This is a genomic window from Pseudomonas sp. GYB4201, from assembly GCF_056312595.1.
Genome location: NZ_JBWGIG010000004.1, coordinates 1 through 55,877 on the forward strand (window position 1 = coordinate 1; position 55,877 = coordinate 55,877).

The 55,877-nt window shown below is 64.4% G+C and carries 51 protein-coding genes and 5 tRNA genes (1 of these 56 running past the window's edge); 23 read left to right on the plus strand and 33 right to left on the minus strand.

The window, feature by feature from the left end:
• Positions 1-191: 191 nt before the first annotated feature.
• Complete coding sequence (locus AC0Z2B_RS04720) at positions 192-1,004, minus strand: SDR family oxidoreductase (RefSeq protein WP_476295565.1); 813 nt, start codon at positions 1,002-1,004, stop codon at positions 192-194.
• 262 nt (positions 1,005-1,266) lie between these two features.
• On the opposite strand from AC0Z2B_RS04720, the gene AC0Z2B_RS04725 reads away from it, so the two are divergent.
• On the plus strand, positions 1,267-2,406 hold the full coding sequence (locus tag AC0Z2B_RS04725; protein WP_476295369.1) for an OpgC family protein: 1,140 nt from the start codon (positions 1,267-1,269) through the stop codon (positions 2,404-2,406).
• Here the strand turns inward: AC0Z2B_RS04725 and nadA are convergent.
• On the minus strand, positions 2,403-3,461 hold the full coding sequence (nadA, locus tag AC0Z2B_RS04730; protein WP_476295370.1) for a quinolinate synthase NadA: 1,059 nt from the start codon (positions 3,459-3,461) through the stop codon (positions 2,403-2,405). The two genes, AC0Z2B_RS04725 and nadA, sit on opposite strands and share 4 nt — an antisense overlap.
• A gap of 478 nt (positions 3,462-3,939) precedes the next feature.
• On the opposite strand from nadA, the gene AC0Z2B_RS04735 reads away from it, so the two are divergent.
• From AC0Z2B_RS04735 to AC0Z2B_RS04770, 8 genes are all read left to right on the plus strand, one after another.
• Positions 3,940-4,965, plus strand: coding sequence for a glycosyltransferase (locus tag AC0Z2B_RS04735; RefSeq protein WP_476295371.1), 1,026 nt, complete (start codon positions 3,940-3,942; stop codon positions 4,963-4,965).
• Positions 4,965-6,089 (plus strand): NAD(P)/FAD-dependent oxidoreductase, encoded by a 1,125-nt coding sequence (locus AC0Z2B_RS04740; RefSeq protein WP_476295372.1) that lies wholly within the window; start codon positions 4,965-4,967, stop codon positions 6,087-6,089. Before AC0Z2B_RS04735 ends, AC0Z2B_RS04740 begins: the two co-directional genes overlap by 1 nt.
• Positions 6,073-7,557, plus strand: coding sequence for a hypothetical protein (locus tag AC0Z2B_RS04745; RefSeq protein WP_476295373.1), 1,485 nt, complete (start codon positions 6,073-6,075; stop codon positions 7,555-7,557). The genes AC0Z2B_RS04740 and AC0Z2B_RS04745 overlap by 17 nt, the downstream gene beginning before the upstream one ends.
• Positions 7,554-8,351 (plus strand): NAD-dependent epimerase/dehydratase family protein, encoded by a 798-nt coding sequence (locus AC0Z2B_RS04750; RefSeq protein WP_476295374.1) that lies wholly within the window; start codon positions 7,554-7,556, stop codon positions 8,349-8,351. The genes AC0Z2B_RS04745 and AC0Z2B_RS04750 overlap by 4 nt, the downstream gene beginning before the upstream one ends.
• A complete protein-coding gene (locus tag AC0Z2B_RS04755) occupies positions 8,342-9,184 on the plus strand; it encodes a sugar phosphate isomerase/epimerase family protein (protein ID WP_416426280.1) in 843 nt (280 codons plus the stop codon). Before AC0Z2B_RS04750 ends, AC0Z2B_RS04755 begins: the two co-directional genes overlap by 10 nt.
• Positions 9,181-9,537: an EamA family transporter gene (locus AC0Z2B_RS04760; RefSeq protein ID WP_416426281.1), complete on the plus strand. Its 357-nt coding sequence runs from the start codon at positions 9,181-9,183 to the stop codon at positions 9,535-9,537. Before AC0Z2B_RS04755 ends, AC0Z2B_RS04760 begins: the two co-directional genes overlap by 4 nt.
• 21 nt (positions 9,538-9,558) lie before the next feature.
• Positions 9,559-10,371 (plus strand): glycosyltransferase family 2 protein, encoded by an 813-nt coding sequence (locus AC0Z2B_RS04765; RefSeq protein ID WP_476295375.1) that lies wholly within the window; start codon positions 9,559-9,561, stop codon positions 10,369-10,371.
• Between the two features lie 390 nt (positions 10,372-10,761).
• Positions 10,762-11,835, plus strand: coding sequence for a hypothetical protein (locus AC0Z2B_RS04770; protein WP_476295376.1), 1,074 nt, complete (start codon positions 10,762-10,764; stop codon positions 11,833-11,835).
• Positions 11,836-11,841: 6 nt separating this feature from the next.
• Here the strand turns inward: AC0Z2B_RS04770 and AC0Z2B_RS04775 are convergent, their stop codons facing one another.
• Genes AC0Z2B_RS04775 through AC0Z2B_RS04785 form a run of 3 tightly spaced genes read right to left on the minus strand, consistent with a single transcriptional unit; the run spans position 11,842 to position 14,710 of the window.
• Positions 11,842-12,723: a DMT family transporter gene (locus AC0Z2B_RS04775; protein ID WP_416426285.1), complete on the minus strand. Its 882-nt coding sequence runs from the start codon at positions 12,721-12,723 to the stop codon at positions 11,842-11,844.
• Between the two features lie 2 nt (positions 12,724-12,725).
• Complete coding sequence (locus AC0Z2B_RS04780) at positions 12,726-13,475, minus strand: 2OG-Fe dioxygenase family protein (protein WP_473004136.1); 750 nt, start codon at positions 13,473-13,475, stop codon at positions 12,726-12,728.
• Positions 13,472-14,710 carry an argininosuccinate synthase-related protein gene (locus AC0Z2B_RS04785; protein WP_476295377.1) on the minus strand — a complete coding sequence of 413 codons (1,239 nt, stop codon included), beginning with the start codon at positions 14,708-14,710 and terminating at the stop codon, positions 13,472-13,474. Before AC0Z2B_RS04785 ends, AC0Z2B_RS04780 begins: the two co-directional genes overlap by 4 nt.
• A 145-nt stretch (positions 14,711-14,855) precedes the next feature.
• Here AC0Z2B_RS04785 and AC0Z2B_RS04790 point away from each other — a divergent pair, with 145 nt between their 5' ends.
• Positions 14,856-15,749, plus strand: a complete 894-nt coding sequence (locus AC0Z2B_RS04790) for a LysR family transcriptional regulator (RefSeq protein ID WP_416426288.1) — start codon at positions 14,856-14,858, stop codon at positions 15,747-15,749.
• Between the two features lie 76 nt (positions 15,750-15,825).
• Here AC0Z2B_RS04790 and AC0Z2B_RS04795 read toward each other — a convergent pair.
• From AC0Z2B_RS04795 to AC0Z2B_RS04880, 18 genes are all read right to left on the minus strand, one after another.
• Positions 15,826-15,901, minus strand: a tRNA-Lys gene (locus tag AC0Z2B_RS04795).
• Between the two features lie 137 nt (positions 15,902-16,038).
• Positions 16,039-16,114, minus strand: a tRNA-Lys gene (locus AC0Z2B_RS04800).
• 64 nt (positions 16,115-16,178) lie between these two features.
• A complete protein-coding gene (gene queC / locus AC0Z2B_RS04805; protein ID WP_027978755.1) occupies positions 16,179-16,853 on the minus strand; it encodes a 7-cyano-7-deazaguanine synthase QueC in 675 nt (224 codons plus the stop codon).
• Positions 16,854-16,999: 146 nt separating this feature from the next.
• Positions 17,000-17,647 (minus strand): 7-carboxy-7-deazaguanine synthase QueE, encoded by a 648-nt coding sequence (gene queE / locus AC0Z2B_RS04810; RefSeq protein WP_416426289.1) that lies wholly within the window; start codon positions 17,645-17,647, stop codon positions 17,000-17,002.
• Positions 17,648-17,810: 163 nt separating this feature from the next.
• Positions 17,811-18,635 (minus strand): tol-pal system protein YbgF, encoded by an 825-nt coding sequence (ybgF, locus tag AC0Z2B_RS04815; protein ID WP_416426291.1) that lies wholly within the window; start codon positions 18,633-18,635, stop codon positions 17,811-17,813.
• A 6-nt stretch (positions 18,636-18,641) separates the two neighbouring features.
• Positions 18,642-19,139, minus strand: coding sequence for a peptidoglycan-associated lipoprotein Pal (gene pal / locus AC0Z2B_RS04820; protein ID WP_027978757.1), 498 nt, complete (start codon positions 19,137-19,139; stop codon positions 18,642-18,644).
• 52 nt (positions 19,140-19,191) lie between these two features.
• Entirely contained in the window at positions 19,192-20,493 is a 1,302-nt protein-coding gene (gene tolB, locus AC0Z2B_RS04825) for a Tol-Pal system beta propeller repeat protein TolB (RefSeq protein WP_416426292.1), read from the minus strand.
• Positions 20,490-21,578 carry a cell envelope integrity protein TolA gene (gene tolA, locus AC0Z2B_RS04830; protein ID WP_416427449.1) on the minus strand — a complete coding sequence of 363 codons (1,089 nt, stop codon included), beginning with the start codon at positions 21,576-21,578 and terminating at the stop codon, positions 20,490-20,492. The genes tolB and tolA overlap by 4 nt, the downstream gene beginning before the upstream one ends.
• A complete protein-coding gene (gene tolR / locus AC0Z2B_RS04835; RefSeq protein WP_008366529.1) occupies positions 21,575-22,027 on the minus strand; it encodes a protein TolR in 453 nt (150 codons plus the stop codon). The genes tolA and tolR overlap by 4 nt, the downstream gene beginning before the upstream one ends.
• Positions 22,028-22,041: 14 nt before the next feature.
• Positions 22,042-22,737 (minus strand): protein TolQ, encoded by a 696-nt coding sequence (tolQ, locus tag AC0Z2B_RS04840; RefSeq protein WP_027978760.1) that lies wholly within the window; start codon positions 22,735-22,737, stop codon positions 22,042-22,044.
• Between the two features lie 2 nt (positions 22,738-22,739).
• A complete protein-coding gene (gene ybgC / locus AC0Z2B_RS04845; RefSeq protein WP_475504480.1) occupies positions 22,740-23,195 on the minus strand; it encodes a tol-pal system-associated acyl-CoA thioesterase in 456 nt (151 codons plus the stop codon).
• Positions 23,196-23,331: 136 nt separating this feature from the next.
• The gene (ruvB, locus tag AC0Z2B_RS04850) at positions 23,332-24,390 is read right to left on the minus strand and encodes a Holliday junction branch migration DNA helicase RuvB (protein WP_416426295.1); all 1,059 of its coding nucleotides are present in this window, start codon (positions 24,388-24,390) and stop codon (positions 23,332-23,334) included.
• Complete coding sequence (ruvA, locus tag AC0Z2B_RS04855; protein ID WP_416426296.1) at positions 24,391-24,999, minus strand: Holliday junction branch migration protein RuvA; 609 nt, start codon at positions 24,997-24,999, stop codon at positions 24,391-24,393.
• A 96-nt stretch (positions 25,000-25,095) separates the two neighbouring features.
• On the minus strand, positions 25,096-25,620 hold the full coding sequence (gene ruvC, locus AC0Z2B_RS04860) for a crossover junction endodeoxyribonuclease RuvC (protein WP_476295378.1): 525 nt from the start codon (positions 25,618-25,620) through the stop codon (positions 25,096-25,098).
• 109 nt (positions 25,621-25,729) lie between these two features.
• Positions 25,730-26,476: a YebC/PmpR family DNA-binding transcriptional regulator gene (locus AC0Z2B_RS04865; RefSeq protein ID WP_476295379.1), complete on the minus strand. Its 747-nt coding sequence runs from the start codon at positions 26,474-26,476 to the stop codon at positions 25,730-25,732.
• A 202-nt stretch (positions 26,477-26,678) separates the two neighbouring features.
• A complete protein-coding gene (gene aspS, locus AC0Z2B_RS04870; protein ID WP_476295380.1) occupies positions 26,679-28,454 on the minus strand; it encodes an aspartate--tRNA ligase in 1,776 nt (591 codons plus the stop codon).
• A 94-nt stretch (positions 28,455-28,548) separates the two neighbouring features.
• Positions 28,549-28,770: an FmdB family zinc ribbon protein gene (locus AC0Z2B_RS04875; protein WP_027978767.1), complete on the minus strand. Its 222-nt coding sequence runs from the start codon at positions 28,768-28,770 to the stop codon at positions 28,549-28,551.
• A 131-nt stretch (positions 28,771-28,901) separates the two neighbouring features.
• A complete protein-coding gene (locus AC0Z2B_RS04880) occupies positions 28,902-29,234 on the minus strand; it encodes a ribbon-helix-helix domain-containing protein (RefSeq protein ID WP_476295566.1) in 333 nt (110 codons plus the stop codon).
• 597 nt (positions 29,235-29,831) lie between these two features.
• Here AC0Z2B_RS04880 and AC0Z2B_RS04885 point away from each other — a divergent pair.
• Positions 29,832-30,434 carry a cold-shock protein gene (locus tag AC0Z2B_RS04885; RefSeq protein ID WP_476295381.1) on the plus strand — a complete coding sequence of 201 codons (603 nt, stop codon included), beginning with the start codon at positions 29,832-29,834 and terminating at the stop codon, positions 30,432-30,434.
• 105 nt (positions 30,435-30,539) lie between these two features.
• Here the strand turns inward: AC0Z2B_RS04885 and AC0Z2B_RS04890 are convergent, their stop codons facing one another.
• Both AC0Z2B_RS04890 and AC0Z2B_RS04895 read right to left on the minus strand, forming a co-directional pair.
• Positions 30,540-30,746 carry a SlyX family protein gene (locus AC0Z2B_RS04890; protein ID WP_416427451.1) on the minus strand — a complete coding sequence of 69 codons (207 nt, stop codon included), beginning with the start codon at positions 30,744-30,746 and terminating at the stop codon, positions 30,540-30,542.
• The gene (locus AC0Z2B_RS04895; RefSeq protein ID WP_476295382.1) at positions 30,736-31,173 is read right to left on the minus strand and encodes an HIT domain-containing protein; all 438 of its coding nucleotides are present in this window, start codon (positions 31,171-31,173) and stop codon (positions 30,736-30,738) included. The genes AC0Z2B_RS04890 and AC0Z2B_RS04895 overlap by 11 nt, the downstream gene beginning before the upstream one ends.
• A 912-nt stretch (positions 31,174-32,085) precedes the next feature.
• Here AC0Z2B_RS04895 and AC0Z2B_RS04900 point away from each other — a divergent pair.
• The 3 genes from AC0Z2B_RS04900 (at position 32,086) to AC0Z2B_RS04910 (ending at position 36,269) form a co-directional block, all read left to right on the plus strand.
• Positions 32,086-33,420 (plus strand): OprD family porin, encoded by a 1,335-nt coding sequence (locus tag AC0Z2B_RS04900; RefSeq protein WP_476295383.1) that lies wholly within the window; start codon positions 32,086-32,088, stop codon positions 33,418-33,420.
• Positions 33,421-33,584: 164 nt separating this feature from the next.
• Positions 33,585-35,300, plus strand: a complete 1,716-nt coding sequence (locus AC0Z2B_RS04905; RefSeq protein WP_476295384.1) for a proline--tRNA ligase — start codon at positions 33,585-33,587, stop codon at positions 35,298-35,300.
• Between the two features lie 18 nt (positions 35,301-35,318).
• The gene (locus tag AC0Z2B_RS04910) at positions 35,319-36,269 is read left to right on the plus strand and encodes a hypothetical protein (RefSeq protein WP_416426310.1); all 951 of its coding nucleotides are present in this window, start codon (positions 35,319-35,321) and stop codon (positions 36,267-36,269) included.
• An 80-nt stretch (positions 36,270-36,349) separates the two neighbouring features.
• Here AC0Z2B_RS04910 and dinB read toward each other — a convergent pair whose 3' ends face one another.
• Positions 36,350-37,417: a DNA polymerase IV gene (dinB, locus tag AC0Z2B_RS04915; RefSeq protein ID WP_476295386.1), complete on the minus strand. Its 1,068-nt coding sequence runs from the start codon at positions 37,415-37,417 to the stop codon at positions 36,350-36,352.
• 261 nt (positions 37,418-37,678) lie between these two features.
• On the opposite strand from dinB, the gene AC0Z2B_RS04920 reads away from it, so the two are divergent.
• The 5 genes from AC0Z2B_RS04920 (at position 37,679) to AC0Z2B_RS04940 (ending at position 42,537) form a co-directional block, all read left to right on the plus strand.
• A tRNA-Met gene (locus AC0Z2B_RS04920) sits at positions 37,679-37,755 on the plus strand.
• A 200-nt stretch (positions 37,756-37,955) separates the two neighbouring features.
• Positions 37,956-38,032, plus strand: a tRNA-Met gene (locus AC0Z2B_RS04925).
• Between the two features lie 231 nt (positions 38,033-38,263).
• A tRNA-Met gene (locus AC0Z2B_RS04930) sits at positions 38,264-38,340 on the plus strand.
• Positions 38,341-38,662: 322 nt separating this feature from the next.
• A complete protein-coding gene (gene mprF / locus AC0Z2B_RS04935) occupies positions 38,663-41,239 on the plus strand; it encodes a bifunctional lysylphosphatidylglycerol flippase/synthetase MprF (RefSeq protein WP_416427452.1) in 2,577 nt (858 codons plus the stop codon).
• Positions 41,239-42,537, plus strand: coding sequence for a virulence factor family protein (locus AC0Z2B_RS04940; protein WP_476295388.1), 1,299 nt, complete (start codon positions 41,239-41,241; stop codon positions 42,535-42,537). The genes mprF and AC0Z2B_RS04940 overlap by 1 nt, the downstream gene beginning before the upstream one ends.
• 170 nt (positions 42,538-42,707) lie before the next feature.
• Here AC0Z2B_RS04940 and AC0Z2B_RS04945 read toward each other — a convergent pair whose 3' ends face one another.
• Positions 42,708-43,592 (minus strand): LysR family transcriptional regulator, encoded by an 885-nt coding sequence (locus AC0Z2B_RS04945; RefSeq protein WP_476295389.1) that lies wholly within the window; start codon positions 43,590-43,592, stop codon positions 42,708-42,710.
• 102 nt (positions 43,593-43,694) lie between these two features.
• Here AC0Z2B_RS04945 and AC0Z2B_RS04950 point away from each other — a divergent pair, with 102 nt between their 5' ends.
• From AC0Z2B_RS04950 to nhaA, 4 genes are all read left to right on the plus strand, one after another.
• Positions 43,695-44,294, plus strand: a complete 600-nt coding sequence (locus AC0Z2B_RS04950; protein WP_476295391.1) for a short chain dehydrogenase — start codon at positions 43,695-43,697, stop codon at positions 44,292-44,294.
• 62 nt (positions 44,295-44,356) lie between these two features.
• Positions 44,357-45,034 carry a COG3650 family protein gene (locus tag AC0Z2B_RS04955; protein ID WP_476295392.1) on the plus strand — a complete coding sequence of 226 codons (678 nt, stop codon included), beginning with the start codon at positions 44,357-44,359 and terminating at the stop codon, positions 45,032-45,034.
• A 113-nt stretch (positions 45,035-45,147) separates the two neighbouring features.
• On the plus strand, positions 45,148-46,761 hold the full coding sequence (locus AC0Z2B_RS04960; protein ID WP_476295394.1) for an NAD(P)/FAD-dependent oxidoreductase: 1,614 nt from the start codon (positions 45,148-45,150) through the stop codon (positions 46,759-46,761).
• Positions 46,762-47,018: 257 nt separating this feature from the next.
• Positions 47,019-48,191, plus strand: coding sequence for a Na+/H+ antiporter NhaA (gene nhaA / locus AC0Z2B_RS04965; RefSeq protein ID WP_476295395.1), 1,173 nt, complete (start codon positions 47,019-47,021; stop codon positions 48,189-48,191).
• A 64-nt stretch (positions 48,192-48,255) separates the two neighbouring features.
• Here nhaA and AC0Z2B_RS04970 read toward each other — a convergent pair whose 3' ends face one another.
• The 6 genes from AC0Z2B_RS04970 to dinG all read right to left on the minus strand — a co-directional run.
• Positions 48,256-48,720, minus strand: coding sequence for an outer membrane lipoprotein (locus tag AC0Z2B_RS04970; protein WP_416426319.1), 465 nt, complete (start codon positions 48,718-48,720; stop codon positions 48,256-48,258).
• Between the two features lie 202 nt (positions 48,721-48,922).
• Positions 48,923-49,570 carry a pyridoxamine 5'-phosphate oxidase gene (gene pdxH, locus AC0Z2B_RS04975; protein WP_476295397.1) on the minus strand — a complete coding sequence of 216 codons (648 nt, stop codon included), beginning with the start codon at positions 49,568-49,570 and terminating at the stop codon, positions 48,923-48,925.
• 18 nt (positions 49,571-49,588) lie between these two features.
• Positions 49,589-50,596, minus strand: coding sequence for an OmpA family protein (locus tag AC0Z2B_RS04980; protein ID WP_416426321.1), 1,008 nt, complete (start codon positions 50,594-50,596; stop codon positions 49,589-49,591).
• Positions 50,597-50,712: 116 nt separating this feature from the next.
• Complete coding sequence (locus AC0Z2B_RS04985; protein WP_476295398.1) at positions 50,713-51,858, minus strand: serine hydrolase domain-containing protein; 1,146 nt, start codon at positions 51,856-51,858, stop codon at positions 50,713-50,715.
• Positions 51,859-52,047: 189 nt separating this feature from the next.
• On the minus strand, positions 52,048-54,318 hold the full coding sequence (locus AC0Z2B_RS04990; RefSeq protein WP_476295399.1) for a beta-agarase: 2,271 nt from the start codon (positions 54,316-54,318) through the stop codon (positions 52,048-52,050).
• An 84-nt stretch (positions 54,319-54,402) separates the two neighbouring features.
• A protein-coding gene (gene dinG, locus AC0Z2B_RS04995) for an ATP-dependent DNA helicase DinG (protein WP_476295400.1) crosses the window boundary here: on the minus strand, positions 54,403-55,877 show its 3' portion. It continues 670 nt past the right edge of the window; the window shows 1,475 of its 2,145 coding nt (coding positions 671-2,145); its start codon lies off the right edge, out of view; the stop codon is at positions 54,403-54,405.

Genomic DNA, 55,877 nt, shown 5'->3' on the forward strand with positions numbered 1-55,877 from the left:
CGACCTGGTCTACGACCGACAATTTAAAGGCTAGCGTGTAATCGCGCTGACTCCGCCTTTTGCCTGAATCCATTGATTCCTCCTGAGGATTGGTCAGAAGGTGTAAACCTTATTCAGGACGGGACACCGGGTAGAAAAAAGCCCAGGCGTCTGGCCCGGGCTTTTCAAGGATACTCAGGATAGCGCCGTGGTTACGAGCCCTGCCGCGCCTTGGCGCGCATTTTCTCCGCCATGCTCGCCATCTCGTCGTACAGCGCCTGCGGGTTCTGCTGCTTCAACGCCCAGGCCTGGCGCCCCTGCTCATGGGGCAGGATCATGAACACGCCCTGCGCCACCTGCTGGTAGACGTAATCGGCAATGTCGGCCGCGGTGATCGGCGAGCTTTCCAGCAGCTTGCCCACCTGCACCTTCATGGCCGGGGTAGGCCCGCGGAACGAGTCGAGCAGATTGGTCTGGAAGAAGGATGGGCACACCACGTGCACCCCCACTTCCTGCTGGCGCAGTTCCACCAGCAGGCTTTCCGACAGCGCCACCACGCCCGCCTTGGCGACGTTGTAGTTGCTCATGGCCGGCCCCTGCATCAGGGCTGCCATGGAGGCGATGTTGATGATCGTGCCCTTGCTCTTCTCCAGCAGCGGCAGGAAGGCCTTGCAGCCCTTGACCACGCCCATGAGGTTGATTGCGATCTGCCAGTCCCAGTCTTCCAGCTGCAGCTCGCTGAAGAAGCCGCCCGACGCCACGCCGGCGTTGTTGACGATGACGTCGATGCCGCCCAGTTTCTCTTCGCAGGCCTGGGCCAGGGCCGTGAGCTGGCTGTAGTCGCGCACGTCGCAGCGCTGCACGAAGCCGTCGCCACCCGCCTCGCGCACCAGCTTCAGCGTTTCTGCCAGGCCCGCCTCGTTGACGTCAGCCAGCGCCAGGTGCCAGCCCTCGCGGGCCCAACGAAGTGCGATCTCGCGGCCCAGGCCCGAGCCGGCGCCAGTGATCATCATGCGATTGTGCATAGCCAATGCCCTGTGTTCCTTGAATGGTAGAGGCCAGTCTAGTGAAGGAAGCGGCCAGGCTCATGCACCATCAGGTTAGTGAATGGGTGATGCAAACATTCGTTTTGCGACGCTTTTGTGACATTCGGTAATAACCCGGTTTTGCATTCGCCGGCAAAAAACGCGACCCTCCCCGCCGCTGATCGGTCGTCATGCTTCACGCGGAACCTGCCTGCCGAATGCCTATCCTTATTCCATCACCTTTCGTTCAAGGCCACTCATCATGATCACCCGCCGCGACCACCGCATCGACTTCTATCGAGGGCTGGCGTTGATCTTCATTTTCTGGGATCACATACCGCAAAACCCGCTCGCCAACTTCACCGCGCGCAATTTCGGCTTCAGCGACGCGGCGGAGATCTTCGTGTTCCTGGCCGGCTACGCGGCGGTGCTGGCCTACGGCAAGATCGCCCTGCGCAGCGGCTACCTGATCGCCACGGTGCGCATCCTGCGTCGCGCCTGGGTGCTGTACATCGTGCACATCTTCCTGCTGGTGCTGCTGATGGGCATCATTTTCGTCGCCAACAGCCATGTCGAGACCCGCGACATGATCCAGGAGATGAACCTCAACTACTTCATCCTCAACCCCCAGCAGGCGCTGGTGGATGAACTGCTGCTGCGCTTCAAGCCCAACCTGATGGACCCGCTGCCGTTGTACATCGTGTTGCTGGCGGGGCTGCCGCTGGTGCTGCCGGTGCTGATCAAGCACACGGGGCACGCGGTAGGCGTGTCGCTGGCGGTGTATGGCCTGACCCAGTGGTTTGGCTGGAACATTCCCGCCCACGGCAACGGCCTGTGGTATTTCAACCCCTATGCCTGGCAGGCGCTGTTCGTGCTGGGTGGCGCCGCGGCCCTGCACGCCCAGGCGCCGCAGGTAGCTGATACCCGGCCGCTGCGCCAGCAGCCGCTGTTCATGGCCTGCGCCATTGCGCTGGGCGTCAGCGCGGTGGTCGCCCTGAGCTGGAAGTGGCCGGCGCTGCACGACGCCTTCATGCCCACCTGGATCGCCGAGCGCCTGTACCCCATCAGCAAGACCAACCTGGCGCCGGTGCGCCTGCTGCACTTCCTGGCGCTGGCCTATTGCGTGGGCAAACTGGTGCCGGACGGTGCGTGGGTGCAGCACTGGCTGGTGCAGAGGGTGGCGATGATGGGCCGCTATTCGCTGGAGATCTTCTGCCTGAGCGTGCTGCTGGCGCCGCTGGCCGACATGGCCAATGCGCTGGGCGATGACCGCCTGCCCATGCAGGTCGCCACCGCGTTGGCGGGCCTGGGCCTGATGCTGGCCCTGGCGCAGTGGCTGGACTGGAACAAGCGGCTGACCAGCCCGGCGCCGGTGGCGACGGGCGTACCCAGCCGGGCTTAGGCGTTGCCGGACAGTTTCATCCGCGCGGCCTGGGTGAAGTCGAGCATGCGCTTGAGCGGCCGGATGGCCTGGGGAATCAGCGCCGGGTCGACGAAGATCTCGTTGCGGCCCTCGCGCAGCGCCGTCAGCGTGCGCTCCAGGGTGTTCATGGCCATCCACGGGCAGTGCGCGCAGCTGCGGCAGGCGGCGCCGTTGCCGGCAGTGGGGGCTTCGACGAAGATCTTGTCCGGGCACAGCTGCTGCATCTTGTAGAAGATGCCGCGGTCGGTGGCGACGATGAAGGTCTTGTTCGGCAGGCTCTGGGCAGCGGCGATCAGCTGGCTGGTGGAACCCACCGCGTCGGCCAGTTCGATCACCGATTCCGGCGACTCGGGGTGCACCAGGATGGCGGCGTCCGGGTACAGGGCCTTCATGTCGGCCAACTGGCGCCACTTGAACTCTTCGTGAACGATGCACGAACCGTCCCACAGCAGCATGTCGGCGCCGGTCTTTTTCTGGATGTAGCGGCCCAGGTGCTTGTCCGGCCCCCAGATGATGGTCTCGCCGTTGTCCATCAGGCTTTCGACGATTTCCAGCGCGCAGCTGGAGGTCACCACCCAGTCGGCGCGCGCCTTCACGGCAGCCGAGGTGTTGGCGTACACCACCACGGTGCGCTCGGGGTGCTGGTCGCAGAACGCCGAGAAATCCTCCACCGGGCAACCCAGGTCCAACGAACAGGTAGCGTCCAGCGTGGGCATCAGCACGCGCTTTTCCGGGGTAAGGATTTTCGCCGTCTCGCCCATGAAACGCACGCCGGCCACCACCACGGTCTTGGCCGGATGGTTATTGCCGAAGCGGGCCATTTCCAGGGAGTCGGACACGCAACCGCCGGTTTCCTCGGCCAGGGCCTGGATCACCGGGTCACAGTAGAAATGCGCGACCAGCACGGCGTCCTGAGCCTTGAGCTCGGCGGCGATGGCGGCACGGTAGTCGGCTTCCTGCTCGGCTGTCAGCGGCTTGGGCTGCTTGGCATCGAGGTGGGCCTGGACCAGAAGGCGTTCGGAAATCTGCGTCATTATTGTCAAGACCTGCAGGCGCTTGTGCGCGAAAGTCGAGTATACCACCCGGGCTTACGCGAGCCTGGGCGTTGTTTCCCTGGTGGTACAAACCGCCGGGCCGGGGAAGGCTACAGCCAATGATGTGATTTCCAAAGATTTTTTTACCGGGTGCGGGCCCCCTGGGTTACCGCTGACGACGGATGGTGGCAGCAGCCTGGCACTTTTCATCTTGCCCCTGTAGCCAAGGGCCCGCCACTTGCGCTAGCCTCGGTTGTAACAGGATGTTTATCCGAGGGCTCCCTGCCCTGCCGAGTTACGCCCATGACAGGCGCCCGGGCACTCCCCCGCCGCTGCGCGTCGTGGGTTGCCATGGCGGTAGCTTGCCTGCTTCGCCCTTCGCCTGCTTCGCCCTTCGCCTGCGTCACCCCCACTCTGCCTTCGCCCAGCCCATTCCCCGGGCTGTTTTCGTCGTCCTGTCGAAAAGAGAACCTCCATCATGGCCCAGGCCCCAAGCTTCCTGTCGGTGGTGTTTGTCGTGCGCAACCACGCCGACGCACTCGAAACCTTGCTGCTGGACGCCACCGCCGTGGTCAGCGCCATGGTGCGCGACTACGAGCTGATCGTGGTCGACAACGCCTCCACGGACGCCAGCATCGCCATGCTCAAGACCCTGACGGCCGAGGCCGGTATCGCCAACCTGCAGGTCTACGCCCTGACCAAGGAGGTGGACCTGGACACCGCCTCGTGGGTGGGGGTAGAGAACGCCCTGGGCGACCACGTGGCGGTGATCGACCCCATGACCGATGACATTCACTACCTGCCCCACCTGTTGGACCAGGCGCGCCAGGGCGCCGACGTGGTGTTCGTCTACAACGAGCAGCGACCGCGCCAGGGCCCGCTCTACCGCCTGGCGTTCCGGGCGTTCCACTGGTGGTACCAGCGCTTCAACGGCATCAACCTGGCCCGGGAAGCGCCGCCCTATCGATTGATGTCCCGGGAAGTCATCAACTTCATCCTGCAGCACCCCAAGCCGGTGATCGGCTACCGCCACCTGCCGGCCACCGGCGGCTTCGCCCGTGCCAACCTGCGCTACAGCGAACCGCCCAGGCCCCAGCGGCGCAAGCGCCTGCGCGACAACGTCGACCGCGGCGTGGGCCTGTTGCTGTCCACCACCCGCGCGCCCATGCGCGTGGTCACCGCCTTGTCGTTGTTCGGCGCGGTGACCAACCTGATGTATTGCGTGTACGTGGTGGGCATCGGCTTTTTCAAGGCCGACGTCGCCCCGGGGTGGGTGAGCCTGTCGTTGCAGCAGTCGGGCATGTTTTTCCTGATATCCCTGGTGCTGATGGTGCTGGGCGAGTACCTGATGAACATGGCCGGGGCCGCCCAGCAGGGGCCCGTGTGCCACGTGGCGCAGGAATTCACCAGCGCGCGCATGACCCGCCGCGACCACCTGAACATCGAGGAAGCCGTGGCCGGCCCCACCGAGAGCACCGTGGTCGTCAGCGGACGGTTTTCCTGATGGCGGGCGACGACGAGGCGTTCGATGCGGTGGTCATCGGCGGCGGTTTCTACGGTTCGGCCATCGCCGTGTACCTGGCGGCCCAGCGCGGCCTCAAGCGCGTGCTGCTGGTGGAGCGCGAGGCAGCGCTGATGCAGCGCGCCTCGTACAACAACCAGGCGCGGGTGCACAACGGCTATCACTACCCGCGCAGCTACACCACTGCCTACCGCAGCCGGATCAACCTGCCGCGCTTCGTGCAGGACTGGCCTGGCGCGGTCCGGCAGGACTTCACCAAGCTGTACGCCATCGCCCGGCAGAATTCCAAGGTCACTGCGCGCCAGTTCGAACGCTTCTGCCACGACATCGGCGCAGCCATCGAGCCGGCGCCGGCGCACCTGCGCGGGCTGTTCGAGCCGCGCCTGATCGAGCAGGTGTTCAAGGTGCAGGAGTACGCCTTCGACACCCGCCACCTGGCCGATTGGGCGCTGCACGAACTGCAGCGCCAGGCCGTGCAGGTGCACTACCGCACCCGCGCCACCGCCATTGAGCGCCAGCCCGGGCCGGCTCTGCGCGTGCACTTGCACCACCACGGCGGCACCGGCAGCAGCGTGCGCTGCCGCTACGTATTCAACTGCACCTACAGCGGCACCAATCAACTGGGCGGGGACTTTCCCGGGGTGAGCACCGGGCTCAAGCAGGAAATCACTGAAATGGCGCTGATGGCCATGCCACCGGCGCTGGCCGGGTTGGGCATCACGGTGATGGACGGGCCGTTCTTCTCATTGATGCCGTTCCCCGCGCGCGGGCTGCACACCCTGTCCCACGTGCGCTTCACCCCGCATTTGCACTGGCAGGACCAGGCCGGGCTGGACCCCTACGGCAAGCTGCACGACTACCAGGCCATGAGCCGCGTGGAACGCATGGTGCGTGACGTGGGGCGCTACATCCCGGCGGTGTTCGACGCCCGGCCGGTGGACTCGCTGTACGAGGTCAAGACCGTGCTGCAACGCAACGAAGGTGACGACGGCCGGCCAATCCTGTTCGAGCGGCACGCCACGTTGCACGGCTGCTACTCGGTGCTGGGCGGCAAGATCGACAACCTCTACGACGTGCTGGAGAAGCTCGATGACGAAATACTTTGACCTGCCCAGGGTGTGCACCCTGCTGGCCCTGCTGGTGCTGGCGAGCATCTTCCTGACCCTGGCGAGCCGCTCGGTGTGGCTGGACGAGGCGATGCTGCTGAAGAACATCATCGCCATCGATAACCCGGCCGATTTCGCCGCGCCCCTGCCCTATTACGACCAGGCGGAGCCGGTGCTGGCGTCGGTGTTCTTCAAGGCGATGACGGCGGTGTTCCATTACGACATCCGTGCCCTGCGCCTGTCGGTGCTGGGGCTGTCGCTGTTGCTGGTGGCGCCGGTGGCGCTGCTGTTTCGCCAGCAGCGCTGGGGGTTGTTCGTGTTCCTGGTGGCGCTGATTGGCAACTCGTTTTCCACCGGTTTCCACTTCACCGAGCTCAAGTTCTACTTCCTGGAAATGAGCGGCAGCTTCCTCGCCATCCTGGCGATCCGCGAGGCCGAGGAGCACCAGGACATCTACTGGACGCTGCTGGTGGCCGCGCTGGTCAGCCTGCTGGGGTTCTCCACGCTGATCATCGCCGGCGGCCTGCTGGCCTACGCCTGCCTGTGGTTCGTGACCCGCGACGACGGCCGCCAGCGCGGCTACAAGATCGGCGGTTTCCTGCTGGCCAGCGCCTGCGTGGCGCTGTCGTACCTGTACATGAAGTACCTGACCATGTACCAGTTGGGCAACTACAACAGCTACGCCGCCAGCAGCCACCTGGATGCCCTGAAGGACGTGGTGCGCGCGTTGCTGGGCGCCTACGGCAAGGCGCTGATGACGGTCTCGGTGGTGGCCAGCCTGGCCCTGCTCAGGTACGGCCAGCGCGACTACCTGTACCGGGTGAACCAGTTCTTCTGCGCCCTGGTCGTGGTGGTGTTGGTGGGCAAGGTGGCGGGCTTCTATCCTGCCGTCTACCCGCGCCACGTGATCTGGCTGGTGCCCCTGAGCCTGGTGATTTCCACCTTCGCCATTGTCCGCTTCAGCGCCAGCCCCCGCCTTGGCCTGAAAGTGCTGGGCTGGGCGCTGTTCGCGGTGCTGGGGCTGCAGGCCGCCAAGGCCTGCTACAACAACCTGGAAGGCGAGAACTACCAGTACACCGACAACAACCGCCTGTACCAGTACATCTCCGGCATGCCGCCCAGCGATATCCTGGTGCACCCCAATGCCGAGCCGTCGCTGGAATACTACCGGTTGATCGACCCCGGCCTGAACCAGCAGCGCTTCATCACCAGCCTCGACGAGAGCACCCACCGCCGCGACCCCGACCAGGAGATGGTGGCCATGGCCGCCGACGTCGACCGCCTGTTCGCCGAGCGCCCCGGCGACTCGGTGTACTTCCTCACCTCGCACCTGGACCTGCAGCCCGGCGAGACCGGGGTAGGCAAGCTGATGCAGCGCGCCCTGGACCGCTACCACTGCAGCTACACCTCGGTGCTCAGCGTCACCGATGCCGAACTTCTTCACCTCAACTGCCGAGGCACTCCATGAACAGCACCCGCCACGGGCTGATCGGCCACACCGGTTTCGTCGGTTCCACCTTGCTGCGCCAGGCCCGGTTCGACGCCTGCTACCGCTCCACCACCATCGCCGATATCGAGCATGAGCAATTCGACACCCTGGTGTGCGCCGGCGCCCCGGCGCAGAAGTGGCTGGCGAACCGCGATCCCGCAGGCGACCTGCGGGCGATCGATACCTTGATCCACCACCTGTGCACCGTGCGCTGCAAGGTGTTCGTGCTGATCAGCACCGTGGATGTGTTCGCCCATCCCATTGGCGTGGATGAAGGCAGCCCGGTGGACGAGCAGGGCCTGCAGCCCTACGGCCTGCATCGGCGGCGCCTGGAGACCTTCGTGGCCGGGCACTTTCCCCGCCACCTGATCGTGCGCCTGCCCGGCCTGGTCGGGCCAGGGCTGCGCAAGAACGTGGTGTACGACCTGCGGCACGACAACAACCTGGCGGCCGTGGACAGCCGCGGGGTGTTCCAGTTCTACCCCATGGTCAACCTCTGGCACGACATCCAGGTGGCGTTGCAGGCCGGGCTGTCGCTGGTGCACCTGTGCGCGGCGCCCATCAGCGTGGCGGACCTGGCGTGGCAAGGCTTTGGCCGCGCGCTGGAGCAGCACCTGCCGCCGCCGCCCGCCCGCTACGACCTGCGCAGCCGCCACGCGCAGCTGTTCGGCGCCAACGGCCCCTACCCCTACAGCGCCCGCGATACCCTGCTGGCCGTGCGCGCCTATGCGCAATCCGAGCCGTCCCTGGTGGCGAGCGAGGCATGCCCATGAGGCTGGCCATCTCCAACATCGCCTGGGACCGCCCCCACGACAACGCCGTCAGCCTGTTGTTGCAGCGCCTGCAGGTGGATGCCATCGACGTGGCGCCCGGCAAGTACTTTGCCGACCCGGCGCGCACCAGCGAAGCCCAGATCGCCCAGGTACGCCGCTGGTGGCGCGCCCGTGGCGTGCAGATCACCGGCATGCAATCGCTGCTGTTCGGCACCCAGGGCCTGAACCTGTTCGGCGGGCGCGACAGCCAGGCAGCGATGCTGTTGCACCTGGCGGCGGTCTGCCGCATCGCCGCAGGGCTGGGCGCCAGGCGCCTGGTCTTCGGTTCGCCGAAGAACCGCGACCGCAGCGGCCTGGACGACCAGCAGAGCCTAGAGATTGCCTGCGACTTCTTCTGCCGCCTGGGGGATATCGCCCACGACCACGGGGTGATCATCTGCCTGGAACCGAACCCCGCCTGCTACGGCGCCAACTTCATGCTCACCAGCGCCGAGACCGCGCGCGTGGTGCGGCGCGTGGCCCACGGCGCCATCCGCATGCAACTGGACACCGGGGCGCTGACCCTCAACGGCGAGGACCCGGCGCAGGTGCTGCACGACTGCGCCGACCTGATCGGCCATGTGCACGCCAGCGAACCACACCTGCTGCCCCTGGGCGATGGCACTACCGACCACGCGCGGATGCGCCAGGCCTTGCGCACTCACCTGCCCGGGCACGTGGTGACCATCGAGATGCTGACCCAAGCCGGCGCGCCACCGCTGCCGGCGATCGAGCGCGCGCTGCTGGCGGCGAGCCGTCATTACCGCCACATGGGAAACGGGGTGAGCGCATGAAATGGGCGATTCTGATCCTGGGCATCCTGTCCAACGCCTCGGCCAGCGTGCTGGTGAAGATGGCGATGATGCCTCCGCGGCGCTTTCCGTCCCTGGCCGAGCCGCTGCAAGCGCTGGCCAACTGGCCGTTCTGGCTGGGCCTGGCGCTGTATGGCAGCGCCTTCCTGCTGTATGCCGCAGCCCTGGCACGCCTGCCGCTGAACGTGGCGCACCCGGTGTTGACGGCCGGCGCGGTGGCCACCGTGGCGCTGTCCTCGGTGCTGTTCCTGCGCGAGCCTTTTCATTGGACCACCGGTGCCGGGGTCTTTCTGGTGATTGCCGGCGTGGCGCTGATTACCGCGCGCGTGGCCTGAGTAGTACAGGAGATCCACCCCATGAGTTCAGCTGAACTGATCCCCGCCGACCTGGCGCCGCGGCAGGTGCCGCGCTTCGACACGCCGCTGTGGCTGGGGCGTCAGCACGCCTGGTGCGTGGTGATCCCGGTGATCAACGAAGGCCCACGGATTCGACGGCTGCTGGAGCGCATGGCCAACCTGGCCCTGGATCGCCTGGCCGACATCATCATCGTCGACGGTGGCAGCCAGGACGGTTCGCTGTCGCCAGGGCTGCTGCAGGCCACGCGGGTGCGCGGGCTGCTGGTCAAGACCGGGCCGGGCCAGCTCAGCGCCCAGTTGCGCTGCGCCTACGCCTTCGCCCTGGACCAGGGCTACGAGGGCGTGGTGACCATCGATGGCAACGACAAGGACGACCCCCAGGCCATTCCCGACTTCATCCAGGCCTTGCGCCACGGCGCGGATTTCGTCCAGGCGTCACGCTTCATCGCCGGGGGCGTGGCCGAGAACACCCCGGCCGCGCGGGACCTGGCCATCCGTTTCATCCATGCACCGCTGCTCAGCTGGGCCTCGGGCTTCGCCTGGACCGACACCACCCAGGGCTTCCGGGCCTACAGCCGGCAGCTGTTGAGCGACCCCAGGGTGGCGATCTTTCGCGATGTGTTCATGACCTACGAACTGCTGGCGTACCTGTCCTACAAGGCGCCGCGCCTGGGCTACAGCTGCATCGAACTGCCCACGGTGCGCCGTTACCCCAAGGGCGAGGTGCCGACCAAGATCAGCCGCGTGCGCGGCAACCTGGCCGTGCTGGCGGTGCTGGTACGCGCCTGCCTGGGGCGCTACGACCCCACGTAACGCCGCCCCCCGTACAGGTCGCGTAGCCCGAATCGACGCCAGTGGTGCCCCCGGACGCGGCCTCGCGGCCGCTGCTACAGGTCGCGTGGCCCGCGGCACGTCACGCCGAAAATCGACGCCAACGGCGCCCCCGGACGCGGCCTCGCGGCCGCTGCTACAGGTCGCGTATCCCGTAGCAGCTGCCGCAGGCGGCGTCCGAGGCGTCACGCCGAAATCGCGGCCAGCGGCGCCCCCGGACGCGGCCTCGCGGCCGCTGCTACAGGTCGCGTGGCCCGTAGCAGCTGCCGCAGGCGGCGTCCGAGGCGTCACGCCGAAAATCGAGGCCAGCGGCGCGCCCGGACGCGGCCTGGTGGCCGCTGCTACAGGCGGCCTGGCATGAGGAACTGCATCATGAACGCCTTCCTTCCGGCCCGCGCCTTCGCAGCGCCCGGGCTGCTGGCTTTGCTCTACCTGTGCCTGTGTTTCGCCCCGCTGGGCAGCGGCCTGCCGTTCTCGGTGGTTTCCCTGCGCCTGTGGGCGCTGGCGATCGCCGTGCTGCTGGCCGCCGCGCTGGGCCAACTGCTGGCGCCCTGGCGCGGCGCGCGCTGGTTGCTGGCCGTAGGCCTGGCAGGCCACTGCCTGGGCAGCCCAGTGCTGTTCCCCGAACTGACTTTCCACCTGCTGGCGCTGAGCAGCGGCCTGCTGTTGATGCTGGCGGTTGCCGCCAGCCAGGCGGGCCGGCGGATCGAGGGCGGCCTGTGGCTGCTGAGCGCGTTGTTGTCCTGGCGCTACATGCAGCCACACAACCTGGCCGACACCGACGCCCTGGCTGCCGCCATGGGCGCCTATGGCCTGCCCCTGCTGGTGATTTCGCTGGCCGCCCACCTGGGAGTGCTGGCAGGTTTCGGCCAGGGCCTGGCGCGCAGCCTGAACCGGGCGTTCGTGCTGGCCCTGTGCGTGCTGCTGTTCACCCACGCCACGGGCCTGCTGCCGTTGGGCACCCCCCGGCAATGGCTATGGCTGGTTGCAATGAGCCTGGTGATCGACGCCCTGGTAATCGCCCAGCTGCTGGGGCAACCGGGGCGGCTGCCCAAGCTGCTGGCCTGGACCCTGGCCGGGGTGCTGATGCTGCAAGGCTGGCCGTTCGCCGAACATAGTGCCTACCGGCTGTCCCGCGCGCCCGGCGTGTATGAATGGCTGGCGAGCCTGCCGCCGAGCAATATCCTGGTGCAAGGCTGGGCCGCCGCGGCGGTGTCGCGCTACCGCGAGCTGGACCCGGCGCTGGCAAGGCATCGGTTTTTCACCGACGCCGCCGACCCGGGCCCCGCCACCACCGCCTACCTGCTGGGCCCGCCCCTGGACCTGGCGCACAACCCCAGCGGCCTGGACGCGCCCTTGCAGCAACAGGTCGACCGCCACCGCTGCCGCTACACCTGGCAGGCGGCAATCACCGATGCCAGCGTGCTGCACCTGTCGTGTGGATGAGCCGGCTCAGGCCACTGCCGGCGCCTTGACGACCTTCTCCGGGCGCCCGCCTACCAGCGCTGCGATCAGGATCAGGCCACCACCACACCAGGCCAGCGGGGTCAGTTGCTCGTTGAGCCATAGCACCGCGAAGCAGGCCCCGAACAGCGGCTCGGAGCCCATCAGCAGGGACGCACGGGTGGGGCTGGCGTGTTGCAGCGCATAGTTCTGGGCGAAGAAGGCGAACAGCGTGCAGAACAACACCAGGTACACCGTGGCCGTCCAGAACGACCATTCAGTGGGCAGCGCCGGTACGCCGCCGGTGGTCACCAACAGGATCAGCAGGCTGCCAAACCCCACCACCCCGACCTGCACCGCGGTCAGCGCCAGCGCTGGCACCTTGACGTTCTGCAGCAGGTACTTGGTGGAGCAGACCATGAACGCGCGCAGGACCGCCGCGACAATCATCAGCCAGTCGCCGGTGTTCATTTCCACCTGGGACGCGCCCGTCAGCATCATCGCCCCCACCACCGACAGGCACGCAATGCCAATGGCCTCGGCGCTGGGCCTGCGGCGGAACACCGCCCACTCCACCAGCGGCGTCAGCACCACGCACATGCTGATCAGGAAGGCCGCGTTACTGGCGGTGGTCAGGTGCACGCCATAGGTCTCGCTGAGGAAGATCCCCAGCAGGATGGTGCCCAGCGCCAGCCCTGGCAGCAGCGCGGTTTTCAGGTGGCCGCGCAGCGCCGGCAACAGCAGCACGAAGGTCATGATGAAGCGCACGCACAGGAAGCCCATCACCGGGTAGAACACCAGGGCGCCCTTGGCCACCCCGTAGCTGGTGCCCCAGATGCAGGCCACCAGCAGCAGCATGATTTCGGCGATGCGCATTTTCGATAGAGACATGTTCAGCTCCCCTTGCGGGTAAAGGCAATGACCAGCGCGTCGCGATGGCCCTGGCGCCCGATTTCCAGGCTATTGATGGGGGACACTTCGTGCATGATCTGGTGGTCGTCACCCAGGATCATGTCCAGGCCATTGGCCAGCGTTACTTCGCACAGCGTCTTGTTCAGCGGCGTGGACACCCGTGTCGTGCCGCCCGTGATACCCACCCGACGAATCAGCAGCATGACGATGTAGTCCACGCCGTCACGGTGGCGGCCCTCGGGCGTCGGCTTGCCCTGCTCCTCGTCATTGCTGACGATGCGATACGGGTGCAGGCGGATGTTCCAGTCGCAGGTGGTGCCTTCGGCAGCGTCGAAGATCCGTGCCATGCCGCTGAGCAAGGCGTTGAAGAACGGATGCTCGACCATGCCTTGTTCCAGCGGCAGGAAATGCCGCGCCACGCCGCCGTTGAGGGTATTGATGTACCTGGCCTGCTCGTAGGGTGCGTGGGGCAGCTTGTGCAGGCTGCCACCGTCCCTGAAGTCAAACTCGCTGTAGCGGCGGTAGCGGTAGGTGCCGCGGTCGGCCATGTACTCGTCCAGCACCAGGCCGTCCCAATAGCCGGCGAATTCGGCCCAGCTCTCGGCGTCAAGGTTGAAGTGCCGGGCCAGGCCGTCGCCGTCCCGGTACGCCCAGCCCTGCTTCTTGATGTCGTCGCTGATCGACTGCACGGCAGGCGCATCCAGCTCGATGTCGGCACAGACGAGGCTCATGGGTGCACTCCTTCTGCCACGCTGGCGCCCCGCAGAGGGCGGCGGCCATGCTGCTCGGCGAGGCTGCGGCTGCCGCGCTCCCTGGCAATGTCCTTTTCCCATTGGTCGCGGTCGGTCAGGTACAGCGCCGCAGGGGCCTTGATGGCGGCCAATTGCGCACTGCCCTCGCTGAGCTGCAGGGTGACCTTGCCGGTCACCGCGGTAGCCGTTTGCGCGATGAACGCGCTGGCCGCGCCATGCAAGGCGCCATACCAGCGACCTTCGATGGCCTCGCGCACCCACACCTGTTCGAGGCTGATCTTCTCGCGGATCAGCTCGGCGTCCAGCACCGCGGTTTCAAGGGTGCGATACGCCTGCAGCAGGATGGCCGCGGCAGGTGCCTCGCGCACTTCCAGCACCTTCTCGCCGCCTTCCAGGTGCTCAAGCCCGCTGTAGCGGCCAATCTGGAAACAGCCGGCCAGGTGGTTGACCTGATGGATCAGCTCGATCAGCGGCAGGATCTGCCCGTTCAAGGCAAACGGCCGGCCGCCGCGGAATTCGATTTCCAGCTGGTCGACCTCGCGGGGCTGGCGAGGACGAGTCCAGCGGTAGATGTCGGGCGAAACCTTGAAGTCTTCCGGGTTGTCCAGGCTGCCCGACTCGTACTCGCGCACCCACAGGTTGGCGTCGCCGCTCATGCCCCGGGCCTGAAAGCCGCTCAAGCCGGCCTCGCTCAGTTGCGCCACCTTTTCCTGGCGGCTCAGCGCCGAATATTCGTACGGGCTGCCGGTAAACCCGGTGTAGCCCAACTGCTTGATGGCACCGTTGAGGCGGCGCAGGCTGTTCTGCGACTGGTTGGCAGTGTGCAGCAGTGCGCCACAACCCAGCTTGTGCGCGGTCTCCACCGCGAAGCGGGCAATGATCGGACGTGACAGCGACGAGCTGACCGGGTACATGCCCAGGTACTGCGCCTGGGCCTGGATGGCCGGCAACACCGCCTGTTCGACGAACGCAGAGCGCCCATCGACCACCATCAGCGTGGCCCCGAAGAAATTTGTGATGCGTTCCAGTTCCGCGTAATCTGCCCCTTCATCCAGATCCACTGCCAGTGCAGTGACCTTGCAGTCCAGTTTCGACAGGTGGTACAGCAGGTAGCTGCTGTCCAGGCCACCGCTGAACAGGGTCAGCACATGGGGCGTGCGCTCGGCGACAAACGCCAGGTCGTCCAGGCTTCGAACATCCATTTCTCGGGTCATGCAGCGGGCTCTCCTTGGGCCAATCAGTGGGAATGCAGCGAGTGCCCGCGGATTATCGATGGCCCGGTGGCTGGCTATTAGCCCACCTTTGGGGACAACAGTTTTGCGCCACGAGAACGAATCAACCAATCGGCTGATGCCGTATATGTCGGTGTTTGTGAAGGTGGTTGAGCTGGGCAGTTTCTCTGCGGCGGCCGAACAGATAGGCCTGACGGCCTCGGCGGTAAGCCGGCAGATCGCGACCCTGGAAAGCGCACTCAGCGTCAAGCTGTTGGAACGCACGACCCGCAAGCTGCGCCTCACCGAGGTCGGCACCCAGGTGTTCGCCCGCTGCCAGGAGATGGTGGATTCGGCGCGCGCCGTGCAGGAAATAGCCGAACGCTTTGTCAGCAGCCCCCAAGGGCTGATCAAGGTCAGCGCGCCCAAGGCGCTGGGCAAGATCATCATCAGCCCGTTGATTCCGCAATTCCTGCGCTTGTACCCACAGGTGGACGTGCAGTTGATGCTCAGCGACCAGCCCAGCGCCCTGATCAGCGACGACTTCGACCTGCTGATCCGCATCACCGACACCCCGCCCCTGGGCCTGGCAGCCCGGCCGCTGCTGGACGTGCACCACGTGCTGTGCGCCACCGAGCACTACCTGGCCCAGGCCGGCACGCCACAGCACCCCGACGACCTGGCGCGCCACAGTTGCATCTACCTGGGCGAGACCCCGAGCGACAACCGCTGGCAGCTGCGCCATGGGCCCAGCGGCGAAAAGGTCACGGTGAACGTCAAGGGCCGCTTCGTCAGCAACCACAGCGAGGTACGCCTCAACGCGGTGCTGGCCAACCTGGGCGTGGGTTGCCTGCCGTACTTCACCGCTGCCCAGGCGCTGGCGAACCAGCAGATCGTGGAGGTGCTGAGCGACTGGCGCTACGAGACCACCTACCACGGCAGGGCCTGGATCCTGTACCCGCCCAACCGCTACCTGCCACCCAAGTGCCGGGCGCTGATCGACTACCTGGCCGAGCACATCAGCCAGCCCTCGATGCCCTAGCCTGGCAGGGCAAAAAACCAGGACGAAAAAAAGCCGGAGAGCACTGAGTGCTTTCCGGCTTTTTTCTTCTTGCATATGGTGGGTCGTGTGGGACTCGAACCTACGACCAATTGGTTAAAAGCCAACTGCTCTACCAACTGAGCTAACGACCCGCTGTGTTGGGGTGCGCATATTACTGGTTTATGGCGCGAATTCAAGGTTTTTTTTCACTGATTGCCCCGCGACAAAATCGAGGACGAAAAAAAGCCGGAGAGCACTGGGTGCTTTCCGGCTTTTTTCTTCTTGCATATGGTGGGTCGTGTGGGACTCGAACCTACGACCAATTGGTTAAAAGCCAACTGCTCTACCAACTGAGCTAACGACCCGCTGTGTTGTGGTGCGTATAATACTGATTTATAACGAGAATTCAATACCTAATTTGAAAAAAGATCAAAAATATCTGGTTGGGTCGCTGACACCGGCCGCGGCGAAGCCTTCGGCGCGCAGGCGGCAGCTGTCACATTTCCCACAGGCACGGCCCTGGTCGTCCGCCTGGTAGCAGGAAACGGTCAGGCTGTAGTCCACGCCACGAGCGATGCCGGCCTTGACGATATCGGCCTTGCTGAGGTTCTGCAGCGGCGCCTGGATGGTGAAGCCCTGCCCTTCCACGCCAGCCTTGGTGGCCAGGTTGGCCATGCGCTCGAACGCCTCGACGAACTCGGGACGGCAGTCCGGGTAGCCGGAGTAGTCCACGGCGTTGACGCCGATGAAGATGTCACGGGCACCCAGCACTTCCGCCCAGCCCAGGGCCAGGGACAGGAACACGGTGTTGCGCGCCGGCACGTAGGTGACAGGAATGCCTTCCGTGGGCGCCTCGGGCACGTCGATGCTGCTGTCGGTCAGGGCGGAGCCACCAATGCCATTGAGGTTCAGGCCGATGACCTTGTGCTCCACTGCACCCAGGTCCTTGGCGACGCGGGCGGCGGCGTCCAGCTCGGCGCGGTGGCGCTGGCCGTAGTCGAAGCTCATGGTGTAGACGCTGTAGCCCTCGGCCTTGGCCATGGCGACGACAGTGGCCGAGTCCAGGCCGCCGGAGAGCAGGATTACCGCTTTTTTGTCAGTCATGTCTGGTGTCCTTGAAGTGAAGTCGTGTGGCCAATTCGCTGTAGCCGCTGCCGAAGGGGGCGGTGGAGATTCTCAGTGAGGCTCAGGGCCAGCGCAGCCTGGCGGCAGCGGCTACGAGTCGATATCGCATCCACGTTCAACAGTAATCAGCGGCCGGGTTCGTCGTTCCACAGCAGTTTATGCAGTTGCACCTGGAAGCGTACCGGCAGGTTGTCGGCGACGATCCAGTCGGCGAGGTCGGTAGCGTTCAGTTGGCCCTTGCTCGGCGAGAACAGCACATCGCTGACACGACGGTCGAGGCCGTACTGGATCAGCTTGGAGACCGCCCAATCGTAGTCGTCCCGCGAGCAGATCACGAACTTGACCTGGTCATTGGGGGTCAGCAGTTCGATGTTCTCGTAGCGGTTGCGGTGCGACTCTTCCGATGCCGGGGTCTTGAGGTCCAGCACGCGGCTGGCGCGGGTGTCGACCTTGGAGATGTCCAGGGCGCCGCTGGTTTCCACCGACACTTCATAGCCGGCGTCGCACAGCTGCGCGATCAACGGAATGGCGTTGGGCTGGGCCAGCGGTTCGCCGCCGGTGACACAGACGTAGCGCGGCTTGAAGCCGGCCACCTGCTCCATCAGCGAATCGAGGGTGCGAATGGTGCCGCCGGTGAAGGCGTAGGCGCTGTCACAGTACTGGCAGCGCAGGGGGCAGCCGGTCAGGCGCACGAAAACCGTGGGCAGGCCCGCCGTACGAGTCTCCCCCTGCAGCGAGTAGAAGACTTCGGTAATGCGTAGTGTGTCTTGCATAGGGTCCACGGGCGTGACAGCTAAACAGGCTGACCGCCTCCGTTGGGCACTTCGATGAACCCGCAAACGCGTAGTTCAGGGAAGCGTGTTCGAATAAAAGGGCAACAATTCTAACGAAAAAACCCGCGGCAAGCGCGGGTTTCTTCAAGTTGGCAGTGCCAGGTTACATTTTCTGCAAGTCGCGCTGGGCCAATTGCGCAGCGGAAGTGCCAGGGTACTGGCTGACAACCTGCTGAAGGATGCCCTTGACCCGGTCAGTATGACCCAGGCGGCGCTCGACATCGGCCAGCTTGTACAGCGAATCAGGCACCTTGGCGTGTTTCGGGTACAGCTGGCTGACCTTGGCGAAGGCCTGGCCGGCGCCTTGCAGGTCGCCCTTGGCCAGGTTCACCTCACCCAGCCAGTACTGGGCGTTGCCCGCGTACTGACTGTTGGGGTATTTGCGCAGAAAGGCGGCGAACGCCAGGCTGGCCTTGTCGAAGTCCTTGGCCTTGATCAGGTCGAAGGCGGCATCGTAGTACAACTTTTCTTTTGCCGGGTCACCCGGCTCGGTGCTTGCGGCAGGCGCCTGGGCGGCTGACGGAGGTACCGGCGAACCAGCGGCGTTGATATCGCCACCGGCTGGAGAATTCTCGGAAGGTGCGGCGGCTGCAGGTGCAGTGCCGGTTCCAATGCGACGATCGAGATCCTGATAACGCTCCAGGCTCTGCTGTTTCAGCTGCTGGATATCGTTTTGCTGGACTTCGACCTGTCCGCGCAGACGCGCGATGTCTTCCTGCATTTGTTGCAGCTGCATGAACAGCTGGCCCTGCGCGGAAACCGGGGCTTGCGCCCCGGCATCAGCGTAGGCGCCGCTCGTGCCATAACCCGATGGCGGAGTACTGCTGGTACCGTTGGTACCATCACCATCAACCACAGGAACCTCTGCCCAGGCCACGAGTGGCAGGGCAAGAGCCAGAATAGTTACAGCACGGCGGCACGTTCGCATATCGAATTACTTACGCAGTTCGACGCGACGGTTCTGAGCCCACGACTGCTCGTCGTTGCCAGTTGCAACTGGACGCTCTTCGCCGTACGAAACGATTTCCAGCTGAGCTGGCGAAACGCCTTGCAGGACCAGGTAGCGTTGAACGGCTTTCGCACGACGCTCGCCCAGAGCCATGTTGTACTCGCGGGTACCGCGTTCGTCGGTGTTGCCTTCCAGTACGACGTGAGCGCCATTGGCTTTCAGGTCTTTAGCGTGGACGTCCAGAGCGCGCATGGCTTCTGGTTTCAGGTCCGAGCTGTCGTATTCGAAGTAGAAGGTGGTGATTGCGCGCAGAGCAGCTTCTTCGCTCAGGGAGCCATCAACGGCACCGGTGTTTGCGCCGTAACCAGCGTTAGGGTCAACAGCTGCTTGACCAGCGTTGTCGCCGCCTTTCGAAGAGCAACCTACAGCTACGGCCATGGCCAGAGCCAGCGCAGCAAACTTACCAAACTTCAGCATTTCCATCGTGAAACTCCTAATGAACCCCAATGTGTTAAGTAAAACGTGTAGCGCCGCGTCAGTTCAGGTAAGGGGACCAGGACGGTTCTCTGACTTCGCCTTGAGCGGTAGGAAGCGGGAGCCTCACGCGGCCGTTTAGCGACACGAGCATCAAGACTCCCCGGCCCTGCTGGCGGGTGGCGTAGATTACCATGGTGCCGTTGGGCGCAACAGTAGGCGACTCATCAAGACTTGAATCTGTGAGGATCTTTACAGTTCCGCGTTCCAGGTCTTGCGAGGCCACCTTGAAGTTGGTGAAACCATCCTGACGGTGGATCATGACCAACGTCTTTTCATCAGCCGACAGTTTCGGGTTGGCGTTGTAGTTGCCGATGAAGGTCACGCGAGTTGCACCACCACCGCCCAGCGACTGTTTGTAGATCTGTGGCTTGCCACCGCGGTCGGAGGTGAAGTAGATGGTCGAGCCATCCTTGCCCCAGAACGGTTCGGTGTCGATGGCCGGATCATTGGTCAGGCGAGTGAGGTTACGCGAGGCCAGGTCCATCACGTAGATCTCCGGGTTGCCGTCCTTGGACAGCACGAACGCCAGCTTGCTGCCGTCAGGCGAGAACGCCGGGGCACCGTTGAGGCCTTCGAAGTTGGTGATCTGCTGGCGGGCACCGGTGTCGACGTTCTGCACGAAGATGCGCGGACGCTTCTGTTCGAACGACACGTAGGCAATGCGCTTGGCATCCGGGGCGTAGCGTGGAGACAGGATCGGCTCGCGCGATTGCAGCAGGGTCACGGCGCGGGCGCCGTCATAGTCCGAGCGCTGCAGGGTGTAGCGGGTGCTGTTGGTGCTGAAGCGTTCGGCAGTTACATAAAGGAGGCGAGTGGAGAACGCGCCCTTCACGCCGGTCAGCTTCTCGAACGACTGGTCGGAGATGTAGTGGGCCATGTCGCGCAGTTGGTCCACGCTACCCGACACGCTGCCGGTCAGCACGGGCTGCTGGCTGCTGACGTTGAGCAGTGCATACGACACCTGCAGGCGGCCGCCGGCGGGCACGATGCTGCCGACCATCACGTACTGGGCGCCCAGGGCCTGCCAGTCGCGCCATACCACTTCGCTTGGCTGCGACGGGGTGCTGATCATGTTCTGCTTGTCGATCGGCGAGTAGTAACCCGAGTTGCGCAGGTCGTTGGCGATGATCTGGCCCATGTCCTCGGGCAGCACGGAGCCGCCCTGGAAGCCGAACGGCACGACGGCGATCGGGGTGGCCCGGTCGCTGCCGCTGGTGACCAGAATGTTCTTTTCATCTGCCTGGGCAACGGCTGCGACGCAGCACAGTGCAACCAGCAGTCCTCGAAGAAGGTTAATCACAAGGCAAGGTCCTCAGGGGTGAATGTCATCTTGAAATTGCGGTAAGGGTTGAAATCACTGGGTTTCAGGCCCTGCATTTCGGTCAAACGACCAATGTTCTTGACCGCTGCCACTGCCGACGCATCGAACGGACCGTCACCGCTGGACTTGGCCACGGTCACGTTGGTCACGGTGCCGTCAGGCAACATGTTGATCTGCAGCACGACCGTCATGTTCTTGCGCGCGGACGGCGGACGGGTCCAGCCTTCGGCGGCACGGGAACGGATCAGGTCATCGAAGTTGCCGGCGGTCTGGTCGCCCTGCTCGTCCGCCAACGCCTGCTGACGCTGCGGCGTATCGGACAACAGGTCGGCCAAGGCCTGCGCCTTCTTGTCTTCAGCGGCCTTGCGGGCTGCTGCCTGGGCCTTCTTCTTGGCGTCGTCGGCCGCGGCCTTCTTCGCATCCTCGGCGGCTTTCTTCTTCGCCTCTTGCGCAGTCTCGGCGGCTTTCTTGGCGTCGTCAGCGGCTTTCTTCTTGGCGTCCTCGGCGGCTTTCTTCGCAGCCTCGGCAGCCTTCTTCGCGTCTTCCTCGGCCTTTTCCTTCGCCGCTTCCTCGGCTTTCTTCTTGGCTATGTCGGCCTGCTCGGCTTTCTTGGCTTCAGCAGCTTTCTTGGCGTCGTCGGCTTTCTTGGCAGCGTCCGCCGCGGCCGCCTTGGCCTCGTCGGCAGCAGCCTTCTTGGCGTCATCGGCCTTCTTGGCTTCCTGGGCCTTTTGAGCGGCTTCTTCCTGCTTTTGTTCCGCGGCCTTCTCAGCTTGCTCCTGCTTCTCCTGCTCGACCTTCTTCTGCTCCATCTGCTCGACTTCGGTCTGCTTGGCAGCCGACTTCTTGGCCTCCCCGGCAATCTTCTGATTGGTCTGGGTGGTGGCCTGGCTCTTGGACTTCAGCTGATACAGCGTAGCCTGAACGATGGGCCTGGCAGGGGGCAGATCCGGGGTCATGGCGAAGCTGACGAACAGCATGCCAAAAATCAGGATATGCAGGGCAATGGCCCAGACACTGGGCCAGAAATAGCTTTCCGAGGCGGAGGGCTCTCGTTGTCGCATCAGGGCGCCTCGGTAATCAGGCCAACGTTACCGACACCCGCCTTCTGCAACCCACCCATGGCGCCCATCACGGCGCCGTAGTCCACGGACTTGTCGCCGCGAATGAACACCTGGGTGCGCTTGCCGCCTTCGTTGCCGGCGCGAATGATCTTGGTGACGGCGTCGGTCATGGCAGGCAGGGTCATCGCCTTGTCCTGCACCTTGTCGGCGTCGACTTCGCTGCCAAGGTTCCAGTAGTAGGTCTTGTCGGCCTTGATCGAAATGGTCAGGACCTGGGTGTTGTTGTCCTGCGGCAAGGCTTCGCTGGAAACCTTGGGCAGGTCAACCTTCACGCCCTGGTTGAGCATCGGTGCGGTGACCATGAAGATAACCAGCAGTACCAACATCACGTCGATGTAGGGCACCACGTTCATCTCGGCGACCGGCTTGCGTTTCTGGCGAACTCGGGCCATGGGTAATTACCTGCTCACTCTTCGCTGGTGTGCACTTTACGGTGCAGGATGGCCTGGAACTCGTCAGCGAACGTGTAGTAACGGCTGATCAAGGTTTCGCTGCGGGCGGCGAAGCGGTTGTAGGCGATAACCGCCGGAATGGCCGCGAACAGGCCGATGGCGGTGGCCACCAGGGCTTCGGAAATACCCGGGGCAACGGTGGCCAGGGTGGCCTGCTGGGCGCCGGCCAGGCCGCGGAAGGAGTTCATGATGCCCCACACGGTGCCGAACAGGCCGATGTAGGGGCTTACCGAACCCACGGTGGCCAGGAACGGCAGGGTCTGCTCGAGCTTTTCTTCCTCGCGGGAGATGGCCACGCGCATGGCACGGCCGACGCCGTCCATCACTGCGTCAGGGTCTACGCCGGGCTGCTGGCGCAGGCGCGAGAATTCCTTGAAGCCGGCGCGGAAGACCTGCTCCACACCCGAATCCGGGTCCGGGTTGCTGCCCGCCTGGCGGTACAGCTTGGACAGGTCGATGCCCGACCAGAAACGCTCCTCGAAGGTGTCCAGGGCCCGGCGGCCGGCACGAATCAGTGCGCTGCGCTGGAAAATCATGACCCATGAAGTGACCGATGCGGCTACCAGAATCAGCATCACCAGCTGTACAACCACGCTGGCATTGCTGACCAGGCTCCACATGGAGGTATGGTCGACGACGTTAGCTTCCACGCTTAATCTCCTGCTTTTGAGTGTGTACCCGGGCCGTCTGCTGCGGCGAAGGCCGCGCGCAGAGCTTCGGGAATGGCCCGGGGTTTGAAAGTATCGGCGCGCACGCAGGCCACCAAAAACTGCCCTTCGCAGAGCAGCGTCATATCCGCTGCGCGCCAGACCTGCTGCTTGAAGCGCAGGCTGGCACGGTTCAATTCAATTACTTGCGCAGTGACGAGCAACTCGTCGTCCAGACGGGCCGGCACCAGGTAGCGCGCCTCGCTGGAATGCACCACGAACAACAGGTTCTCGCGTGCCAGAACCGACTGCACGTACCCCAGCTCACGCAGCCTTTCGGTGCGTGCCCGCTCCATGAACTTGAGATAGTTGACGTAATAAACGACGCCGCCCGCATCGGTGTCCTCGTAATAGACGCGACAGCGATGTGCGAACGACTCAACCCCATTTTGCGCGCGCATACTCTAGTGCTTACTCCTCAGGTTGCCAATCCGGCCAGGCAACTGTTTTTTCATCGTTTTTGCGCCGTTCAGGTAGGGCAAAACACTGCTCGCACCCTAGGACCGCAAAAACTCCAATTAAATCGCCACCATGGCGTTATTCGTCAGCCGGATCGACGAACTGCTCGCTGGCCGGCATTTCACCCAGGCGGTTGGGAATGTTCAGGCCGAAATGCAGGTACGCATGACGGGTGACCACCCGGCCGCGCGGGGTACGCATGATGTAGCCCTGCTGGATCAGGTACGGCTCCAGCACGTCCTCGATGGTGTGGCGCTCCTCGCTGATGGCCGCGGCCAGGCTGTCGACGCCCACCGGGCCACCGTCGAACTTCTCGATCATGGTCAGCAATAGACGCCGGTCCTGGTGGTCGAAGCCACGTTCGTCGACGTCCAGCAGGTTCAGCGCCAGGTCGGCGATGGGCTTGGTGATATGGCCCTTGCCCCGCACCTCGGCGAAGTCGCGCACGCGACGCAACAGGCGGTTGGCGATACGCGGGGTGCCGCGGGCACGACGGGCGATTTCGAAGGCGCCCTCGTCTTCCACCGGCAGGCCGAGGATATTGCCCGAGCGGCTGACGATGGTGGCCAGGTCCGCGGTGCTGTAGAACTCCAGGCGCTGGACGATGCCGAAGCGGTCGCGCAGCGGGTTGGTGAGCATGCCGGCGCGGGTGGTGGCACCCACCAGGGTGAACGGCGGCAGGTCGAGCTTGATGGAGCGCGCCGCCGGCCCTTCGCCGATCATGATGTCCAGCTGGAAGTCCTCCATGGCCGGGTACAGCACTTCCTCGACGATGGGCGACAGGCGATGGATTTCATCGATGAACAGCACATCATGCGGTTCGAGGTTGGTGAGCAGCGCGGCCAGGTCACCGGGGCGCTCGAGCACCGGGCCCGAGGTGCTCTTGATCGACACGCCCATTTCCTGGGCGATGATGTTCGCCAGGGTGGTCTTGCCCAGGCCCGGCGGGCCGAAGATCAGGGTGTGGTCCAGGGACTCGTTGCGCCCGCGGGCGGCCTGGATGAACAGTTCCATCTGCTCGCGCACGGTGGGCTGGCCGATGTAGTCGGCCAGGCTGAGCGGGCGAATGGCCCGGTCCTGCTGTTCTTCCCGGTCGCGGCCACTGGTGGCGGCAATCAGGCGGTCGGCTTCGATCACTTAAATCATTCCCTTCAGAGCGTGGCGGATCAGCTCTTCGCTGCTCAGGCCTTTGGTCTTGATGGCGGCAACGGCCTTGCTGGCCTCCTGGGGCTTGTAGCCCAGGGAGATCAGCGCGCTCACGGCATCGCTCTCGGCGCTTGGCACCGGGGCCGCAGTGTTGGGCCCGGTAGGCATCAGTTCGAACATCGCCGGCGCGGTTTCCCAGGCCTTGAAGCGGTCCTTGAGCTCGACCAGCAGGCGTTCGGCGGTTTTCTTGCCCACGCCCGGCACCTTGGTCAGCGCCGACGCATCCTGGGCCTGCACGCAACGCACCAGCTCATCCACGTCCAGGCTCGACATCAGCGCCAGGGCCAGCTTGGGGCCCACGCCGTTGAGGCGAATCAGCTCGCGAAACAGCTCGCGCTCGCGCTTCTCGAAGAAGCCGTAGAGTAACTGAGCATCCTCGCGCACCACCAGATGGGTATGCAAAGTCACCGCCTGCCCGACCGGCGGCAGGCGATACAGCGTGGTCATCGGCACCTCCAGCTCGTAGCCCAGGCCGTTGACGTCGAGAATCAGGTGCGGCGGCTGCTTTTCCGCCAGGGTGCCGCGCAAGCGTCCAATCACGTTTCAATCCTATGTTCGATACCAGGCAAGCAATGCTCGCCATCATTGCAGGCCCGGCGGGCCATGCAAGTCAAAAATCTTCAGCAGATGATGCTATCAGAGGCGCAGGCGCCCACCGCGGCTGCGGGCGCTGCCCAGGCCGTGGGGAATCAGGCTGGAACGGGTATGCGCGTGGGTCAGGGCAATGGCCAGGGCGTCGGAGGCGTCGATCTGCGGCTTGGCCACCAGTTTCAGCAGGTGCATGACCATCATCTGCACCTGTTCCTTGTTGGCGCCGCCAGTGCCGGCCACGGCCTGCTTGACTTGGGTGGCGGTGTACTCGGCCACTTCCAGGCCCTCCTCCATGGCCGCGACGATGGCGGCGCCACGGGCCTGGCCCAACTTCAGGGCGGAGTCGGCGTTGCGCGCCATGAACACCTTCTCGATGCCCATGGTCACCGGCCCGTAGGTCTGGATCACCTCGCGCACGCCACGGAAGACGATCTGCAGGCGCTCCTGCAGTTCGCCGCTGCCAGTGCGAATGCAGCCCGAAGCCACGTACTCGCACCCGCGCCCGGTGTCGCGCACCACGCCGTAGCCGGTAATGCGCGAACCGGGGTCGATACCAAGAATTAACGTCATAAAGCCTGCAGTTCGAAGGGTGCCGAAAAAGCAGAAACCGGAGCGGCAAAGTCGCGCCTTTCGACGCGATCCTGCTGCTCCGGCCTCAAGAGTAGAACGTGGCGCGGGATCAGCCGAGCTTTTCCATTACCTCGTCCGGGATCTGCGCGTTGGAATAGACGTTCTGCACGTCATCCAGGTCTTCGAGCATGTCGATCAGCTTGATGACCTTTTCCGCGCCATCCAGGTCCAGCTCGGCGCTGGTGCTCGGCACCATGACGATCTCGGCGTCGGTGGACTTGAAGCCCGCCGCTTCGAGGGCGTTGCGCACTGCGTAGAAGCTGGCGAACGAGGTGAACACGTCCATGGAGCCGTCTTCGTGGGTGGTGACGTCGTCGGCGTCGGCTTCCATCGCCGCTTCCATCAGCGCGTCTTCGTCGGTGTCGGTGGCAAAGGTGATCTGGCCCTTGCGCTCGAACAGGTAGGCCACCGAACCGTCGGTGCCCAGGTTGCCGCCCGACTTGCTGAACGCATGGCGCACGGCTGCCGCGGTGCGGTTGCGGTTGTCGGTCATGCACTCGACCATCACCGCCACGCCACCCGGACCGTAGCCTTCGTAGGTCAGCTCGACCACGTCGTCGCTGGCCGCAGCGCCCGTGCCGCGCGCTACCGCACGGTCAATGATGTCGCGGCTCATGTTGGCGCCCAGGGCCTTGTCCAGGGCCAGGCGCAGGCGCGGGTTGGAGCCCGGATCGCCGCCACCCTGACGGGCAGCGACGGTCAGCTCACGAATCCACTTGGTGAAGATCTTGCCTCTCTTGGCATCCTGACGCTCTTTGCGGTGCTTGATGTTCGCCCACTTGGAATGGCCAGCCATAACAACTCCGAAATTCTCTTATTACGCAATCGCGGGAGTGGGCTTGGCGTGGGAGCGGGCTCTGCCCGCGAAACGAACACCGCGGGGCCGGGTTCGCGGGGCGAGCCCCCGCCGACACACACCAGCTCACGCCAGGCCAACCTCTACAGGTTCGGGCCTGCCATGTAAAAAGCGCATCCGAAGATGCGCTCTGGTGCAGCTCTTACTCAGCCTTGGGCTGTTCGCGCAGGCGGATGTGCAGCTCGCGCAGGGCCTTGGCGTCGACCAGGCCAGGGGCCTGGGTCATCACGCACGCGGCGCTCTGGGTTTTCGGGAAGGCGATCACTTCGCGAATCGACTGGGCGCCGGTCATCAGCATCACCAGGCGGTCCAGGCCGAAGGCCAGGCCACCGTGGGGCGGTGCGCCGTACTTCAGGGCGTCCAGCAGGAAGCCGAATTTCTCTTCCTGTTCGGCCTCGTCGATACCCAGCAGGCGGAACACCGCCTGTTGCATTTCCTTGCGGTGGATACGGATCGAACCGCCACCCAGCTCGGTGCCGTTCAGGACCATGTCGTAGGCGCGCGACAGGGCGGTGGCCGGGTTGGCCTCCAGCTCTTCAGGCGAGCACTTCGGCGCGGTGAACGGGTGGTGCAGCGCGGTGAAGCTGCCGTCGTCGTTCTCTTCGAACATCGGGAAGTCGACGACCCACATCGGCGCCCATTCGCAGGTGTGCAGGTTGAAGTCGTTACCAACCTTGATACGCAGCGCGCCCAGGGCCTCGCTGACGATCTTGGCCTTGTCGGCGCCGAAGAAGACGATGTCGCCATCGACCGCGCCAACGCGGTCCAGGATGGTGTTCAGCGCAGCTTCAGGGATGTTCTTGACGATTGGCGACTGCAGGCCTTCGACGCCCTTGGCGCGCTCGTTGACCTTGATGTACGCCAGGCCCTTGGCACCGTAGATGCCGACGAACTTGGTGTAGTCGTCGATCTTGCTGCGCGGCATGCTCGCGCCGCCAGGCACGCGCAGGGCGGCAACGCGGCATTTAGGGTCGTTGGCCGGGCCGCTGAACACCTTGAATTCCACGTCCTTCAGCTGGTCGGCCACGTCAACCAGCTCCAGCGGGTTGCGCAGGTCCGGCTTGTCGGAACCGTAGCGGCGCATGGCCTCTTCGAAGGTCATGTGCGGGAATTCGCCGAACTCCAGGTCCAGCACTTCCTTGAACAGGTTGCGGATCATGCCTTCGGTCAGGCCCATGATGTCTTCCTCGTTGAGGAAGCTGGTCTCGATGTCGATCTGAGTGAACTCAGGCTGACGGTCGGCACGCAGGTCTTCGTCGCGGAAGCACTTGGCGATCTGGTAGTAGCGGTCGAAGCCGGCCACCATCAGCAGCTGCTTGAACAGCTGTGGCGATTGCGGCAGGGCGAAGAAGCTGCCGGCGTGAGTACGGCTAGGCACCAGGTAGTCGCGGGCACCTTCAGGGGTGGCGCGGGTCAGGATCGGCGTCTCGACGTCGAGGAAGCCGTTCTCGTCCAGGAAGCGACGGATGCTGGTGGTCATGCGCGAACGCAGGCGCAGCTTCTCGGCCATTTCCGGACGACGCAGGTCGATGAAGCGGTAGCGCAGGCGGGTTTCCTCGCCGACGTCGGAATATTCGTTGAGCGGGAACGGCGGGGTTTCCGCTTCGTTCAGCACTTCCAGCTCGTAGCCCAGCACTTCGATCATGCCCGAAGCCATGTTGGCGTTGCCGGCACCGGCCGGGCGCAGGCGCACCTTGCCGGTGACCTTGACCACGTACTCGCTGCGCACGCGGTCGGCGGCGGCGAAGGTCTCGGCGCGATCCGGGTCGAAGACCACCTGGGCCAGGCCCTCACGATCACGGATATCGAGGAAGATAACCCCGCCATGGTCACGACGGCGGTGGACCCAGCCGCAAAGGGTGATTTCCTGACCGTCCAGGGTCTCGTTCAGTTGGCCGCAATAATGGCTGCGCATCATGATGGTGGTTTCGCTTCTCGTATTCGGTATTCGGGGAAGGCCTTGCAAGCCTTGGCTGGCCTAATAGTGCAAGACCCTGCGGGTGCAGTTCAACTCAATCGGCTTTGTCGCCACCCGCCAGATTCTTTTTGCTGCCGGTCTTGAAGTCGGTTTCGTACCAGCCCGTGCCACTCAGGCGGAAGCCTGGCATGGAGAGCATTTTCTTCAGCTCCGGGGCCTGGCAGGCCGGGCAGTCCGTCAACGGCGACGCACTGATCTTCTGGATGACTTCCATCTGGTGACCACAGGAAGCGCATTGATAGTCATACATGGGCATGGGAACGTCTCGGCAAGCAGGTACACGGCACAGGCCGCACTTTGCGGCAAAGAGCGGGATTATATCCTTATACCGCGCGCCTGTGCAGCCGTGACGACACCCCGAATGTCGCCCTGCCCCCACAGCCCCGTTCACTGGGCCCTGGCACACCGTTCGAGCAGGTGCACCACGCAGACCACGCGCACCAGCCCACTGAAGTTCTTCACCCCACCGTGACGCAGGTGCACCTCGCGATCGACGTGGGACAGGATGGCATTGACCGAACAGCCGTTGGCCCTGGCAATGCGCTCCAGCACCTTCCAGTACACCGACTCCAGGCGCAGGCAGGTGGCAAAGCCGTTCAGCCGCACCGACCGCGACAAGGGCTGCGCCAATTGCATGTTGAAGTCTGCAAGAAAAGGATCATGGGGTATCTTTCCCGTTCTGGCCACCGCTCGACTAATTGGAAGTATTTCGCTGGGCATATTCATCACCACATCCTTGTGTAAAACAACACTGAGAAAAAACAGTTACAGTTTTAGCAATTCCCTCTCCCCATGAAGCCCTAACTAAATATCTACAACCAGCGGAAGCGCCACTTCAAACCGTAGGAACACGTCGCCAAACACAAGTAATTTATTTACCTCAGCACCCTTTAAAACTCTTGCCCATGCAGCCTCAAGCCGCGCTGGCCGGTACCTGCAGGCCTACGCCCGACTTCACTGCAAGCGGTTCCCCACGGGCGCGCCGGGCGGCTGTTTTAATCGCTGATCAACAACTAGCCCTACCAGCAAATGGCGCGCACCCTACAACATCATCAGCCTGTTCTTATTGCAGCACCACAACACCCTCCAGGCACACCGCAAACGTTTGGTGACTCGTCGTCGAAATGACCGTCCGGTGCGCTGATTTGAGTACCCCCCTGCTTTGCTGTTAAATAGAACACCTGTGCCGCGCACACCTTCGTTGCGTGCGTGGGCACAGGCTGAGCCCGCCCCGTGAACTGCGTCTCATTTTGTTCCGATGCGCACCGTGTCGTGCCAGCTCTTCCTCGTGATCCGTCTGAACGTGAGTTAAATAAAATGTTGAAAATTGTTCACCTCCTAACGGGCGCCGCAGCCTTGCTGCTGTCGTTCATACCCAGCCTGCGGGCCGAAGCCGTGCCTTACCTGCAACAACCCGAAGCTATCTACCTGGCACTGTTCGGTCTGCTCAACCTGACCCTGGCCCCAGTGATTCCCTACTGGAACAAAGGCCCTCGCCATCAGGCGCAAAACCTGGTCAGCGTGCTGCTGATCCTGGCCGTGGTGGCGCAAACCGTGGCCCTGCTGGCCGAATGGCCGACCATCGCCGGCTTCCCGGCGCAACTGCCAGGCCTGGCCTGCGCGGTGCTGGCGGTGCTGGTGCACCTGGCCGTCAGTTTCTACAAGTCGTCGCCTGCCGCTGCCACATCGTCCTATGACATGAGCAACCGCGATACCGGCACCGTGAAGTGGTTCAACACTTCCAAGGGGTTCGGCTTTATCTCCCGCGATTCGGGCGATGACATCTTCGTGCACTTCCGCGCCATTCGTGGCGAGGGCCACCGCGTGCTGGTCGAAGGCCAGCGCGTCGAGTTCTCGGTCATGAACCGCGACAAGGGCCTGCAGGCCGAAGACGTGATCGCCGCCTCGCCGCGGCGCTGATCGCCAGCCACAAAAAAACCGCGCCCGGCGCGGTTTTTTTATGCCTGCAAATCAGCCCCCGTAGCAGCTGCCGCCAGGCAGCGTCCCAGCCACCGCAATAGCGGTTCAATAGTGCGGCGGCGGCGCCTCATGCTCACTGACACCGAACTGCCCCACCATCTCTTCCTGGCGCTTGAGCAAGGCAGCCATCTGCAACTGCAGGCGCTCCACTTGCCGCTGCTGCTGCACCAGCTCGTCGTTGAGCGCCTGGATGGTGTCATCCTGGAACGCCAGGCGACTCTCCAGCTCCATCACCCGGGCTTCAAGCGTCATCATGAACCTCCAGAAACACGAAGTCCGCCGGCAACAGCCCTTTGAGCCGCTCGCGAATAGCCACTACTTGTTCGGTGCTGTAAGGCTGACCAACAACTTTGCCCCAGACCGGCGCCGGCCAAGCGGCATCTTTCTTGTAACGAACTATGACGTGCATGTGCAACTGACTGACAACATTACCCAAGGTGGCGACATTCATCTTGTCGGCCGCGAAATGTTGATGGAGAAGTTTCGCCAGGGAGTTGGTTTCTTCCCACAGTTGCAGTTGCTCGGTGTCATTGAGCTGAAACAGCTCGCTGATACCGTCGCGGCGTGGCACCAGAATAAACCACGGATAGTTGGCATCGTTACTCAGCAGCAGCCGGCTCAGGGGAAAATCCCCAATGACGTGGGTGTCGTGCTGCAGGCGCGAATCTAAAGAAAACACCGCGAGATCTCCGGCAAGGTGAAAATTTTTTTAGCCCCATGAACCAGGAAGGCCCATGCACCGACAGGATACCCGCGATCAGTCCTGCGTTCACGGAGAACGTGCCGGCGCCTCCGCAGAGGGGGTCGCATCAGGGCCTGAAAGCGCACCATCAAGGTGCGTTACGCACCAAAAAACCACGCTTCCCCCAAGGTTTTTCTGCCTCCCCCACACCGCTCGCCAGCCCCCGTCGCGCAATCGTTTAATTCGGAAACACTCCCGTCCAGCGGGGCGGTTTGCCAAAGTGCAACTGTGGGCTAGGCTGCGTGGGGCAACCGCTACTTTTCGCACCAAAATAGACCGGAGTGAGTAATGCCAGTGCGCCAGTCATCCGCCAAGTTCCCACTTGCGCACGACAACGGTAACGTTTCCGTCACGCCCTGGAAGCGCACCCGATCTTCGCCACCGCGTCAAGTTCCCCCGCGCCCCCCCAATTTCATGAGGCGGCAGGGCCCTACCGCAAAAAAAGTGAAAGAAATGTCATGCTCTGGCACGTTTGGGCGCGCTTGTTGCATTCCTACCCACCCAAGTCGGCAGGCAGCCCGGGACGGGATGACTTGCGACAAATAACAACAGCTGCACGGAAGACCAAGGAGTTTTCAGGCAGGAGCTTAGAACCATTTTTCCTATGCTCGCCCCCTTGAAAACAGCGCTGTAGTTGTGCAGCTTGTGTTACCCGAAGCTGTGGTTTGCGACACGGACGGAAGTTTTTGCGACAGGCTCGAGAAGAAGCCGGACGATTGAGCTTAGAAGTATCGCCATAAAGCGTCAGCGTGATATAAGTTCACGCCGACACAAAAAGAAAGAGCCGCCCAGATAATAAACCAGGTGGGACGGCAGTACTCTTCCTAAAAACCAAAGGAGCAAATCACGATGAAAGTGATTAAGTGGAGCGCAATCGCACTGGCAGTTACCGCGGCTAGCACGCAGCTGGCCAGCGCCGCAGCATTCGTTAGCGATCAAGCAGACGCCAAGGGCTTCGTCGAAGACGCCACCCTGAACATGCTGCTGCGCAACTACTACTTCAACCGCTACTTGCCAGGTTCCCCACCCCACACTGCTTCGGACTGGACCCAGGGCATCCAGGGTGTGTTCACCTCTGGCTTCACCCAAGGCACCATCGGTGTGGGCGTCGACGCGTTCGGCTACCTGGGCCTGAAGCTCGACGGCAGCAAAGGCACTACCGGCACCAACAACCTGACCACCGGCGCCGATGGCCCGAACGACAGCTACGGCAAAGCCGGCGCCGCCGTCAAGTTCCGCGTCTCCAAGACCGAACTGAAAATTGGTGACCAGCAGCCAACCACCTCGCCGGTATTCGCCGTCGGTGGCTCGCGCCTGACCCCGCAAACCGCCACCGGTATCACTTTGCAGAGCAGCGAAGTGAAGAACCTCGACGTGGAAGCCGGGCACTTCACCTCGGCCACCAGTGAAAGCACCACCAACCGCGACGGCAACCTGTGGGCCAACTACGCGGAAGTCTCGTCTCGCTCGATCGACTACGCCGGCGGCAAGTACGCCTTTAGCGACAGCCTGACCGCTTCGCTGTATGGCGCCAAGCTGGACAACATCTGGAACCAGTACTACACCAACCTGAACTATGTGCTGCCCCTGGCAGACACCCAGTCGCTGACCTTCGACTTCAACTACTACAAGACAGTTGATAGCGGCAGCGCCAACGCCGGCAAAATCGACAACAACACGTTCTCGCTGTCGGCCGCCTATGCCTTCCTGTCGGCACACACCATCACCCTGGCCTTCCAGAAGGTCAACGGCGACACTCCGTTCGACTACATCGGCGTGGGCGACAACAACCGCGGCGGCGACTCGATCTTCCTGGCCAACTCCATTCAGTACTCCGACTTCAACGGCCCGGGTGAAAAATCGGCCCAGGTCCGCTACGACCTGAACATGGCTACTTTCGGCGTACCAGGCCTCAGCTTCATGGCTCGTTACGCTAAGGGCTGGGACATCGACTACAGCAGCGTTTCCCCTGACAGCGCCTACTACAACAGTGACCGCGCTGGCGAAAGCGACGCCAAACACCACGAAACCAACGTGGAAGCCAAATACGTGATCCAGGAAGGCCCTGCCAAGGACCTGTCCTTCCGTATTCGTCAAGCATGGCACCGCTCCAGCAGCCTGCAGGCCGACGGCAACGCCGACGAGTTCCGCCTGATCGTCGACTACCCACTGTCGATCCTGTAACCACAGGGCACTCGCCAGCGGTAACGACAGCTATATAAAGAAGCCCGGCGCACGCCGGGCTTTCTTTTGCTCGCGATACCTCATGACCGCTACCCTGTACGTCGCCGGGCGTGCACCGTACAATGCCCAGCTTCGATAAAATTCAGCAACAGACACGGCCTATCATGCGCACCAGTCAATATTTGCTCGCCACCCAGAAAGAAATCCCCAACGACGCGGTCGTCATCAGCCACCAGCTGATGCTGCGCGCCGGCATGATCCGCAAGCTTGCCTCGGGCCTGTACACCTGGCTGCCGATGGGCCTGCGCGTGATGCGCAAGGTGGAAAACATCGTGCGCGAGGAAATGGACGCCGCCGGCGCCCTGGAAGTGCTGATGCCTGGCATCCAGCCTGCCGAGCTGTGGCAGGAATCGGGCCGCTGGGAACAGTACGGCCCTGAACTGCTGCGCCTGAACGACCGTCACGGTCGTGATTTCTGCGCAGGCCCTACCCACGAAGAAGTCATCACTGACCTGGCGCGCAACGAGCTCAACAGCTACAAGCAGCTGCCGATCAACCTGTACCAGATCCAGACCAAATTCCGTGACGAGATCCGTCCACGCTTCGGCTTGATGCGCGGCCGCGAATTCATCATGAAGGATGCCTACTCCTTCCACGCCGACCAGGCCTCGCTGCAGCAGACCTACGACCGCATGCACCAGGCCTACTGTAACGTGTTCACCCGCCTGGGCCTGAAGTTCCGCCCAGTGGAAGCCGACAACGGCTCGATCGGCGGCGCCGGCTCCCACGAGTTCCACGTGCTGGCCGAGTCCGGTGAAGACGATATCGTTTTCAGCGACACGTCCGACTACGCCGCCAACATCGAGAAGGCCGAGGCCATCCCGCGCGAAACCGCCCGTGGCGCCGCCACCGAGGAGCTGCGCCTGGTCGACACGCCGAACGCCAAGACCATCGCCGAACTGGTGGAAAACTTCGGCCTGGCCATCGAGAAGACCGTCAAGACCCTGATCGTGCACGCCGCCGAAGAAGGCAAGCTGATCGCCCTGGTGGTCCGTGGCGACCACGAGCTGAACGAAATCAAGGCCGGCAACCACCCACTGGTTGCCAGCCCACTGGTCATGGCCAGCGACGCCGAACTGCGTGACGCCATCGGCGCCGGCGCTGGCTCCCTGGGCCCGCTGAACCTGCCGCTGCCGTGCATCATCGACCGCTCCGTGGCGCTGATGAGCGACTTCGGCGTGGGCGCCAACATCGACGACAAGCACTACTTCGGCGTGAACTGGGAGCGCGACCTGCCGCTGCCGGAAGTCGCCGACCTGCGCAACGTCGTCGAGGGCGACCCAAGCCCGGACGGCCAGGGCACCCTGGTGATCAAGCGCGGCATCGAAGTGGGCCACATCTTCCAGCTGGGCACCAAGTACAGCGAAGCGATGAAGTGCCAGGTGCTGGGCGAGAACGGCAAGCCGGTCACCCTGACCATGGGTTGCTATGGCATTGGCGTGTCGCGCGTGGTGGCTGCAGCCATCGAGCAGAACAACGACGCCGGCGGCATCATCTGGAACGACACCCTGGCGCCGTTCCAGATCGCCCTGGTACCGCTGCGCTACGAAACCGAGCAGGTTCGCGAGGCGACTGACAAGCTGTACGCCGACCTGACCGCCGCCGGCTTCGAAGTGCTGCTGGACGACCGCGACAAGAAGACCAGCCCCGGCATCAAGTTCGCCGACATGGAGCTGATCGGCATTCCGCATCGCATCGTCGTCAGCGACCGCGGCCTGGCCGAAGGTAACCTGGAATACAAGAGCCGCACCGAAGGCGAGGCCCAGGCCATTCCGGTCGCCGACGTGCTGTCGTTCATCCAGGCCCGCGTGCGTCGCTGATCCAGACTCAGGGAAACCATGTACAAGCGAAGTGGCTTAAAACTGGGGAGCACCGCCTTGTGCGGTGCTCTGCTGCTGGGCGGCTGTGCCAACCACATGTCCCAGCGCAGCGAACATGACGAGCGCGTGGAACGCAAGCTGATCGACCACAGCCTGCAGATCGACGCCGGTAGCCCGGCGGCCCTGGAGCTGCCGCAACGGCGGGTGCGCATCCACGAACAGAAGACCTTCGAAGTCACCGAGTTCGAGGTAACCCGCCGTTACGATCGCTACACGCCCTACCAGCCCTGGCGCGAGCTGTACGAAGTGCCGTTGGGCGCGGTGGCGGTGGTCGCCGGCGTCGGCGCTAACGTGGTGAACGTGCTGATGTTCGGGCAACTGCCTGACAGCGTCACCAAGGACTGGATCAACTACGGTTTCGCCGGCCTCAACCCGTTCATGAACGTGCAGTCCAACGGCCGCGCGCAACAGAATCTCGCGGGTGTCGACCAGGTGCAGAAAGACAAGCGCCTGGAAACCACCAGCCTGCCCTGGAGCGAGCGCCCGGTGGACGTGCAGTCAGGCAAGCAGACCTATGAGCTGACCACCGACCGCAACGGCGTGCTCAAGATCAACCTGTTGGACAGCCCCTTCGCCGACCAGGACCTGAAGAACGTCAACCAACTGAAGATCAGTGTCGAGGACGCCGACGACAACGTGCGCGCCGATGCGACGCTGGGGCTGGGCAGTGACCTACGCGGCAAGCTGGTGGAGGCCCATGGCCTGATCTACGACGACCTCGAAGGCGAGGACGTGCGCCAGTGGGTGCACCGGGTCAAGCGCCTGTCCGACCTGGGCATGGAAGAGGAAGCCAGCGAACTGGAGCAGAGCCTGATCGAGCTGACCCGCAACGATCCGGAACTGCAACAGCAATTCCTGCGCTCGCTGACCCGCGACGCGGGGCGCCTGGTGGCTGATCCCGGCCTGTAGCCCGGGACGCCGATGGACGCGGCCTGCGGCCGCTGCTACGGGATCGCATGTAGCAGCTGCCGCCAGGCGGCGTCCCGCGGTTACCCATTCTCACCAAACAACTCCAACTGCTCCAACGCGCCACGCAGGTCCTGCAGGCGCACGCCAATTCCCAGCAGGCGCACTGGCTTGCCGCCGCGCGCCACCGCCTGGCTCAACAGCTGCCGGTAGCTGTCCAGGTCCCTGCCCGCCCCCGCCTGCTCCAGGGTGGTCTGGCTGAAATCATGAAACTTGACCTTCACAAACGGCTTGCCCGGCTTGTAGCTGCTGTCGATGCGCGCCATGCGCGTGGCCAGGGTCTCCATCAACTCCGGCAATTTCGCCAGGCAGGCCTCCACGTCCGGCAGGTCAGTGTCGTAGGTGTTTTCCACGCTGATCGACTGCCGACGGCTGTCATTGTGCACCGGGCGGTCATCGATGCCACGGGCCAGCCCCCACAACCGCTCGCCGAAGCTGCCGAACTCGCGCACCAGGGCCAGTTTGCTCCAGTCCCGCAGCTCCAGGCAGCTGCTGATGCCCAGGCGTGCCAGCTTGTCGGCGGTGACCTTGCCCACGCCATGCAGCTTGCTGACCGGCAAGGCGGCGACAAAGTCCTCCACCTCCCGCGGCGTCACCACAAACAGGCCGTTGGGCTTGCGCCAGTCACTGGCGATCTTGGCGAGGAACTTGTTGGGTGCAACCCCGGCCGAGACAGTGATGTGCAACCGCCGCGACACTTTGCGGCGGATGTCCTCGGCAATGCGGGTGGCGCTGCCGGCAAAGTGCGCGCACTCCGACACGTCCAGGTAGGCCTCGTCCAGCGACAGCGGCTCGATCAGCTCGGTGTACTCGCGGAAAATGCCATGAATTTCCCGCGACGCTTCCTTATAGGCGTCCATGCGTGGCTTGACGATGGTCAGGTCGGGGCACAATTTGAGGGCGTGGCGCGACGACATGGCCGAACGCACGCCATAGGCGCGGGCCTCGTAGTTGCAGGTCGCTATCACACCGCGCCGGTCCGCCGAGCCGCCCACGGCCAAAGGCTTGCCGGCCAGGCTGGGGTCGTCGCGCATTTCGATGGCGGCGTAGAAGCAGTCACAGTCGACGTGGATGATTTTGCGCTGCGTCATGGCCCATATGTGTCTGTCTATAAAGGAGGCGTTTTCGTACGAAACGCTGACCAGTATCTCACCCAGCCTGCCGCCATGGCGAACCCAGGGCGGATCCGATATTTATTTTTTCAATTGAACAGCGCCTTGCGATAGGGCTGAAACCCCCGCCCCGCCTGCCTCGCAGCCATTTTACGAAGTGCTAAGCGCTTGAACGAAAAGACTTTTCCTGCAGCGGGCGTTTGACACGCCTGGGGAAGTCTGTAGAATCAATCCCACAGACGCGGGATGGAGCAGTCTGGTAGCTCGTCGGGCTCATAACCCGAAGGTCGTCGGTTCAAATCCGGCTCCCGCAACCAAACATCGAAGAAGGCCACTTGAAAAAGTGGCCTTTTTTGTTTCCGTTTGTTTCAAATAATACGCTCCCCCCCGTAGCAGCTGCCGAAGGCTGCGTCGCTCCTGGACGCAGCCTTCGGCAGCTGCTACGGGAATTATTTGGTAGTTCAAGGAGTTAACGGTTGACACACTGCCGCCGTGCTGTAGAATCCGCCCCCACAGACGCGGGATGGAGCAGTCTGGTAGCTCGTCGGGCTCATAACCCGAAGGTCGTCGGTTCAAATCCGGCTCCCGCAACCAAATATCGAAGAAGGCCACTTGAAAAAGTGGCCTTTTTTGTGCGCGCGTACTTTGCATCCCGTAGCAGCTGCCGAAGGCTGCGTCGCTCCTGGACGCAGCCTTCGGCAGCTGCTACGGAGATTGATGAATTCCTTGGTAGTTCAAAGACTTGCCTAAGGCGCGCCAGTTTGTCGCAGCACTGGATTAACGGTTGACACCCCGCCGCAGTGCTGTAGAATCCGCCCCTACAGACGCGGGATGGAGCAGTCTGGTAGCTCGTCGGGCTCATAACCCGAAGGTCGTCGGTTCAAATCCGGCTCCCGCAACCAAATATCGTAGAAGGCCACTCGCAAGAGTGGCCTTTTTCGTTTGCGCGCAGAAATAAAATCGGCACAAACCTGCCGTATTGTTGTCCACCCTTGCGGGACCTGCAGGTGGAAGAAACATGAAACTTCCCCTATAGATAAAGCGTCCGAGCCCGATAAAAGGTCAAACGGGTTAATATATTCCGAATTATTTTTGTATAGGGATTGGTAACTTGACTGGATACCTTCATCCTGTTGCGCACAATCCACGAGGTGATTGATGCGCCCCGACTCGCCAGAACTGCCTGAAACCGTGACTGCCCCACATCCGTTAAACCCAAGCAAAATGCGCTGGCTGGAACTGCTGAGCAAGTACCGCCAACCCATCGGCCTGGTCGTGACCCTGTTGCTGTTCGGTATCGCCCTGATCGCCTGCCGCCACCTGCTGGCGGAACTCGACATCTATGCCCTGCATGATTCGGTACTGAGCACGCCCAAGGCTTCCCTGTTCGGTGCATTGGCCGCAGCAGCCGCCGGTTTCGTCGTGCTGCTGGGCTATGAATGGTCGGCCAGCCGCTACGCTGCCGTGACCCTGCCACGCCGTACCCTGGTGCTGGGCGGCTTCACCGCGTTCGCCATTGGCAATGCCATCGGCCTGTCGCTGCTGTCCGGCGGCTCGGTACGTTACCGCCTGTACGCCCGCCACGGCATCGGCGCCGCCGAAGTGGCGCGCATGACCCTGTTCGCCAGCCTGTCGCTGGGCTGCGCCCTGCCGCCCCTGGCGGCGCTGGCCACCCTGAGCAACCTGCCGGCCGCATCCGCCGCCTTGCACATCGCCCCGGGCGTGCTGGGCGCCATCGCAGGTGCCGTGATTGCCCTGACCCTGCTGCTGGCCGCCGGCATCTATCGTCGCCGCCTGGGCGAGCAACCGATTGCGGACAACCTGCTGGTCAAGGTCGGCCGTCGCACCCTGCGCCTGCCGGGCGTGCGCCTGACCCTGCTGCAACTGGTGATCACCGCCCTCGACGTGTTGCTGGCCGCCACCGTGCTGTACCTGCTGTTGCCCGAGGCGCCGCCGTTCGGCGCCTTCGTGCTGGTGTACCTGCTGGCCCTGGCGGCTGGCGTGCTCAGCCACGTGCCGGGCGGGGTCGGCGTGTTCGAGGCCATCCTGCTGGCCGCGTTCACCAACGAACTGGGCGCCGCGCCCCTGGCCGCCGCCCTGCTGCTGTACCGCCTGATCTACGTGATGCTGCCGCTGCTGCTGGCCTGTATCGTGCTGCTGGCCACCGAAGCCAAGCGCTTCTTCTTCGCCCAGCAGGCCATTCGCGTGGCCTCGGGCATGGCGGCGCCGATCCTGGCGCTGCTGGTGTTCCTGTCCGGCGTGGTGCTGCTGTTCTCTGGCGCCACCCCGGAAATCGACACGCGCCTGGAGCACCTGGGCTTCCTGATCCCCCACCGCCTGATCGACGCCTCGCACTTCGGCGCCAGCCTGATCGGCGTGCTGTGCCTGCTGCTGGCCCAGGGCCTGCGCCGGCGCCTGTCCGCCGCGTGGATGCTGACCACCACCCTGCTGCTGGTGGGCGCGCTGCTGTCGCTGCTCAAGGGCTTTGACTGGGAAGAAGCCAGCCTGCTGATCTTCACGGCGGGCCTGCTGGCGATCTTCCGCCGCTCGTTCTACCGCCCCAGCCGCCTGCTGGAGCTGCCGTTCTCGCCGTTCTACCTGATGGCCAGCGCCTGCGTGGTCGGTGCCTCGATCTGGCTGCTGCTGTTCGCCTACCAGGACATTCCGTACAAGCATCAACTGTGGTGGCAGTTCACCCTCGACGCCGACGCCCCGCGCGGCCTGCGTTCAGCCCTGGGCAGCGCTGTGCTGCTGGTGATCGTCGCCCTGACCTGGCTGCTGCGCACTGCGCGGCCGGTGATCCACCTGCCTGACAGCGAGGAACTGCACAAGGCGGCGAAGATCCTGATGACCTCCGATCAGCCGGACGGTGGTCTGGCGCTGACGGGTGACAAGGCACTGCTCTTCCACCCTAACGATAACGCCTTCATGATGTACGCCCGCCGCGGGCGGAGCCTGGTGGCGCTGTACGACCCCATTGGCTCGACCCAGCAACGGGCGGAAATGATCTGGCAGTTCCGTGACCTGTGCGATTTCCATCATGCCCGCCCGGTGTTTTACCAGGTGCGTGCCGAGAACCTGCCGTTCTACATGGACATCGGCCTGACTGCGATCAAACTGGGCGAGGAAGCCCGGGTAGACCTGGAACGGTTCGACCTGGAAGCCAAGGGCAAGGAGATGAAGGACCTGCGCTACACCTGGAACCGCGGTACCCGCGACGGCCTGTCGCTGGAGATCCACGAACCGGGCCAGGCGCCGCTGGACGAGCTGAAGGTGATTTCCGATGCCTGGCTGACCGGCAAGAACGTGCGGGAAAAAGGCTTCTCCCTGGGTCGTTTCAGCCCGGAGTACCTGCAGCATTTTCGTATTGCAATCATTCATTTCGAGGGACGCCCCGTGGCGTTCGCCAACCTGCTCGAGACCCACAGCCACGAGCTGGCCAGTCTCGACCTGATGCGCGCACACCCCGAGGCACCAAAGCTGACCATGGAGTTCATGATGGTCGGCCTGATTCAACATTATAAGAGTCATGGTTACGCGCGCTTCAGCCTGGGCATGGTGCCGTTGTCGGGCCTGCAACCACGTCGCGGCGCACCGCTGACCCAGCGCCTGGGTTCGATGGTGTTCCGCCGTGGCGAGCAGCTCTACAACTTCCAGGGCCTGCGGCGCTTCAAGGATAAATTCCAGCCCGACTGGGAACCCCGTTACATGGCCGTGCCCGCAGGACTCGATCCGCTGGTGGCACTGGCCGATACCGCCGCCCTTATCGCGGGCGGCCTGACAGGATTGGTGAAACGCTGATGATTCGACGCAACTGGCGTAAAGGGCTGGCGGTCGTGGTGGTAGTGATCGCTGGCGCCGCGGCGGTCTACTGGTACATGAACCGCCCCGCCCCCGCGCCCCTTCTAGAACAGGTGAAGCTGGACGACGGCAACACCGTGACCCTGGTCACCCCCGGCACCCACATCAAGGCCCGGGTAGTGCTGTCGGTGCCGGCCGAACAGGCGCTGACCGACAAGCAACTGACCGACCTCAGCAAGGACGGCTCGGCGCAGTTGGTGCAGGTACTGTTGGCCAAGTCCGACTGCGACGAGCAGGAAAACGACATCAAGGCCGCCGCCCAGCACCTGGACGGCCCGGTAACCGTGTTCGGCGGCATTGGCTCCGGCGCGGCCGAAGCCTGGTCGTGGCTGGCCAAGCAGGCCGACGACAAGGCCACCGCCGTGTCGGTAGGCTTCAGCCTGGAACAGCCTGGCTGCGCCACCCCGCTGCCGAAGAAGGCCGACCACGGCCACTGGATCGTCGCCTGGAACGACAACCCGGACGACGCCAGCGCCTCGTTCGTGCGCGACACCCCCAACGCCGAGACCAGCATCAGCGACTACGATGTGCACCTGCCGCAGGTGCTCAAGAACGAGCTGACCAAGCTGCTGGTGGGTGACAACAAGGACGCCCTGAGCATGCCCGTGGTGGAAGTGCCGGCTGGCCAGGCCACCGACACCGTGACCCTGTTCCTGTCCGGCGACGGCGGCTGGCGCGACCTGGACCGCGACGTCGCGGGCGAGATGGCGAAGATGGGCTACCCGGTGGTGGGCATCGACATGCTGCGCTACTACTGGCAGCACAAGACGCCTGAGCAAAGCGCCGAGGACCTGTCCGCACTGATGCTGCACTACCGCCAGAAGTGGGGCACCAAGCGCTTCATCCTGGCCGGTTATTCGTTCGGCGCCGACGTGCTGCCTGCTACCTACAACCGCCTGCCGGCCGATGACCAGAAGCGCATCGACGGCGTGCTGCTGCTGGCCTTCGCCCGCAGCGGCAGCTTCGAGATCGAGGTCGAGGGTTGGCTGGGCAACGCCGGCAAGGAAGCACCGACGGGGCCGGAAATCGCCAAGATGCCGCAGAACAAGATCCTGTGCGTGTACGGTGTCGAGGAAGCCGATGAAACCGGCTGCACCGACAACAAGACCTACACCGGCGAGACCCTCAAGCTGCCTGGCGGCCACCACTTCGATGAAGATTACCCGGCGCTGGCCAAGCGCCTGATCGACGCCATCGAGAAGCTGCAAGGCAAGCCACCGGTGGCCAAGGCCAACTAAGCCCCTGCCCCCTCAAAAAAGCCTCCCTCGCGGAGGCTTTTTTGTTCGCCTCCGTAGCAGCGGCCGCCAGGCCGCGTCCAGCCTCGATGCAGTATCCCTGACAACCTGCGGCGCCGTCGGACGCGGCCGGCGGCCGCTGCTACGGGGCGTCGGACGGCCGTACGCACGGGTTACGGCGCGGACCAGGCCGCCAGGTAATCGGCCACCACCTGCACCCGGCGCGGCAAGCCACCTTGATACGGATGCACCAGGAACAGCGGCGCGCTGGAGGTCTGGTAATCCCGCAGCAACCACACCAGCCGGCCCTCCTCCAACTCGGCATGCAGCATGTACGACGGCAACCTGGCCACCCCAGCCCCCGCCAGCGCAGCTTTCTTCAGCAGGCTGTAGTGGTTGCTGGCAAACGGCCCGGCCACCGCCACGCGGATCAGCTCATGCTGGCGGTGGTAGCGCCATTCTTCGCGGCCCTGGTAGTGACTGTTGAGCAGGCAGGCATGCCCCGCCAGGTCCTGGGGTGTCGCCGGCGCCGCACGCTGGGCCAGGTAGGCCGGGCTGGCGCAAGTAATCTCCTGCATGGTCAGCAGCGGCCGCGCCACCAGGCGCTCGTCGCTGGCCACGTTCTCGCGCACCGCCAGGTCAAAGCCCTCGCGGGCCAGGTCGCGGTAGGCGTTGCTCAGGTCCAGTTCCAGGTTGATCTGCGGGTAATCGCCGCCCAGCGCCAGCAGCAACCCTTCGAAAAAGGTCTCGCCCAGGGACACCGGCACCGTCAGCCGCACCGGCCCGGCCAGCTCGTCCTTGAGCTGCGCCAAAGCCCGGTGGGCGCGTTGCATCTGCGCCACAAGGGCCTGCGCCTCGGGCAACAGCGCCGCGCCCGCCGCCGTCAGGCTCAAACGCCGGGTGCTGCGGTGCAGCAATTGCACGCCATGGCCGGCCTCCAGGGCACTGATGCGCTTGGACAGCTGCCCCTTGCTCCAGCCCAGTTGCTCGGCGGCCCGGGTAAAGGTGCCCGCCTCGACCAGCACGGCGAACGCTGCCAGGTCATCAAGTTCGCTCATGGATTGTTTCCACATGAAAACCAAAGGTTGCCTATTAGAGGGATTATCAGCAAAAAGCAAATCTCTAGACTGGTCGCACACTCTCCCCACGAGGATTCAGCCATGAAGATTCTGTTGCTCGGTGCCAGCGGCACCGTCGGTTCCGCCGTTGCCAGCGAGCTTGCCCAGCGCCACGAGGTCGTTCGCGTGGGCCGCACCAGCGGCGACTTCCAGGTGGACATCAGCGACCCGGCTTCCATCCGCGCGCTGTTCGAGCAGACCGGGCGTTTCGATGCCCTGGTCAGCGCCGTAGGCAGCGTCACCTTCAAGCCACTGGGGGAAATGACCGACAGCGATTTCAGCCTCGGCCTGCACAACAAGCTGATGGGGCAGGTAAACCTGCTGTTGATCGGCCGCGAGTTCGCCAACGACGGCGCCTCGTTCACCCTGACTTCGGGCATTCTCAACCGCGACCCGATCCGTAGCGGCGCCTCGGCAGCCATGGTCAACGGCGCGCTGGACGCCTTCGTCCGCGCCGCGGCCATCGAGCTGCCCCGCGGCCTGCGCATCAACGCCGTCAGCCCTACGGTGCTGGTGGAAGCCATGGGCAGCTACGCGCCGTACTTCCGCGGCTACAAGCCAGTGCCCGCCGCCGAGGTGGCACTGGCCTACGCCAAGAGCGTCGAAGGCCTGCAGACCGGCCAGGTGTTTATCGTCGGCTAGCGGGCCGCAGAATTTTCACTTCTGCTGTGCTAGGGTGCGCCCCACTGACCAGGAGGCCCCCGATGCGCGTTGCCCGTAATCTGCTGTGTTTTGCCCTGCTACCGCTGTTCGCCGGTTGCCAGCTGTTCGCCTCCGCGCCCAGCCAGCCTTCCCACGCCGACCTCACGCGCATGCAGGGCGTGCTGATGGGCAATAACGGCCACTTGCTGTTCCAGCCCTGCGGCGAACAACGCCACTACACCGTCACCGATGTCGGCAATACCGGCGTGCTGCAGGAAGCCGCCGGCATCGTCGGCAAGTCCGGGCAGGTCTACGCCGACGTGCGCGGACGCTTCGAGGCCAGCAAGACCGGCGGCCTGGACGGCACCATCGACCTGCGCCAGTTCTACCGCCTGGAACGCTCCACCGCCGCCTGCAACGACCCCAACTTCAAGCTGCTGACCCTGCGCGCCGCCGGCACCGAGCCGTCGAAGTGGGAACTGCGCGCCAGCGGCAAGGGCCTGGAGCTGAGCCGCGCCGACCAGCCACCGCTGGCCGTGCCCTTTGTCGAGGAAACCCTGCCCGACGGCCGCCTGAGCCTGAGCACCGAGGCCAACGGCCTGAAGGTGGAATTGTGGGTAGCGCCCCAGCGCTGCGTGGACCCGACCACCGGCGGGGTGATGCAGATGAGCGCCGAATTGCGCGTCAATGACCAGCCGTACCGGGGCTGCGCCTACTTCGGTGGCGCCCGCAACGATTGAAGATCTGCCGTCGGGCAGTTAAAACCTGACGGCAATCGCCTCCGAACGCTTATAATGGCCGGTTAGTGCAAAGCTGCCGGGTCAACCCTGTGGCCCGGATATTGGACCCTGTCATGTTACGAATCACCGAACTCAAACTGCCCCTGGACCACGCCGACGAGGCCCTGCGCCCGGCCATCGTGCAGCGCCTGGGGATCGCCGACGCCGATCTGCTGGACTTCACCCTGTTCAAGCGCAGCTACGACGCGCGCAAGAAGAACAGCGAGCTGCAATTCATCTACACCATCGACCTCAACGTGCGCGACGAAGCCGCCGTGCTCGCGCGTTTCCCCGAGGACCGCAACGTCGGCCCGGCGCCGGACGTCAGCTACAAGGTGGTGGGCCATGCCCCCGAAGGCCTGGAAGAGCGCCCACTGGTGGTCGGCTTCGGCCCGTGCGGCATATTCGCCGCCCTGCTGCTGGCGCAGATGGGCTTCAAGCCGATCGTGCTGGAGCGTGGCAAGGAAGTGCGCCAGCGCACCAAGGACACCTGGGGCCTGTGGCGTAAAAGCGTGCTCAACCCCGAGTCCAACGTGCAGTTCGGCGAAGGCGGCGCAGGCACCTTCTCCGACGGCAAGCTGTACAGCCAGATCAAGGACCCGCTGCACCACGGCCGCAAGGTGCTGCACGAGTTCGTCAAATCCGGCGCGCCGGAGGAGATCCTCTACGTCAGCAAGCCGCACATCGGCACCTTCCGTCTCACCGGCATGGTCGAGAACATGCGCAAGGAGATCGAGGCCCTGGGCGGCGAGATTCGTTTCGAGCACAAGGTCACCGACCTGCTGATCGACAACGAACAGCTGCAAGGCGTGGTGCTGGAGAACGGCGAACAGTTGATGTCCCGCCACGTGGTCATGGCCCTGGGCCACAGTGCCCGCGACACCTTCCGCATGCTGCACGCCCGCGGCGTGTTCATGGAAGCCAAGCCGTTCTCCATCGGCTTCCGCATCGAGCACCCGCAAGGGCTGATCGACCAGGCGCGCCTGGGCAAGTACGCCGGCCACCCAAAGCTGGGCGCTGCCGACTACAAGCTGGTGCACCACGCCAAAAACGGCCGCTCGGTGTACAGCTTCTGCATGTGCCCGGGCGGCACCGTGGTAGCCGCCACTTCCGAGCCAGGCCGGGTGGTCACCAACGGCATGAGCCAGTACTCGCGTAACGAGCGCAATGCCAACTCGGGCATCGTCGTTGGCATCACCCCGGAAGTCGACTACCCGGGTGGCCCGCTGGCCGGCATCGAGCTGCAGGAAAAACTCGAGTCCACCGCCTACCTGCTGGGTGGCAGCAACTACCAGGCGCCGGCGCAACTGGTGGGCGATTTCATCGCCAACACGCCGTCCACCGCCTTGGGCGACGTGGAACCGTCCTACAAACCGGGCGTGTCCCTGGGCGACCTGGCGCTGTCGCTGCCGGCCTTCGCCATCGAGGCGATCCGCGAAGCACTGCCGGCCTTCGACAAGCAGATCCGCGGCTTTGCGCGCCCCGACGCGATCCTCACCGGCATCGAGACCCGCACCTCGTCGCCGCTGCGCATCACCCGTGATGCCAGCTTCCAGAGCCTCAACGTCAAGGGCCTGTTCCCGGCCGGCGAAGGCGCTGGTTACGCCGGTGGCATCCTGTCCGCTGGCGTGGACGGCATCCGCATCGCCGAAGCCGTAGCCCGCAGTATGCTGGGCATCGACGCCTGATTTCTCTGTAGCAGCTGCCGAAGGCGGCGTCCGAAGCACTTGGGTGCCCAAGACGCAGCCTGCGGCAGCTGCTACGGGAAATGTCCTACATCCGAATCAGACACGTCCTATCTCCACTGGCCTCCTTCGCTGTTAGGGTCCACTGCCCTGCCTTGCCTGCCATTTTTGTTATAACAAAAACGAATATAACTTTTGTTTTAACAACTGCCGGTACGGGTTAGGGTGTCCCCCTTCGAACACCAGGATGGAGCGCGACCGTGCCTCTGCGTAGTACTTTGACACGTTTCTTTCAGCTGGAAGCGGCCAGCGGCCTGCTGCTGATCGCGGCCGCCGTGCTGGCGCTGATCATCAACAATTCGCCGCTCACCGGCCTGTACAACAGCTTCCTCGACACGCCGGTAGTGGCCCAGGTTGGCGCCTTGCAAATCGCCAAGCCGCTGCTGCTGTGGATCAACGACGGGCTGATGGCGCTGTTCTTCCTGATCATCGGCCTGGAGGTGAAACGCGAAGTGCTGGAGGGCCAGCTGTCCAGCGTCTCCCAGGTAGCCCTGCCGGGCGCCGCGGCCATTGGCGGCATGGTGGTGCCGGCGCTGATCTTCTGGGCCCTGAACAAGGACAACCCCGCCGCCCTCAGTGGCTGGGCCATTCCCATGGCCACCGACATCGCCTTTGCCCTGGGCGTGCTGGCCCTGCTGGGCAAGCGCGTGCCGGTGTCGTTGAAGCTGTTCCTCATGACCCTGGCGATCATCGACGACCTGGGCGCCATCGTGGTCATCGCCCTGTTCTATTCGGGGGCCATCTCCAGCCTGGCGCTGATGCTGGCGGGCGCGTGCCTGCTGGCCCTGGTCGCCATGAACCGCCTGGGGGTGGTGAAGCTGGCGCCCTACCTGGTGGTGGGCGCCATCCTTTGGGTGTGCGTGCTCAAGAGCGGCGTGCACGCCACCCTGGCGGGCGTCACCCTGGCCTTCTGCATTCCCTTGCGCACCCGCAACGCCGAGCCATCGCCGTCGCGCAGCCTGGAGCATGCCCTGCACCCCTGGGTGGCCTACGCCATTCTGCCGCTGTTTGCCTTCGCCAACGCCGGCGTGCCACTGGCGGGCGTGACCCTGGAAAGCTTCACCCACCACGTGCCGCTGGGCATCGCCAGCGGCTTGCTGGTGGGCAAGACCCTGGGCGTGTTCGGCCTGACCTGGCTGGCGATCAAGACAGGCCTGGCGGCCCTGCCCGAAGGCGCCAGCTGGAGGCAGTTGCTGGGGGTGTCGATCCTGTGCGGCATCGGCTTTACCATGAGCCTGTTCGTCGGCTCGTTGGCCTATGTGCCGGGGCAAAGCCCATTCGCCGGCGAGGACCGCATGGGTATCCTGACGGGCTCGATCCTGGCGGCGTTCATCGGTTATGCGGTGACGGCGATGGCCAGCCGCAAGGCCTGACCTGGCCATGCGGCACAAAAAAAACCCGGCCTAGGCCGGGTTTTTCGTGTGCTGCGTGCGGGTATCAGTGCGAAACGCGGCTGGTACCGTCCACGGTCATGATGCGCACACGCTCGCCGACGCGGAAGATCTCGTTTTCCTGCACCTGCTGCACGTAGGCACGCATGCTGCCGTCGTCTTCGCGCACGGTGATTTCCACGCCCTGGGCGCGGGTCATGCCTTCTTCGGCAGCGGAGCCTACCAGGCCACCGGCCACGGCGCCGATCACGGCGGTGATGATGCTGCCACGGCCGCCACCGATGGCGCTACCGGCCACGCCGCCGACCACGGCGCCGGCGCCAGCGCCGATCGGGGTCTTGGTGCCTTCGATTTTCACCGGGCGCAGGGACTCGATGGTGCCCATGCGCACGGTTTGCACACGACGTGCTTCATCACGCGAGTAGGTGTCGCCCTGCAGGTTGGAGACGCAACCACCCAGGAACAGGGACGAAGTCGTGAAGCAGGCAAGAAGCAGTGCGGATTTACGCATGAAAATTCTCCGTGGGGCGTAGGTGCCCATTAAACGCTGGCCGTCGCAGGGTGTCACGACGCCAGCTGTAATAAATTGCGTCCATTCAGCTGAAGTACAGCCGTTCTGGCGGGCTTTGGAGGGCCGACGAAATGGCACGCTTGCGTGCAATCATGCCACATCGTCTGGACAACTGAGGAGAGGAAAAGGTCTGCCGCGCCGATCAGGGGGCCAGGCGCTCGCGCTGCCAGGCCTGGTCCACCAGGCGGTAGTTGAGCCGATCGTGCAGGCGGCTGGAGCGCCCCTGCCAGAACTCTATGCGCTCGGGCATCAGGCGGTAGCCGCCCCAGTGCTCGGGACAGTGGGGCTGGGTGTCGCTGAAGCGCTGCTCGGTGGCCTTGAGCAGGCCCTCGAGTTCAGCGCGGTCGGCGATTACCCGGCTCTGCGGCGAGGCCCAGGCACCCAGGCGGCTGCCCAGCGGGCGCACCTGGAAGTAGGCGTCGGACTCGTCATGGCTGACCTTGCTCACCCGCCCTTCGATGCGCACCTGGCGCTCCAGGGTGGGCCAGAAGAACGTCATGGCGGCAAAGGGGTTGGCATCCAACTGCCGGCCCTTGTCGCTTTCGTAGTTGGTGAAGAAGGTAAAGCCCTGGGGGTCCAGGGCCTTGAGCAACAGCACGCGGCAGTGTGGCCGGCCCTGTGCATCGACGGTGGCCAACGTCATGGCGTTGGCCTCCACGGGCGCTTGCTCGGTGGCAAGCGCTTCTTCGAACCAGCGCGTGAACAGCGCGAACGGCTCGACCGGGGCATTCGCCTCGGTCAGGCCGTCACGGGTGTAGTCACGGCGCATGTCGGCGAGTGCCTGGGTCATTGCGCGCTTCCTGGACTATCAGTTCTGGGTCTGGGCTACCGCGTCAGCCTTCTTCTTGGCCGGCGCTGCCGCCTTGGCAGGGGTCACTTTCTTCTTGGCAGCGGGTTTGGCCGGGGCCTTCTTCGCGGTGGCTTTCTTGGCCGCGGCTTTCTTGCTGGCCGGCGCCGGTGCTACCACTGGCTTGACGTCCTGAGTGGCGACCATTTCGGCCACTGGCGGCGTTGGCGAGTTGTACTTGGCAACCAGGGCCACCATGGTTTCCTGCGGGGTCAGCAGGATTTCGACACGGCGGTTCAGGGCACGGCCCTGGGCGCTGTCGTTGGCGGCACGTGGCATCAGCGAGCCCATGCCACGCATGGCCAGGCGCTTACGGTCCAGGCCGCTCAGGTGGAAGATGGCGGCGACGGAACCCGCACGCTTCTGGCTGATTTCCTGCACGTCGGCGGCGCCGCTGGCGTCAGCGTGGCCCAGCACCAGCACGGCAGTCTTGGGGTCGTTCTCGACGGCCTTGGCGATGTTGGTGATGGGGCTCAGGGTAATAGGCAGCAGCAGCTCGGGACGGCGCGGGTTGAAGCTGCTGTCGATCGGGGCGATGACCACCAGCACGTCTTCGCGGCGCTCGACCTGGAAGTTGCTGCCCTTGACCGCTTCACGCACTTTCGGCTCGTAGCTGTCGAGCCACGCCTGGGTCATCTTGGTGTCGATCTTGGGCACCACGGCAACGGCCGGGGCAGCTGGCTTGGCGGCATCGCTGCTGCCGCCGAACGGCCAGTACCAGTGCTTGCCGGTGTCGGCAGGCGCGGCGGCAACGGCAGGGGCAACTACAGGGGCGGCTGCAGACTTGGCTTCATCCTTGGCAACTTTGTCGTTGATCGCGCCGGCCACGTTCTTGTCGGCTGCGTGGTCCGCAGCACCGAACGGCCACCAGCGGAAGCCGCTGTTGTCTGCCGTGCTGTTCTGTGGAGTCTGGGCGCAACCGGTCACGGCCAGGCACAGGGCAAACGCGATGGATTTATTGGAGTACATAAGCTTTCCACAAGGATGAGGTTGATACAAAGCGGGTTAGAAAACCCGTTTAAACCGTTGATTTGATATTAGATGAATCGACCGCTTGCAACTGCCCGTCGGTCGATTCGCGCAGTTTATAGACAAGTGGCAAGTACCCGCACCAGCTTTTGTGCGCGCGGGTCCATCAGGATGTACGGGCCCAGCGTGTTGGTGACGAAACCGAAGGCCACGTCGTGCTCGGGATCGGCAAAACCGACCGAGCCACCGGCGCCAGGATGGCCGAACGCCTTGGCCCCGAGGCCGAAGGTGGCGTTGGCCAGGGTCGGCTGGTCGAGCATGCAGCCCAGGCCAAAACGGGTCGGGGTCAGCAGGGTCTTGTCCGGGCCGACGCTGTGTTCGCGGGTCAGTTCGCCCAGCAGTTCGGGCTCCAGCAGGCTGCCGTCGAGCAGGCCGCTGTAGAAGCCCGCCAGGCTGCGGGCATTGCCATGGCCATTGGCCGCTGGCTGCTGCATGCGCCGCCACTCGGGCTTGTTGGTGCTGGTAAGCACCGACGGCGGGTTGGTGAAGGCGCGGGTGCTCATGGCGGTGGGCTCGCGCATGGTGACCTGCAGCAGGCGCTGGGCGGCTTCGTCGCCCATGTTGCCCTTGCCACGGGCGATGTGCGCGACGCGGTGGAACTCGGCGTCAGCCAGGCCGACGTGGAAGTCCAGCCCCAGGGGGCGGGCGACCCGGGCGACGATGGACTCACCGGGGCCGCGGCCATCGGCACGGCGCAGCAGCTCGCCCACCAGCCAGCCGTAGGTGATGGCGGCGTAGCCGTGGCCGGTGCCCGGCGTCCACCAGGGCGCCTCGGCCGCCAGCGCATCGACCATCACCTGCCAGTCATACAGGGCCTCGGGCGGCAGCAGCTCGCGCAGCGCCGGCAGGCCGGCCTGGTGGCAGAGCAGCTGGCGCAGGGTGACGTTTTCCTTGCCGGCCGCAGCGAACTCGGGCCAATAGCGGGCCACGGGCAGGTCGAGGTCAAGCTTGCCCTCGCCCACCAGTTGCAGCGCCGTGACGGCCGTGAAGGTCTTGGTGCAGGAGAACAGGTTGGCGATGGTGTCGCTGTGCCAGGCTTCCTGGCCGTCCTTGTCGGCGGTGCCCGCCCACAGGTCGATGACCGTCCGCCCGCCCACCTGGATGCACAGCGCGGCGCCACGTTCCTGGGGATCGTCGAACAAGGCGGCAAACGCCTCGCGCACCGCTTCGAATTGAAGCTCGTAATGACCCTGAATCTGCACCCAGTGACTCCTGCACGACATTGAACGAAGTGGCCGGCATTGTTTCAGCCCTTGGGGCTTTTGTGAACAGATGCCGGTCAGTTGGTGGGTATCTTTCTGCATACAGCGTGTAACTGCTGCTGCGAGGGAAATGGCCTGGACCGCAGGGCGCGACCTTCCCGCGGATGGCCGCCCCGCCGCTGCTACAGGTTATTTGTGGGCTGCGCCGCCTTTGTCGCCTTTTTCGGCCGGGGCAGGTGCGGGCAGGGTCTTGGCCAGCTGGTCGAGGGTGTCCTGGTTGCTCTTGCGCACCGCGGCGATGAAGCCCTGGTACGGCACGTCGGTGATGCCCACCAGGCCGAAGTGGCCGTTCTCGCCGTCCAGCAGGCGGCCCGTCACGGGCTGGTCGAGGTACTGGAACCAGTGCACGCCGACGATCGTCGGTTCTTGCAGGGCCGCCTTGAGGAAGCCCGCGTAGGCGTTGCCGCGGTCCTCTTCCTTGGCCACTTCCATGGGGCCGGGCCAGAACGGGCCGCGGTCGCGGGAGCCGAAGGTGAACTCGGAGACCAGCACCGGCTTGTCCAACTGGCGCAGGCGGGCGAAGTCATAGCCGTCCTGGGGCTTGGGCGTATAGAAGTTGAAGCTGAGCACGTCGCAGTACTGCGCGCACGAGTCCACCGCCTCGGGGCTGGACACGGCGTAGCGGCCGCCCAGCAGCAGGTGGTTGGGCGCATGCCACTTCAGGGCGTCGGCGATGGTCTTGAAGTAGGTGTCGGCAAACACGCGCTGGAACTGCTTGAGGTCGGCCTCGATCTCCGGGTGTTCCGGGTTGGGCAGCGGCGCCTCGAAGCCCGGGTCTTCCATCAGTTCCCAGGCCGGCAGGTTGATGCCCCAGGCCTTGGACAGGCCCTCCTGGTTGCGGTACTTGTCACGCAGCTGCTTGAGGAACGCGCGCTTGGCCGGCACGTCGGTGGTCTGGCGCAGGGTGCCGTAGGCCAGCGCATAGCGCGATTTCGGGTCGTTGCCGGGGCCGGCCCAGGCCAGTTCGTTGTCGGCGAAGTAGCCGATCAGGAACGGGTCGTCGCGGTGGTCGCGGGCGGCGATGGCCACGGCACGCTCGGTGGCCATGGCGAAACGCGGGTCGAACGGATCAGGCATGCGCCCCCACCAGTCCATGCCGGTGCTGATGCTGGCGTAATCGCCGACGATCGACAACGGCAGCACGTAGGGCACCCGCTGGTTACCTTCCAGCGCCGGCGCACTCCAGTTGCCCAGGGTATTGAAGCCCCAAGCCTGCAGGCGGTCCAGGGTGTGCTGCTGCCAGCGAATGGCATCAAACGGCTGCTTCGCGCACGGCGCCTGGGCCGTCGGCGTGCACGGCGTGGCATAGGTGCGTTGCAGGTTGGCGCCATAGAAGTCGAACCAGCGACCGCTGCCGAACCCACGGCCCACAGACGAGCCGTTGCCGTCCTGGTTGTTGCTTTGCCCGTAGTACTGGGCCTCGGGCTCGTCGGCCTTGGGCAGATGGGTGAACATCCACTCGCGGCCCTGCACGTAGGTGCGGTCGTTGTCGGCGGCCACGGCGTTCACGCCCAGGGAATAAAACGGGTGCCCTTCGGGGGTCACCAGGTACCAGCGACCATCGCGCTTTTCGGTGCGGAAGAAGCCACTGGCGTTGAACGCCGGCCCCTGGACCAGGCCGCCGAACTTGTCCAGCGGTGCCTTGCCGCGCTCGGCCAGCCAGCCCTTGAGCTGCTGCTGTTCGCGGCTGGCGGCGGCCTTCAGTTGGTCGTCACTGCTGACCTTTTCCGGCCAGCGCCCACGGTTGAACTGCCCGTACTCGTCGACCAGGTCGGCGTAAGCAGCCTTCTGCAGCTCATCGCCCTCTACCACGCCGAAGCGTTCGAGCAGGATGTTCTGGGCCACCGCTGGCTTGTCCATGGACAGGGTGACCGACACCACCTGGCTGGCGGTCAGCTCGCCCTGGCTGCTGGCCAGCAGGGTGCGCTGGCCGTCGTGCATCCACGGCATCGGCGGGCCTGCGCGCATGCCCTGGCTGAGCGCCGAATTGGCCTGCAGCGGGATGACCAGGGTCTGCGCCGGGCCGGCCGGCAGGTCGATGCGGCTGGTCAGGGTCTTGCCGTCGTTGCTCTGGATTTTCACGTACAGGGTCACCGCCCAGTCCATGGCGCTCTGGGCACGCAGGGTCATGGCGCTGTCGGCAGACCAGTCCCAGGCCCCGGCCTGGGGCTTGAGGGTGAGGCTCGGCGCGGCCACCGGGTTGAACGTCACCCGGCGCAACACCTCCCCTTCGGCCGTCTGTTCGGCGTTGTACTGCGGCAGGCTGGCATCCGCGACCGTCACCTGTACCACATCGGCGGGACGGACGAAGTTGAACAGCGTCTGCTGGGCACCGGGGGCCGCCAACAGCGGGGTGGTGCACAGCAGTGCGAATACAGCGGGTAACGAACGGCGAATCATGGGGTTCCAGCTCTCCTTGATGGCCGGTGTCGGCCTCGGTCAGGGTTATAGACAGCAAAGCAGGGATTTTTCACCCTGCGTGCTTCAGGAAATTTCGCGACGGAACGGCGGCAGCGCGTTGAGGATTGCCTTGCCGTAGCGCTGGGTGACCAGGCGGCGGTCCAGCAGGGTGATGGTGCCGCGGTCCTGTTCGGTGCGCAGCAGCCGGCCGCAGGCCTGGATCAGCTTCAGGGACGCGTCGGGCACGGCGATTTCCATGAACGGGTTGCCGCCCCGTGCTTCGATCCACTCGGCCAGGGCCGCTTCCACCGGGTCGTCCGGCACGGCGAAGGGAATCTTGGCGATGACCACGTGTTCGCAGTAGGCACCCGGCAAGTCAACCCCTTCGGCGAAGCTGGCCAGGCCGAACAGCACGCTGGAATCGCCGCCATCGACGCGCGCCTTGTGCTTGTTCAGGGTTTCCTGCTTGGACAGGTTGCCCTGGATGAACACCTGCTTGCGCCAGTCGCGGTCCAGGCCGTCGAACACGTCCTGCATCTGCCGGCGCGAGGAGAACAGCACCAGGGTGCCGCGCGAGCCTTCCACCAGGCCGGGCAGGTCGCGGATGATAGCTGCGGTGTGCGCCGCGGCGTCGCGCGGGTCGGCGCGTAGGTCTGGCACGCGCAGCAAACCAGCATCCGCGTGGTGGAACGGGCTGGGCACTACGGCGGTAACAGCCGTCTTGGGCAGGCCCGAGCGCATGCGGAAACGGTCGAACTTGCCCAGCGCCGTCAGGGTGGCCGAGGTCACCACCGCGCCATGGGCGACGTTCCACAGGTTGCGCCGCAGCATCTCGGCGGCCAGGATGGGGCTGGCGTTGACCTCGATGTCGAACATGGCGCCGGCCTCGGCCAGGGTCAGCCAGCGCGCCATGGGCGGGCTGTCTTCCGGGTCTTCGGCGGTGAAGGCGGTCCACAGCTCCCAGTTGCCCTGGGCACGGGACTGCAGGCCGCCGAACAGCGGGTACCATTCCTCGGCCTGGTGGCTGGGGATGCCGATACTCTTCTCGGCGTCCATGCCTTCCTTGAGCAGGTCGGCCAGGCGGGTGAACAGGTCATTGAGACGGGCAAAGCCCTTTTTCAGCTCGATGCCCATTTCACGCATGTGCTCGGGCACCACGCCGCCGACGAAGCGATGGCGTGGGCGTTCGCGGCCTTCCATGTCCTCGCCGGCGCGGAAATCGGCCAGTTGCTCGCAGGCACTGAACATGAACTGCTGGTGGGTCTTGATCTCGCGCGCCAGCTCCGGCACCTGCTCGACCCACTTGCCCAGGTCACCCGGCAGCGGGTGCTGGGCCAGCAGCTTGGTGAGGTTCTTGGCCGTGCTTTCCAGCCAGTCGGCGGTGGAGCGCAGGCGGGTGTAATGGGCGAAATGGCCGATGGCCTTGTCCGGCAGGTGGTGGCCTTCGTCGAACACGTACATGGTGTCACGCGGGTCGGGCAGCACGGCGCCGCCGCCCAGGGCCAGGTCGGCCAGCACCATGTCGTGATTGGTGACGATCACGTCGACCTTGCCCATGC

Bases quoted from the DNA above. Each gene is read 5' to 3' on its own strand.
- aspS (WP_476295380.1), bottom strand. From the start codon at position 28,454: ATGATGCGCAGCCATTATTGCGGCCAACTGAACGAGACCCTGGACGGT.
- pal (WP_027978757.1), bottom strand. From the start codon at position 19,139: ATGGAAATGCTGAAGTTTGGTAAGTTTGCTGCGCTGGCTCTGGCCATG.
- AC0Z2B_RS04910 (WP_416426310.1), top strand. From the start codon at position 35,319: ATGTACAAGCGAAGTGGCTTAAAACTGGGGAGCACCGCCTTGTGCGGT.
- AC0Z2B_RS04885 (WP_476295381.1), top strand. From the start codon at position 29,832: ATGTTGAAAATTGTTCACCTCCTAACGGGCGCCGCAGCCTTGCTGCTG.
- nadA (WP_476295370.1), bottom strand. From the start codon at position 3,461: ATGACGCAGATTTCCGAACGCCTTCTGGTCCAGGCCCACCTCGATGCC.
- AC0Z2B_RS04755 (WP_416426280.1), top strand. From the start codon at position 8,342: ATGCCCATGAGGCTGGCCATCTCCAACATCGCCTGGGACCGCCCCCAC.
- AC0Z2B_RS04905 (WP_476295384.1), top strand. From the start codon at position 33,585: ATGCGCACCAGTCAATATTTGCTCGCCACCCAGAAAGAAATCCCCAAC.
- queE (WP_416426289.1), bottom strand. From the start codon at position 17,647: ATGCAAGACACACTACGCATTACCGAAGTCTTCTACTCGCTGCAGGGG.
- mprF (WP_416427452.1), top strand. From the start codon at position 38,663: ATGCGCTGGCTGGAACTGCTGAGCAAGTACCGCCAACCCATCGGCCTG.
- AC0Z2B_RS04865 (WP_476295379.1), bottom strand. From the start codon at position 26,476: ATGGCTGGCCATTCCAAGTGGGCGAACATCAAGCACCGCAAAGAGCGT.
- AC0Z2B_RS04950 (WP_476295391.1), top strand. From the start codon at position 43,695: ATGAAGATTCTGTTGCTCGGTGCCAGCGGCACCGTCGGTTCCGCCGTT.
- AC0Z2B_RS04785 (WP_476295377.1), bottom strand. From the start codon at position 14,710: ATGACCCGAGAAATGGATGTTCGAAGCCTGGACGACCTGGCGTTTGTC.
- AC0Z2B_RS04740 (WP_476295372.1), top strand. From the start codon at position 4,965: ATGGCGGGCGACGACGAGGCGTTCGATGCGGTGGTCATCGGCGGCGGT.
- AC0Z2B_RS04790 (WP_416426288.1), top strand. From the start codon at position 14,856: ATGTCGGTGTTTGTGAAGGTGGTTGAGCTGGGCAGTTTCTCTGCGGCG.
- AC0Z2B_RS04745 (WP_476295373.1), top strand. From the start codon at position 6,073: ATGACGAAATACTTTGACCTGCCCAGGGTGTGCACCCTGCTGGCCCTG.
- AC0Z2B_RS04990 (WP_476295399.1), bottom strand. From the start codon at position 54,318: ATGATTCGCCGTTCGTTACCCGCTGTATTCGCACTGCTGTGCACCACC.
- AC0Z2B_RS04880 (WP_476295566.1), bottom strand. From the start codon at position 29,234: ATGCCCAGCGAAATACTTCCAATTAGTCGAGCGGTGGCCAGAACGGGA.
- ybgF (WP_416426291.1), bottom strand. From the start codon at position 18,635: ATGCGAACGTGCCGCCGTGCTGTAACTATTCTGGCTCTTGCCCTGCCA.
- AC0Z2B_RS04945 (WP_476295389.1), bottom strand. From the start codon at position 43,592: ATGAGCGAACTTGATGACCTGGCAGCGTTCGCCGTGCTGGTCGAGGCG.
- tolR (WP_008366529.1), bottom strand. From the start codon at position 22,027: ATGGCCCGAGTTCGCCAGAAACGCAAGCCGGTCGCCGAGATGAACGTG.
- AC0Z2B_RS04955 (WP_476295392.1), top strand. From the start codon at position 44,357: ATGCGCGTTGCCCGTAATCTGCTGTGTTTTGCCCTGCTACCGCTGTTC.
- AC0Z2B_RS04720 (WP_476295565.1), bottom strand. From the start codon at position 1,004: ATGCACAATCGCATGATGATCACTGGCGCCGGCTCGGGCCTGGGCCGC.
- queC (WP_027978755.1), bottom strand. From the start codon at position 16,853: ATGACTGACAAAAAAGCGGTAATCCTGCTCTCCGGCGGCCTGGACTCG.
- AC0Z2B_RS04725 (WP_476295369.1), top strand. From the start codon at position 1,267: ATGATCACCCGCCGCGACCACCGCATCGACTTCTATCGAGGGCTGGCG.
- ruvC (WP_476295378.1), bottom strand. From the start codon at position 25,620: ATGACGTTAATTCTTGGTATCGACCCCGGTTCGCGCATTACCGGCTAC.
- dinB (WP_476295386.1), bottom strand. From the start codon at position 37,417: ATGACGCAGCGCAAAATCATCCACGTCGACTGTGACTGCTTCTACGCC.
- AC0Z2B_RS04940 (WP_476295388.1), top strand. From the start codon at position 41,239: ATGATTCGACGCAACTGGCGTAAAGGGCTGGCGGTCGTGGTGGTAGTG.
- AC0Z2B_RS04750 (WP_476295374.1), top strand. From the start codon at position 7,554: ATGAACAGCACCCGCCACGGGCTGATCGGCCACACCGGTTTCGTCGGT.
- AC0Z2B_RS04760 (WP_416426281.1), top strand. From the start codon at position 9,181: ATGAAATGGGCGATTCTGATCCTGGGCATCCTGTCCAACGCCTCGGCC.
- pdxH (WP_476295397.1), bottom strand. From the start codon at position 49,570: ATGACCCAGGCACTCGCCGACATGCGCCGTGACTACACCCGTGACGGC.
- AC0Z2B_RS04900 (WP_476295383.1), top strand. From the start codon at position 32,086: ATGAAAGTGATTAAGTGGAGCGCAATCGCACTGGCAGTTACCGCGGCT.
- AC0Z2B_RS04765 (WP_476295375.1), top strand. From the start codon at position 9,559: ATGAGTTCAGCTGAACTGATCCCCGCCGACCTGGCGCCGCGGCAGGTG.
- AC0Z2B_RS04980 (WP_416426321.1), bottom strand. From the start codon at position 50,596: ATGTACTCCAATAAATCCATCGCGTTTGCCCTGTGCCTGGCCGTGACC.
- AC0Z2B_RS04780 (WP_473004136.1), bottom strand. From the start codon at position 13,475: ATGAGCCTCGTCTGTGCCGACATCGAGCTGGATGCGCCTGCCGTGCAG.
- AC0Z2B_RS04960 (WP_476295394.1), top strand. From the start codon at position 45,148: ATGTTACGAATCACCGAACTCAAACTGCCCCTGGACCACGCCGACGAG.
- ybgC (WP_475504480.1), bottom strand. From the start codon at position 23,195: ATGCGCGCGCAAAATGGGGTTGAGTCGTTCGCACATCGCTGTCGCGTC.
- AC0Z2B_RS04970 (WP_416426319.1), bottom strand. From the start codon at position 48,720: ATGCGTAAATCCGCACTGCTTCTTGCCTGCTTCACGACTTCGTCCCTG.
- AC0Z2B_RS04890 (WP_416427451.1), bottom strand. From the start codon at position 30,746: ATGACGCTTGAAGCCCGGGTGATGGAGCTGGAGAGTCGCCTGGCGTTC.
- AC0Z2B_RS04875 (WP_027978767.1), bottom strand. From the start codon at position 28,770: ATGCCCATGTATGACTATCAATGCGCTTCCTGTGGTCACCAGATGGAA.
- AC0Z2B_RS04735 (WP_476295371.1), top strand. From the start codon at position 3,940: ATGGCCCAGGCCCCAAGCTTCCTGTCGGTGGTGTTTGTCGTGCGCAAC.
- AC0Z2B_RS04770 (WP_476295376.1), top strand. From the start codon at position 10,762: ATGAACGCCTTCCTTCCGGCCCGCGCCTTCGCAGCGCCCGGGCTGCTG.
- AC0Z2B_RS04775 (WP_416426285.1), bottom strand. From the start codon at position 12,723: ATGTCTCTATCGAAAATGCGCATCGCCGAAATCATGCTGCTGCTGGTG.